We start from the raw sequence: 55,182 nt of genomic DNA on the forward strand, positions 1-55,182 counted from the left end.
ACGCAGCGATGTCGGCTAGCCGTACGAAAGCCTGGAAAGGGTTTTACGAAGCCCAAAGAGCACGGGGTTTCAGCACCACGCAGGCGTTGGTGATGCTGGCTCGCAAACTTGCTCGGGTGGTATTCGCCTTGCTGAAAAGGCAAAGCGAATATCAGACAAAAGTCAGTTGAGGGCTTCCCCTCAACCATAGAATCTCCCACATTGGACGGTGGTGTTTTCAGGGGCGCGGCAGGCGAATGATGGCGGTAAGGCCGCCGCCCGGGGTTTCTTCGAGATTGAGCTGCCCACCCAAACGCTGCGCCGCCTCGCGGGCAATGGTCATGCCCAGCCCCACACCGCCGGAGTTACGATTGCGCGAACCTTCCAGCCGATAAAACGGCTCGAACACCGCTTCACGTTTGTCCTCGGCAATCCCCGGGCCATGGTCGATCACGTGGATCAGCAGTTGCTCGCGTTGATCTTGTAACTCGATGCGCGCCTGGCCGGCATAACGCAGGGCGTTGTCCATGAGGTTGTTGATGCACGAACGCAGCGCCATCGGCTGCACCGGCAACGGCGCGCAGTGGCCGCTGACCTGCACGTCGGCGCCCTGGTCCTGAGCGTTTTCGCACAGCGATTCGACCAGCGCCTGCACATCCATCAACTGCAAGGCTTCGCTGGTGCGCTGTTCGTGCAGGTAGGTGAGGGTGGCGTCGAGCATGCCGATCATGTCGTCCAGGTCCTGACGCATCTGGCCTTGCAGCTTTTCATCGCTGATGTTTTCCAGGCGCAGTTTCAGGCGTGACAGCGGTGTGCGCAGATCGTGGGACACGGCGCCGAGCATTCGTGCGCGCTGCTGCACCTGTTCGCGAATGCGCCGCTGCATCAGGTTGAAGGTGTAGGCGGCTTGTCGTGCTTCCCGTGGGCCGGACTCGTCGAGTGGCGGGCTGTCGAGGTCTTCGCTGAGGCGTTCGGCGGCGTCGCTCAGGCGCTGGATCGGGCGACTGAGCAGTTTGGCGCCGTACCAGGCCGCGATCATCAGCGTGATGAACTGAAAGGTCAGTGGCACCACCGGGCCACCGAACCACGGACGCGGTGGCCGTGGCGGGTAGCGCGGGTCTTGCGCCATTGCTTGGCCATTGGCGCCCTGGGAGAACTCCGGAGGCGGCGGAGGCGGGGGCGGGCCGTAGAGACGGAACCAGGTGAAAGCCAGCAGGTGCGCGAGGACGATCGCCACGAACAGCACGCCAAACAGGCGCCCGAACAGCGTGTCGAAGCGCGCCCGCATCAGCCGATGTCTCGCGCGTCGAACAGGTAACCCTCACCGCGCACGGTTTTGATCAACTGTGGGGCTTTCGGGTCATCGCCGAGTTTCTGCCGCAGGCGCGAGACCAGCAAATCAATGCTGCGGTCGAAGGCTTCGATCGAGCGACCCCGGGCTGCGTCGAGCAATTGCTCGCGGCTGAGCACCCGGCGCGGACGTTCGATAAACACCCACAGCAGGCGGAATTCGGCGTTGGACAGCGGCACCACCAGACCATCGTCGGCGATCAATTGGCGCAGGACGCTGTTCAGGCGCCAGTTGTCGAAACGAATGTTGGCGCGTTGTTCGGTGCGGTCGTCACGCACCCGGCGCAGAATGGTCTGGATGCGCGCGACGAGTTCGCGCGGTTCGAACGGTTTGGCCATGTAGTCGTCGGCGCCCAGTTCCAGGCCGATGATGCGGTCGGTCGGTTCGCAGCGAGCGGTGAGCATCAGGATCGGGATGTCCGATTCAGCGCGCAGCCAGCGGCACAGCGACAAGCCGTCTTCGCCGGGCAGCATCAGGTCCAGCACGACGACATCGAAATGCTCGGCCAGCAGCGCCTGACGCATCGCCGCACCGTCGGTGACGCCGCTGGCGTGGATGTTGAAGCGGGCGAGGTAATCGATCATCAGCTCGCGAATCGGCACGTCATCGTCGACGATCAGCGCGCGAATGCTCCAGCGCTTGTCGTCTTTAGGCTCATCCGTCGCGGTCATTTGGGTGTTGTGCATGAGGCTGTTCATCTGCCAGTAGGCCGCCAACCACAAAAGATGGGCTGCGAGGTGGTGGTTTCAGCATAGGCGTCCAGCCGCGAGGCGGGAAGTGCTGATGTAAGGACGTGTTGCGGCTGGCGAGGCTAGCGCGGATGCTTGTTGCTGGCGTGTCGGCTGTGTATCGGAGTCGACACAATAGCAGCGAGCGCTATGCTGATCACGGTTGGTGCGACGATTTACCGATCATCGGGTGCCGCGCCGCTGCCGGTTCCGCTACAATGCGCGCCGATTTCGACCTGCCTGAGAGCCCATTCATGTCCGCCTGCCAGACTCCTATCATCGTCGCCCTGGATTTCCCTACCCGTGACGCCGCACTGAAGCTGGCCGACCAGTTGGACCCGAAACTGTGCCGGGTCAAAGTGGGCAAGGAACTGTTCACCAGTTGCGCCGCCGAAATTGTCGGCACCCTGCGTGACAAGGGTTTTGAAGTATTCCTCGACCTGAAATTCCATGACATTCCCAACACCACCGCGATGGCCGTGAAAGCCGCCGCCGAGATGGGCGTGTGGATGGTCAACGTGCATTGCTCCGGTGGTATGCGCATGATGGCCGCTTGCCGTGAAGAGCTGGACAAGCGCAGCGGCCCGCAGCCGTTGCTGATCGGCGTGACCGTGCTGACCAGCATGGAGCGTGAAGACCTGGCCGGTATCGGTCTGGATATCGAACCGCAGGAACAAGTGCTGCGTCTGGCTGCACTGGCCGAGAAGGCTGGCATGGACGGTCTGGTGTGCTCGGCGCTGGAAGCCACGGCACTGAAAACCGCGCATCCGTCGCTGCAACTGGTGACCCCGGGGATTCGTCCGGCGGGCAGCGCGCAGGACGATCAGCGCCGCATTCTGACCCCGCGTCAGGCGCTGGATGCCGGTTCCGATTATCTGGTGATTGGCCGTCCGATCAGCCAGGCGGCGGATCCGGCCAAGGCGTTGGCTTCGGTTGTAGCCGAAATCGCCTGATCAGACACCGCGAAACCCTGTAGGAGTTAGCCTGCTCGCGATAGCGGTGTGTCAAACAACGTTAATGTTGACTGACACACCGCTATCGCGAGCAGGCTCACTCCTACCTTTGTTTTGTGGTGGGCTTAAACCTTCAACACCAACTTGCCGAAGTTCTCGCCGCTGAACAATTTCATCAGCGTCTCCGGGAACGTCTCCAGGCCTTCGACGATATCTTCCTTGCTCTTGAGCTGCCCCTTGGCCATCCAGCCGGCCATTTCCTGCGCGGCGCTGGCGTATTGCGCGGCATAGTCCATCACCACAAAACCTTCCATCCGCGCGCGATTGACCAGCAGCGACAGGTAGTTGGCCGGGCCTTTGACCGCTTCCTTGTTGTTGTACTGGCTGATCGCGCCGCAGATCACCACGCGCGCTTTCATGTTAAGCCGACTCAACACCGCATCGAGGATGTCGCCGCCAACGTTGTCGAAATAGACGTCGACGCCTTTCGGGCATTCGCGTTTAAGCCCGGCTACAACGTCTTCGGACTTGTAGTCGATGGCGCCGTCGAAGCCCAGTTCATCAATGAGGAATTTGCACTTGTCGGCACCGCCGGCAATGCCAACCACACGGCAACCTTTGATCTTGGCGATCTGCCCGGCAATGCTGCCCACTGCGCCCGCCGCACCGGACAGCACAACGGTGTCGCCGGCCTTCGGTGCACCGACATCCAGCAGGGCGAAATAGGCGGTCATGCCAGTCATGCCCAGTGCCGACAGATACACCGGCAGCGCTGCCAGTTTCGGATCGACTTTGTAGAAACCTCTTGGCTCACCGAGGAAATAATCCTGCACGCCAATGGCGCCGTTGACGTAGTCCCCGACGGTAAAGCCCGGATTGTTCGAAGCAACGACTTTGCCTACACCCAACGCGCGCATGACTTCGCCGATACCGACCGGCGGGATGTAGGACTTGCCTTCGTTCATCCAGCCACGCATGGCCGGGTCGAGGGACAGGTATTCGTTCTTGACCAGAATCTGCCCCGCCGCCGGTTCACCCACCGGGACTTCCTGATAGGTGAAGGTCTCGCGGGTTGCCGCGCCCACCGGGCGTTTGGCGAGCAGGAACTGGCGATTGGTCTGGTTGGTCATGACAGGCACTCGAACGGAATGAAGCTTTGTTGATAGACCTTCGCCGGCATTGGCGCAAGGTTGGCTGATGCGGCGAATGCACGCCGATCCAGTGCAGTGATGATCACCGGGTTGGTTTTATCACTGCAACGCATGGGCACATAAACAGCCATTGGATAGTGCTGACGCTCGGCAGACCTCAATGGCTATGCTGCCATTCCACACATCCCCTGCATCCATCCCTTCGAGGACATAACAATGAGCATGACGTTTTCCGGTCAGGTTGCCGTAGTCACCGGCGCCGCCAACGGCATCGGCCGTGCAACCGCGCAGGCGTTCGCTGCCGAAGGCCTGAAAGTGGTGGTCGCCGACCTGGACGCGGCAGGGGGCGAGGGCACCGTTGCGCTGATTCGTACCGCTGGCGGCGAAGCGACCTTCGTGCGTTGCAACGTGACCGTCGAAAGCGAAGTGAAGAATTTGATGGACGAGGTGATCAATACCTACGGTCGTCTGGACTACGCCTTCAATAATGCCGGTATCGAAATCGAAAAAGGCAAACTCGCTGAAGGCTCGATGGATGAGTTCGACGCAATCATGGGCGTCAACGTCAAAGGCGTCTGGCTGTGCATGAAGTATCAACTGCCATTGTTGCTGGCGCAGGGCGGCGGGGCGATCGTCAATACTGCCTCGGTGGCGGGACTGGGCGCGGCGCCGAAGATGAGCATCTACGCGGCGTCCAAGCATGCGGTGATTGGCTTGACCAAATCGGCAGCCATTGAGTACGCGAAAAAGAAAATCCGCGTCAACGCTGTGTGTCCGGCGGTGATCGATACCGACATGTTTCGCCGCGCTTATGAGGCTGATCCGAAGAAGGGCGAATTCGCCAACGCGATGCACCCGGTCGGTCGCATCGGCAAGGTCGAGGAAATTGCCAGCGCTGTGTTGTACCTGTGCAGCGACGGTGCCGCCTTCACCACGGGCCACTCTCTGGCAGTGGATGGCGGCGTCACCGCTTTCTGAATAAAGCGCCAGAAAAAACAGCCCGCATTCATTGCGGGCTTTTTTGTGGGTCACGGTCAGTTCCGTGAAGTCCCTTAAACAATGTGTATCAAACGGTTAGAACGGTCGCTTTTGGCGGCGTTGTCGCACAGCCTGTCCGGCGCGGCTGTGATTTACTGCCGCCAGCAAAACGGACAGGAGTTTGCTTGCTCATGGAATTGAGAATTGATCGACAGGCAATGGTGCCGGTCGTGCAGCAGATTGTTGACGGACTGACCGAGTGGATCCTGCAAAATGGCGTACCGCCGGCCACTCGTTTGCCCTCCGTGAGGCAAATCGCCCGGGGTAATCTGCTCAGCCAGTCGTGTGTGGTCGAGGCCTGTGAGCGTCTGGTATCGCAGGGCGTTCTAAGCACCTGCCAAGGCACCGGATTCATCGTCGCCGCCTCGCCGTCGACACTGGGCGCAGAGGATGAACTGGCGCTGTTCGGGGGGCGGTATGCCTGGTGCGATGCAGTGTGCGAGACGGCCGGTGGCTTGAAGCTGGGTGCTGGTGGTCTGCCGCAAAGCTGGCGCGAGCCTGACGACCTCAGCTATGCGCTGCGCGAGGTGGCGCGCACCGATATGGCCAGTCTGTTCAACTACAGCACACCCTTTGGGCTTCCAGCGTTGCGCGAGCAGATCGTCAAGCGCCTGAAGCTGCTCAATATCGAGGCCCGCAGTGCGCAGTTGCTGAGTACCTGCGGTGCCAGCCATGCGCTGGATCTGATCGTGCGTACCTTGTTCAAGTCAGGAGACTGCGTGGTGGTCGAAACGCCCGGTTACGCGCCGCTGTTTGATCTGCTGCGTCTGCATGGCGTGCACATGCTTGAGGTGCGTCGTACCCCGAACGGGCCGGATATCGAAGCGCTCGAGGCTGTGCTGCAACAGTTTCGCCCCGGCGCATTGTTCATCAACAGCCATCATCACAACCCTACCGGTACTTGCCTGTCGCCGAGCGTTGCGCAACGCATCCTGCAACTGAGCAAGACCTACGATCTGCGCGTGATTGAAGACGACGTCTATGCGGACTTGCACACGGACAACGGCACACGACTGGCGGCGCAGGACCATGAGGGGCGCGTCATTTACGTGGGCAGCTTTTCCAAGACACTGAGCAGCTCGTTGCGGGTCGGGTTCGTCTTCGCCGACAGCGAAATCGTCAGGCGGCTGGCGCAGGTCAAGATGATCAGTGGTTTGGGGGGGTCGAGGTTTTCCGAAGCGGTGCTGGCCAGTCTGATGGTCAGTGGCGCTTACCGCAAACTGGTGCAGCGTCAGCGTCAACGTTTGAATGCCGATCGCGCCGCCGCGCTGCAGGCGCTGGAGGACGCTGATTGGGAGGTGTTCGGCAAACCTGCGGGTGGGCTTTTCATTTGGGCGCGCTCGCGCATGACCGATCAGGTTCGAGTGCGTCGTCATGCTCAACGCTGCGGCGTGCTGCTGTCAGCGCCTGACGCGTTCAGTCCCAGTGGTGAGTCGGGCGACTGGCTGCGCATCAACGTTACCTATGCATGCGATCCACGCGCTCGGCAGTTTTTCCGCCACACCGGTTCGGATCGACCTCAAGTGTTCTGAAAACGACGCGGGCGTAGCTTTTTGCCATTATTCCGACGCCAGAGACTTGTGTCGGTGGATGGCCGTTGCGACTCTTCGCTCTACTGACAATGGCAGGGGACTACGCGCAATGATTTCGGCCATGCAAGGACGTTTTGCCAACCTCGGTATGGCGAAAAAACTGGGTATCGGGTTTGTGCTGGTTTTGCTCCTGACTGCGCTGGTGGCGGCCATTGGCGTCTGGTCCCTGCAAACCATCAGTCAGCGTTTCGACGGGCTGAAACAGATGTCCTCGCTCAACAGTGGCCTGCTCAACGTGCGCCTGCTCGAGCAGGAATACGCTTTGCGAGGCAATCCGAAGACCGCCGATGCGCTGCGTAAGGGCGTCGACGAACTGGTCGTTCTGGCTGATCAGCTCAAGACGCAGTCGGCGGCGAATGTGCCGGTCATGAATGATGTGCAGCAGTCGCTGGGAGCCTATCGAAAGGCGTTCGATGAATTTGTGTCGTTGACTCAGGCCAAGGATCTGGCACTGGAAATGGCCAGTTGGTCGGTGTCCAGTGTGGCCAACAACCTCGACGTATTGCAGGCCGGGCTTGCCGACGACGGTGCATATACCTTGAAGGACACCGAGGGCAAGGACGGCGCGCAATTCATCGAGCAGGCCAGTCAGGTCAGTCAGGTCTCCCGGCTTATGCTGCAAGCGATGAACGAAGCGCGGATTCGTCTGGATCAAAGCCGCAAGGGCGATGCCGACGGTGCCGGCAAGGGCAATATCGAACAGGCCGCACAGGCCCAGGCCCAGGCCGAAGAACTGAAAACCACGGTCAAGGACGAAGGCTATCTGACCGTGCTCAACGAAGTCTCCGGGCATATCGCCGGTTTCAACGACAAGCTCGCCGAATACACCGGATTGCTCGCGCAGGAAAAAACCGTCTACGAGCAATTGCACCAGCGTGCCGACCAAGTGGTCGAGCGGGTCAACCAGGCGTATGTCGCTGAAGACGGTGCGATGCAGGCGGAACTGAAGAAAAATTCGCTGCTGATCATTGGTTCATCGGCGCTGGCGTTGTTGGTCGGCTTGTTCGCGGCGTGGCTGATCACCCGACTGATTGTCGCGCCATTGCGCAGCGTGATTCAGGTCGCGCAACAGATTGCCGCCGGCGACTTGAGTGCGACCGTGCAAGTGACCCGACGTGACGAGATCGGCCAGTTGATGCTGGCGATGCAACAGATGGGCGCGGGGTTGAGTACGATTGTCAGCGGCTTGCAGGCTGGGATCGAACAATTGGCCAGTTCGGCGCAATCGTTGTCGGCGGTCACCGAGCAGACCAACCTTGAGGTCAGCAGCCAGAAGGAAGAAACCGAGCAGGTCGCCACGGCGATGAACCAGATGACCGCCACTGTGCATGACGTCGCGCGCAATGCCGAAGAGGCTGCGGTGGCCGCGCAAACGGCGGATGACAAGGTCGAGAGTGGTCAGCAAGTGGTGCGCCAGAGCATGGCGCGCATCGAGCAATTGGCTGATTCGGCGACGTCGGCCAGTTCCAGCATCGAAAGCCTGAGTGCGGAAATCCAGAATATCGGCACGGTGCTGGAGGTGATCAAGAGTGTCGCCGAACAGACCAATCTATTGGCGTTGAATGCCGCGATCGAGGCGGCGCGGGCCGGGGAGCAGGGCAGGGGCTTTGCGGTGGTGGCCGATGAGGTGCGTGCTTTGGCTCGGCGCACGCAGCAATCGACCGAGGAAATCGAGCGACTGGTGAGTGCATTGCGCTCGGCGGCGCATTCGTCGGTGCAGCAGATTCAGAGCAGCGGCGAGTTGGTGAAGCTGGCGGTGAGTGATGCCTTGCAGACCGAGAGTGCGCTGGGGAGTATTGCGGCGGCGGTGTCGTTGATTCAGCAGATGAATCAGCAGATTGCGGCGGCGGCCGAGGAGCAGAGTTCGGTGGCGGAGGAGATCAATCGCAGTGTGACGAGTATTCGTGCGAGTGCGGATCAGTCGTCGATCGCGATGCGCGGGAATGCGGCTTCGAGTGTTGAGCTGGCGCAGTTGGGGAGTGAGTTGCGCGGGATGGTTGGGCATTTTCGGCTTTGACGCTTTGACGCTTTGACGCTTTGACGCTTTGACGCTTTGGGCTTGGCGGCCTTTGGGCCGACCAGGCTCTTGGGGTTTTGGGGGGATATCCGTTGCTGCGGGTGTTGCTGATTAGGGTTCCGCCCTTACGGCGGGTCACTTTTGGCAAACGCCCCAAAAGTAACCAAAAGGTCTGCGCCCTGACGTTCGGCCCGCTCGCTGGGGCTCGGGGTTCCTTCGTTCCGGGATCGATCCGGGGGCATCGCCTACGGTTTGCTTCGCTGCACCTCCTCTCGATGTGTTCGACTTCGTCGAACGGTCGCTGCGCTCCCACCCCCGGATCAATCCCTCCACTCAGCCTGCCGACGGGCTTTAAGATCAAGAGCTGCAGCCGAGCTAACGCTCATCCTGTTGAGTGGTGAGAAGCGACGCGGTGCGAGGTGGGCGCTGTTTTGCTTTTCTGTAGGAGTGAGCCTGCTCGCGATCGCGGTCTGGCAGCCAACCCATTTCTGCCGGATGTACTCAAACCCTGTGGGAGCTGGCTTGCCAGCGATGGCGGCCTGACAGCCGGCCAATCCCTGTCAGATGTACTCAATCCCATTGTAGGAGTGAGCCTGCTCGCGATCGCGGTCTGGCAGCCAACCCATTTCTGCCGGATGTACTCAAACCCTGTGGGAGCTGGCTTGCCAGCGATGGCGGCCTGACAGCCGACCAATCTCTGTCAGATGTACTCAATCCCTTGTAGGAGTGAGCCTGCTCGCGATCGCGGTCTTGCAGCCAACCCATTTCTGCCGGATGTACTCAAACCCTGTTGGAGCTGGCTTGCCAGCGATGGCGGCCTGACAGCCGGCCAATCTCTGTCAGATGTACTCAATCCCATTGTAGGAGTGAGCCTGCTCGCGATCGCGGTCTGGCAGCCAACCCATTTCTGCCGGATGTACTCAAACCCTGTGGGAGCTGGCTTGCCAGCGATGGCGGCCTGACAGCCGGGCCACAGATGTACTCAATCCCATTGTAGGAGTGAGCCTGCTCGCGATCGCGGTCTGGCAGCCAACCCATTTCTGCCGGATGTACTCAAACCCTGTGGGAGCTGGCTTGCCAGCGATGGCGGCCTGACAGCCGGCCAATCTCTGTCAGATGTACTCAATCCCATTGTAGGAGTGAGCCTGCTCGCGATCGCGGTCTGGCAGCCAACCCATTTCTGCCGGATGTACTCAAACCCTGTGGGAGCTGGCTTGCCAGCGATGGCGGCCTGACAGCCGGCCAATCCCTGTCTGAATGCACGCAGTTCAAACTGTGGGAGCGAGCCTGCTCGCGAAAGCGTTCTCACATTCACCGGTTTTCTTTCGGATTCACTCCCGCGAGCCCACAAAAAAAGCCACCTCTCGGTGGCTTCTCTTTCAACATCTGCAATCAGTCGTAAATCACTTTCTTTTTCCAGTCGGCATCGGCCTCTACATCTTTTAGGCCGGCGGTCAGTTGGTTCTCCTCACCTTCAACCGGTGCAATTTTGTCCATGACCTGGGCGTTGGCGCGGGCCAGCAGTTTTTCCAGATATTGCAGTTGTTCTGCATACACTTGCGGATCCTGCTGTTTGCGCAAGTATTGCACGCCGCGTTCGAAGGCGAGGCGGGCCTGGCCGGGCTGGTTTTGTTGCAGGGACTGTTGGCCGAGGTTGTTGAAGAATTCGATGTGCAGCAGCACCAGTATGTGGCGGACCTCGCGGATCCAGTGTTTGGCTTCGTTCGGTGGCAGGAAGCCGTCGTGGGCGGCGCGGGTGATCTGGCCGTGGAGGGCTTCGAGCAGGAAGCGCACGTCTTTGGCTTTGGCTTCGGTCAGGATCGGCGCCGGAGGGTTGTTGACCGGGATCGATTCGCCTTGGGCGACCAATGCGCTCAGTTCGGTGATGCGCGCTTTGGTGGTGGCGCTGGTTTTTTCCAGGTTCAGCAGGCGCTGGCAGACATTCAGCTCCAAGCGGGTCAGCAGCAGCTTGAGGGCCGGGGTCATGAACTGGCCCGGGAAGGTCTCGGTCAGTTCGCCGCAGCGGCGCAGGCGGTCGTTCAGTTCGACCTTGGTACGGGCCTTCTCCAGTTTGTTGTTTTCCACCACATGGTTCATGTAGCCAATGGCGATCAGAATTGCGATCCCGGCTATGACTAGCAGGGTGATCATGAGTGGTGTCACCGGTAAGACCTCTTTATAGGGTTCGCATGCGAGTGTAGTGGCTGGGCATTTAGCCGCCTAGCGCCGCTCGACGAGTTGGATCGGCAGGTTCAATCTGTATCGGCCGCACGCTGCTTATATGAATGCTGGCGATGCATGTGCAGATTGCCATCACTGTGCGGTGGACTATAACGTCTTGGCGAGTGGCGGAATATAGGCGTCAATCGTCGGGCGACGGAAAAGCCCGGTTGCCGCCGTAAAGCAGGTCGAAGTCATTGATTTAAATAAATTTATATCAAGGGGTTGACGACCTCTCAATCCATCCATAGAATGCGCGCCACTTGCAGCGTAAAGCACACAGCGAAGCGCGGCAGGGAGTGAATGTTTAAGCGTGTCCCCTTCGTCTAGTGGCCTAGGACACCGCCCTTTCACGGCGGTAACAGGGGTTCGAGTCCCCTAGGGGACGCCAATGCGGGAATAGCTCAGTTGGTAGAGCACGACCTTGCCAAGGTCGGGGTCGCGAGTTCGAGTCTCGTTTCCCGCTCCAATTTTAAACAGCAGTGCTTTCGGGCGGTGCTGAGTGAAACCAGAACCAAGTCTTCGGACAAGGATCTGGACACCGAAACACACACCATGTGTTCCGGGTAGCGTGTCCCCTTCGTCTAGTGGCCTAGGACACCGCCCTTTCACGGCGGTAACAGGGGTTCGAGTCCCCTAGGGGACGCCATTTGCGGGAATAGCTCAGTTGGTAGAGCACGACCTTGCCAAGGTCGGGGTCGCGAGTTCGAGTCTCGTTTCCCGCTCCAAATTCTAAAGACGCCGCTCAGTGAGCGGCGTTTTTATTAGTGAAAGTTGTAGCCTGTGTCCCCTTCGTCTAGTGGCCTAGGACACCGCCCTTTCACGGCGGTAACAGGGGTTCGAGTCCCCTAGGGGACGCCATTGCGGGAATAGCTCAGTTGGTAGAGCACGACCTTGCCAAGGTCGGGGTCGCGAGTTCGAGTCTCGTTTCCCGCTCCATATTCACAAAAACGCCGCTCAACTGAGCGGCGTTTTTGTATGCGCACGATTTGTAGTTGAGTCATCAGTCATGAAAAAGGCCCGCCGAAGCGATTCGGCGGGCCTTTTGCGTTATGCGTCGGCTTACCAGGACAGCATCAGGCGACCGGCAAACAGAATCAGCACCACGCCCATCGTGCGTTCAAACCAATGGCCCATGCGCATGAACAGCAAGCGAACCCGATTGCTTGAGAAAAACAGCGCGACCACAACAAACCACAGCGCATTCACAAAGCACATCCACAGCCCGTAAAAGGCCTGGATCTGCAGGGGCGTGCTGGCGCTGATGATCGTGGTGAAGATGGCCAGGAAAAACAGCGTGGCCTTGGGGTTGGTCGCATTGGTCAGAAAACCGGTGCTGAAGGCCTTGAATAACGTCTGTTCAACCACCGGCTCCTCGCTGGTCTTTTCACCTTCAAGGGACGATTTCGGCTTGCTGCGCAACAGGCTGACACCCAGATACAGGATATAAGCCCCGCCAATCACTTTGGCCACGGTCAGCAACCACGGTGTGGTGTGCATCAGCGCCCCGACTCCCAGCAGCGTGTACAGCACGTGCACGGAAATCCCCGCGCCGATCCCCAGCGCCGTACAGATTCCCACCAGTCGGCCGAAGCGTACGCTCTGGCGAATAGTGACTGCGAAGTCCGGGCCGGGAGCAACCACGGCCAGAAAGTGAATGGTAGCCAGCGCCAAAAACTCGCCCAGATAATTCGAATACATCTCAGCTCCAGTAGGTCAGGGGTGAAGCATTGCCGCGATAGCCGACAAAAAAGGAAAGACTCAAGCGCGGGTCTGCCACGCCCGGGGTCACCGAGTGCATGCGACGCGAATTGAACATGATGAAATCGCCTGGTTGCGGTCTCACTTCGAGGGCCGGCGGGCCGAGCAGCGCCGGTTCGATGCCATAGCTGTCACCCCGCATTTCGTCGAATTGATCGGGGCTGATGTCGTCGTCCCACATCTGCAACGCGCCGCCTTCGGTCGGCATGTTCAGGTAGACGTTGCAGGCAAACTGCGCCTCAAGGCTGCGGGCCTGGAAACTGTCCGGGGCGTCCTTGGCGAAGATGTCGTGGTGGGCGAGGAAGCACACCCCCGGTTTCACCACTCGCGAAAGGCCGACATACATTTTCCGGCCGTAGAGGTTTTCCAGGTGTGCGCCGGCTGGCCAGGATTCGTCGAGCATGCAGCGCAAGGTGTCGATCGGTGAAGAGTAGGGCGCGCAGCGATTGCGCAGTTCGGCGATGTTGCTGGTGGCGCGTTCGAAGTAGTCCTCAATCAGCAACGGTTGATTTTCCGCCTCATAAAAGGCCATGCCGATGCGGCCGATACTCGGTGCGTTGATGTAACCCTCAAAGCCTGGAGCGAGAATCTTGTCGCCAATCTGAATGGCCAGTGGCTCAGGCAAAAAGCCTTTGACGCGGATGGCGAGGACTTCTTCGTTGGCCAGTTTTTTTATGCACGTCTCATCGAGACGCTCGACGTCTAGCATCATTTTTTTAGGTCCATCTATCGATAGTCAACGGAACCTGCGAATGCGGTTCCCCGGCGTCGGACGTTGCGTGAGGCCGCGTCCGAAATGCTCAATCCACGCTGTAGTGGACGGACAACGTGCCTTTCTTCTGCGAAAGGGACGCGATCGTGACAGTGCCCAGATCCTTCAGGCTACGTACATGGGTGCCGCCACAGCCATAGGCGGGCAGCTCACCGAAACCGATTTCTCGCGCACCTTCGCGCAGCGAGGTCAGGCGCGGCAGATCGTGCTCGATCCACTGGGCGATTCCGTGTTGAACGGTCTCTGCATCGACTTCCTGCGCACCATCGCCGGGTTTGAATTGCACTCGACCTTCGTCCGGCCAGTGGTGTGCCTTGATCGGCATCCAGCCCAACGCCTGAACGAAATGCCCGATCAAGTGGCCGGCTGAATGCATGCGTGTATTGAAGTTTCGGCGCTGTTCGTCGATGCGGATACAGGTCATGCCGAGCGCCACCGGGCGATCGACAAAATGGATGATCCGGTCCGGCTCCTGTACCACGCGCAGCACCTGGCTTTCACCGATCCAGCCGGTATCACAGGGCTGGCCGCCGCCCTGCGGGTGAAACAGCGTGGCGCGTAATACCACGGCGAATTCGTGCTCTTGGGGCGTGCAGTCGAGGACTTCCACATTGGCCTTGAGGTCATCACTATGGAAAAAGAGGCGAAGCGTCATATTCCATGCCCTTATTAAAATTTCTTTTTTTATTATATGAATCGTGCAATAACGTGATAATCCGTTCAAACATCAAAGGACTTGTGCGCTGTGAGCATCAATCTGCCGCTACCGCTGCTCGGTGAAATGGCGATTTTCGTCAAAGTCGTGGAGACCGGCAGCTTCTCTGAGGCCGCTCGGCAGCTGGGGTCATCGCCGTCAGCGGTGAGCCGCAGTATCTCGCGCCTGGAAAAAGCCTTGGCCACGCGGCTGCTGCAGCGCACCACGCGCAAGCTGCGTTTGAGTGATGGCGGCGAGGAGGTATTCAAGCGCTGTCAGGAAATGGTCAGCGCAGCCAAATCGGTCATGGAGATCAGTGGCCAGTTCACCCATGAAGCCGAAGGACTGGTGCGGGTCAGCGTACCGAAAGCGGTAGGGCGCTTTGTGATTCATCCGCACATGCCCGAGTTTCTGCGGCGTTATCCCAAGGTCGATGTCGAGTTGTTGCTGGAGGATCGCCAGGTCGATTTGATCGACGACCATGTCGATCTGGCGATTCGCATCACCGATCGACCACCGGCCGGGCTGGTCGGGCGGCAATTGCTGACCATTGACCACTTGCTCTGCGCCACGCCGCAATACCTGGCCGAGCACGGCACACCGACTCACCCGCATGATTTGCTCAATCACAGTTGTATCTATCTGGGCGAAACCCCGAGCGATGCGCGCTGGAAATTCAAGAAAGGCAGCAAAGCGGTAACGGTGGGTGTGCGCGGTCGCTATGCCGCCAATCACACCGGTGTGCGATTGGGCGCAGTGTTGCAGCACATCGGCATCGGCAGTCTGCCGTATTTCACTGCCCGCTATGCGCTGGAGCAAAAGTTGGTGGTCCAGGTGCTGCCGGATTGGACCTTCCTTGCGTCCTATCACGGTGGACTGTGGTTGCTGCACTCGCCGACGCGTTATCTACCACCCAAATTGCGGGTGTTTATCGACTATCTGGTGGAATGCCTGGAGAAAGAACCGACCTTGAGCAAGCCGGGTAAGTCAGGTGGTGCGAGTAACGCAGCCATGGCGTATGAATTACCGGAAAGCGAGGGATTGCTGTAACGCAGAAGCAAAAGATCGCAGCCTTCGGCAGCTCCTACAGGGGATTGCGTGAGTCCACTGTAGGAGCTGCCGAAGGCGGCGATCTTTTGACCTTCAACCAAACAGTTAAATCAGTGCTTGCTGTCCTGAGCGGACATCGCCAGCAGCTGTTTTTCCTGGTTCCAGTCGAACGGTTCATCGTTCTGTTCGGCTTCGTAACGGCGTTCTTCCAGTGCCTGATACATGTCGATCTCTTCATCGGCCAGGTAGTGCAGGCAATCACCGGCGAAGAACCACAGCAGATCGCGCGGGATCAGGTGGGCGATTTGCGGGTAACGGGTAATCACTTGAGTCAGGATGTCCTGTCCCAGGTACTGGCTTTCGATCGGATCGATCGGCAGCGATGCCAGCAGTTCGTCGAAACGCTCCAGGAACAGGGCATGGCTTTCTTCGGGAACCTGTTCGGCCTCACCTACGGCGACCAGGATACTGCGCAGGTGGTCGAGCAAAACAAGATGATCGGCAACGACGTTGGACACGAGATAAGTCCTCAAGAGCAAAACGGGCGCGGGAGTATAAAGCTCCTGCGCCCTGTTGGACATGTTTGTCAGGATCAGCGGACTTTGCCCTCTGCCAGCGCCAGCTCCTCTTTGTCGAAATCATCGACGTCGATCACCTTGCGTCGCGCCGCTTCGGCATCGCGCAGACTCTGCGCTTCCACTGGTTGCAATACTCCAGCTTCAAGCGCGGCATCGATGGCGTGTTCACCCGCGACCGGTTTGACCTGACCGCTTTTCAGCGAGGTGTGCAGTTTTTTGTGCAACGGCTGCGCAGCATTCAGCAGATCGCTGGCGTGTTGCAGCGCGCCGACGGCATCGTCTGCCGACTGTGGGCGATAGCAACCGGCAAGCAGTTCTTCCAGCGCCGGATCGCCCTTGGCGCGACCAATCACGCCAGCCACTTCGGCACCGAGTTTGTCCGACGGGCCTTTGTGACGACGACCGAACGGAAACACGATGACTCGCAGCAGACCGCCGAACACCTTGTTCGGGAAGTTGCGCAGCAACTCATCCAGCGCCCGTTCCGATTGGCCGAGGCTTTCTTCCATCGCCCAACGGAACAGCGGTTCCATATAGGCCGGCGAATCCAGATCGTGGTAACGCTTAAGCGCAGCCGAGGCCAGATACAAGTTGCTCAATACATCACCCAAACGTGCCGACAGACGCTCACGACGCTTCAGTTCGCCGCCGAGCAGCATCATGCTGAAGTCGGCGAGCATGGCAAATGCCGCTGCCTGGCGATTGAGTGCGCGGAAGTAACCCTGACTGATCTTGTCGCCCGGCGCATGTTCGAAGTGGCCGAAACCGAGGTTCAGCACCAGCGTGCTGGCCGCATTGCTTACGGCGAAACCGATGTGTTTGAGCAGCAGGCCATCGAACTCTTTCAACGCCTGATCCTTGTCTTCGCGGCCGGCCAGAGCCATCTCCTTCAGTACAAACGGATGGCAGCGAATCGCGCCTTGACCGAAGATCATCAGGTTGCGCGAAAGGATGTTCGCGCCCTCCACGGTGATGAAGATCGGCGCACCGTTCCAGCTGCGCCCGAGGTAGTTGTTCGGCCCCATGATGATCGCCTTGCCGCCGTGCACATCCATCGCATGGCTGATGCACTCGCGGCCGCGTTCGGTGAGGTGGTACTTGAGGATCGCCGACAGCACCGAAGGTTTTTCGCCCAGGTCCACCGCGTTGGCGGTAAGCATGCGTGCCGCGTCCATCATCCACGCGTTGCCGCCGATGCGCGCCATGGCCTCCTGAATGCCCTCGAACGCCGACAGCGGCACATTGAACTGCTCGCGAATCTGCGCGTACTGACCCGTGACCAGACTGGTGAATTTGGCCGCGCCGGTACCGACGGCTGGCAATGAGATCGAACGGCCGACCGACAGGCAGTTCATTAGCATCATCCAGCCCTTGCCGAGCATTTCCTGACCGCCGATCAGGAAGTCCAGCGGGATAAACACGTCCTTGCCGGAGTTCGGGCCGTTCATGAACGCCGCGCCCAGCGGCAGGTGACGACGACCGATTTCCACGCCGGCGGTGTCGGTCGGGATCAGTGCCAGACTGATGCCAAGGTCTTCCTTGTCGCCCAGCAGATGTTCCGGGTCATAGGCCTTGAAAGCCAGGCCGAGGAGGGTAGCGACCGGGCCGAGGGTGATGTAGCGTTTTTCCCAGTTCAGGCGCAGGCCGATGACTTCCTGACCTTCCCACTGACCTTTGCAGATGATCCCGGTGTCGGGCATCGCACCGGCATCGGAACCCGCGAGCGGGCCGGTGAGGGCAAAGCACGGAATGTCATCGCCCCGGGCCAGACGCGGCAGGTAGTGATTGCGTTGTTCGTCGGTGCCGTAATGCAGCAGCAGTTCGGCCGGGCCGAGTGAGTTCGGCACCATGACAGTGGAGGCGAGGTCACCGCTGCGGGTGGCCAGTTTCATCGCCACTTGCGAGTGCGCGTATGCAGAGAAGCCTTTGCCGCCGAATTCTTTCGGAATGATCAGGGCAAAAAAGCCGTGTTCCTTGATGTGCGTCCAGGCTTCGGTCGGCAGGTCCATCGACTGGCCGATCTGCCAGTCAGTGACCATCGCGCAAAGCTCTTCGGTCGGGCCGTCGATGAACGCCTGTTCTTCTTCGCTCAATTGCGCCTTGGGATAGGCCAGCAGCTTGTCCCAGTCCGGGCGGCCGCTGAACAGCTCGCCGTCCCACCACACGGTGCCGGCGTCGATCGCGTCGCGTTCGGTCTGCGACATCGGCGGCAGGGTTTTCTGGAACCAGCTGAACAGCGGCGCAGTGAAATGTTTGCGGCGCAGGTCAGGCAACAGCAGCGGTGCAGCGACCACCGCCAGCAAGATCCACAACACCGCCAATAACCAGCCCGGCGCATGACTGAAAATGCCCATCGCCAGCAGGTAGACGGCAACGATGCCCAACGCAGGCAGAGGGGAAATACGCCGGTGGGCGAGATACGCCACGCCAACGATCAAAACCAGTATCCACAACAACAGCATATTCAGTCCTCCGTGAACCAAGGCAAATCGACCCTCCAGAGCTTAGACGGCATCTGTAAAAGCGGGTGGTCAGACCAAGGTGATTGAAATCGTGGGAAACCCCGGATGGTGTTCGTAGGTTCGGTGGGCAACACCTGTGGGAAATCGTTCGCTGATCCCGCGTCTTTGCGTGCAAGTTTGGCCGAAACGTCGTTATCTCTGTGCTGAAGGTATCGCTAGACTCGGGGCTCACCCAGGAGATTGTCGTCATGCACGAGTATCTGAGTCCCGGCCGCTTCATCGATAGTGACCACCCGGCGGTGGTGGAGTTCGCCGAACTGCATCGGGGCATCAGTCGCGATCCGCTCGAGCAGTCGATCAGTCTTTATTACGCCGTGCGTGAGGCGGTGCGCTACAACCCCTACACCTTCAGTCGCGATCCGCAGACCTTGTGCGGCAGTTATGCGCTGGCGACGGGGGAGAGTTATTGCGTACCGAAAGCCACGCTGCTGGCGGGCTGCGCGCGGCATTGCGGGATCCCGGCGCGCATCGGTCTGGCCGATGTGAAAAATCACCTGTCGACCCCGCGTCTGCTCGAGTTGCTGAAAAGCGATATGTTCGCCATGCACGGCTATACCGAGTTCTTTCTCAATGATCGCTGGATCAAGGCAACACCGGCGTTCAACCAGAAGCTCTGCGAGTTGTTCAATGTCGCGCCGCTTGAGTTCGACGGCATCAACGACAGCGTTTTCCATCCGTTCAACCGTGACGGTGCGCAGTTGATGGAGTATCTGGTCGACCACGGGCAATTTTCCGATGTGCCGGAAACATTCTTCTTCGAACATCTGCAAAAGTGTTATCCGCATCTGTTCACTGATCAGCAGCCGCAACTGCTCGGTGATATGCAGAGTGATTTGAGCCGTACCTGATCCGGCGTATGCTGCCTGCCCACTCATTTGAAAAGAGGCGGTCATGCTGAAGATCTGGGGACGGAAAAACTCATCGAATGTCAGGAAGCCATTGTGGGCCGCCGAGGAGCTCGGCCTGGCCTACGAAGCGATTGATGCCGGCGGCGCATTCGGCGTGGTCGACACACCCGAGTATCGGGCGATGAACCCGAACGGGCGGGTGCCGGTGATCGAGGACGACGGTTTTGTGTTGTGGGAGTCCAACGCCATCGTCCGCTATCTGCTGGCCAGACATGCGCCCGACAGCCATTGGTATTCGGCAGATCCGCAGGCGCGCGCCGTCGCTGACAAGTGGATGGACTGGACCACTTCGAGTTTTGCCGGTCCTTTCCGCACGGTGTTCTGGGGTGTGCTGCGCACGCCGGCGAACAAACAGGACTGGACGGCAATCAACGCCGCGATCAAGGAATGCAACGAGTTGCTGGGCATGGCCGACAGTGCCTTGGCCAGTCAGCCATATCTTTCCGGCAATGACATCGGCATGGGCGATATCCCGCTGGGCAGTTTCATTTATGCCTGGTTCGAGATGCCCATCGAACGCGCCCCGCAACCCCATCTGCAAGCCTGGTACGAGCGCCTGAAGCAGCGTCCGGCCTACCAGAAAGCGGTTATGACCGCGTTGACTTAATACCTACTATCGACACACTTGACTGTACTTGTACGGCGGCGGCAAGCACCATTGCGCACTTGCGCTGCGGTTCGATCCTTCGCCGCCGTCTCCTTTTTCCCTTCAATGGTGCGTAAATCAGATATGAGTTCCGCTCTGTCCATCCGGCAGCTAACCAAAACCTACGGCAACGGGTTCCAGGCCTTGAGTGGTATCGATCTGGACGTCGCCGAAGGTGACTTTTTCGCCTTGCTCGGCCCCAACGGTGCCGGCAAATCCACGACCATCGGCATTCTCTCGACACTGGTGAACAAGACCAGCGGCACGGTGAATATCTTCGGTCATGACCTGGACAAAAATCCTGCGCAGCTCAAGCGCTCGATCGGCGTCGTGCCCCAGGAATTCAACTTCAACCAGTTTGAAAAGACCTTCGATATCGTCGTGACCCAGGCCGGTTACTACGGCATTCCGGCGAAGATCGCCAAGGAACGCGCCGAGCAGTACCTGACCCAGTTGGGCCTGTGGGACAAGCGCGATGTGCCGTCGCGTTCGCTGTCGGGCGGTATGAAGCGGCGCTTGATGATTGCCCGCGCACTGGTGCACGAACCGCGTCTGCTGATCCTCGATGAACCGACCGCAGGTGTTGATATCGAGCTGCGCCGTTCGATGTGGACGTTCCTCACCGAACTGAACCAGAAAGGCATCACCATCATCCTCACCACGCACTATCTGGAGGAGGCTGAGCAGTTGTGTCGCAACATCGGCATCATCGACCACGGCACCATCGTCGAGAACACCAGCATGAAACAATTGCTGGGCCAGTTGCACGTGGAAACCTTCCTGCTGGACCTGAAAAACGACTTGAACGCTGCGCCGCAATTGCTCGGCTACCCCGCCCGATTGCTCGACAGCCATACCCTTGAAGTCCAGGTCGACAAGTCCATGGGCATCACGGCGTTGTTCACCCAGTTGGCGCAACAAAACATCGAAGTGCTGAGCCTGCGCAACAAAACCAATCGCCTCGAGGAGCTGTTCGTGTCCCTGGTCGAGAAAAATCTTTCGAAGGTGGCGGTATGAGTTCCGAGTTCCGTCCCAACCTCGTCGCCCTGCAGACCATCGTTTACCGAGAGGTCAAACGCTTCACGCGGATCTGGCCGCAAACGCTGCTGCCGCCGGCGATCACCATGGTTCTGTACTTCGTGATCTTCGGCAATCTGATCGGTCGCCAGATCGGTGACATGGGTGGCTTCACTTACATGGAGTACATCGTGCCGGGGCTGATCATGATGTCGGTGATCACCAACTCTTACGGCAACGTGGTCTCGAGTTTCTTCGGCAGCAAGTTCCAGCGTTCCATCGAAGAATTGATGGTCTCGCCGGTATCGCCGCACACGATTCTGATCGGCTTCACCATTGGCGGCGTGTTGCGTGGCTTGATGGTGGGTGTGATCGTGACGATTCTGTCGCTGTTCTTCACCCATTTGCAGGTGCATCACCTCGGCGTGACCATCCTCGTGGTGGTACTGACGGCGACGATCTTCTCGCTGCTGGGCTTCATCAACGCAGTGTTTGCGCGCAACTTCGATGATATTTCGATCATCCCGACCTTTGTGCTGACGCCGCTGACGTACCTGGGTGGGGTGTTCTACTCGATCACGCTGCTGCCGCCGTTCTGGCAGACCGTGTCGCTGGCCAACCCGGTGCTGCACATGGTCAACGCTTTCCGTTACGGCATTCTGGGTGTGTCGGATATCCGCATCGGCATCGCGATCACCTTTATGCTGGTGGCGACGGTGGTGTTGTATCTCGGTTGTGCGCGGTTGCTGGTGAGTGGGCGCGGGATGCGTACCTGACTCCAGACCGAGTCGTGGCCATCGCGAGCAGGCTCACTCCTACAGGGGAACGAATTCCAATGTAGGAGTGAGCCTGCTCGCGAATGCAGACGCCACAAACCAGAACGGCCTCCCATTGTGGAGGCCGTTTTGCATTCAGCGCATGCGGCTTTTCTTGCGCCGCGCCCATTGCCGCGCGACCCACCAGCGCCAATACATCATCACCAGACAGTAGGCGAGGGCGCCAAGCACCAGCCCTACCACCACCGAACCGAGCAGAAACGGCTGCCACAGCGTCGACAACTCGCCGCTGATCCATTCCCAGGTCAGCTCATCCGGCAGATGCCGGGCGGGCACGTCCATCAAAAACGCCCCGGCCTGATAAGTGCAGAAAAACACTGCCGGCATGGTGATCGGATTGGTCAGCCACACCAGACTGACCGCAATCGGCATATTCCCTCGCACCATGACGGCGAGGGCAGCCGCCACCAGCATCTGCGCCGGAATCGGCAGGAATGCGGCGAACAGGCCGACGGCCATCGCTCGGGCGACCGAGTGGCGATTGAGGTGCCAGAGGTTCGGGTCATGCAGCAACTTGCCGAGAAAGCGTAAGGATTTGTGTTCCCTGATGCTCGTCGGGTCGGGCATGTAACGTTTGAATAAGCGCCGGGGCATAAGGCTTCTCGGTCGGTTAAGGCGGCAAGTATGTCTGGATTCTACGAAGCGCCCATTCAGACTTTGTGACAATTGTTGACGACGCTTGTGCCCGACACCCGCTATGCCTAAAAGCGGGACTCTCAAGGACGGGCTTATGCGCACAGGGATGATGGCGCTCGCAGTCGGTCTGCTGGCCCCGGTTTTTATGCCGGCACTACCGCCGGTCTGGTTGATGGTGCTGTTGCCGGTCGTGGCTTTGATGCTGCTGCCGTTTCGCAGCTACCCCTTGGCGTTTTTGCTGTTTGGCTTCACGTGGGCCAGCGTCGGTGCGCAGTGGGCGCTGAATGATCGCTTGCCGATCGGGCTGGATGGCGAAACCCGGTGGGTTGAAGGGCGGGTCGTCGGTTTGCCGCAGAACAGCGATGGCGTGGTGCGCTTCGAATTGGCCGATGCACACTCACGGCATGAAAAACTGCCGGCGCTGATGCGACTCGCCTGGTACGCCGGCCCGCCGGTCAACAGTGGCGAGCGTTGGCGATTAGCGGTCAAGCTCAAGCGTTCGGGTGGATTGCTCAATCCGCACGCTTTCGATTACGAAGCATGGCTGCTGGCGCAACGCATCGGCGCCACCGGCACGATCAAGGATGGCCAGCGCCTGACAGCCGCACGCTGGGCCTGGCGCGACAGCATTCGCCAGCGTTTGCTGAGTGTGGATGCGCAGGGGCGAAGCGGCGCGTTGGCCGCGCTGGTGCTGGGCGATGGCTCGGGACTCAGTCGCGAGGACTGGCAGATTTTGCAGGACACCGGCACCGTGCACTTGCTGGTGATTTCCGGTCAGCACATTGGCTTGCTGGCGGCAGTGATGTACATGCTGGTCAGCGGATTGGCCCGTTTTGGCCTGTGGCCGCTGCGCTGGCCCTGGTTGCCGTGGGCCTGTGGTCTGGCATTTGCGGCGGCGCTCGGTTATGGCCTGCTCGCAGGATTCGACGTGCCGGTACAGCGCGCCTGTGTGATGGTCGGTCTGGTGCTGTTGTGGCGCCTGCGTTTTCGTCATCTTGGTGCATGGTGGCCGTTGTTGCTGGCGTTCAATGCGGTGCTTTTGCTCGATCCCCTGGCCAGTCTGCGCCCCGGGTTCTGGCTGTCCTTTACCGCTGTTGCCGTGTTGATCTTCACCTTTGGCGGTCGGCTGGGCGCGTGGCGTTGGTGGCAAACCTGGACGCGGGCGCAGTGGTTGATTGCCATCGGTCTGTGTCCGGTGTTGCTGGCACTGAATCTGCCGATCAGTCTTAGCGGACCACTGGCGAACCTGTTGGCAGTGCCTTGGGTCAGCCTGGTTGTATTGCCGCCAGCACTGCTCGGCACGTTAATGTTGCCGGTGCCGTATGTCGGTGAAGGTCTTTTGTGGCTGGCCGGCGGTTTGATCGATGCGCTGTTTCGTACTTTGGCCGTGATCGCCGGGCAGTGGCCGGCATGGACAGCCGCCGCTGTGCCGGGTTGGGTCTGGTTGCTCGGCAGCCTCGGTGCCGTGTTGTTGCTGTTGCCGCGCGGCGTGCCGATGCGTGCACTGGGCTGGCCATTGCTATTGCTGCTGGTCGTGCCGCCCCGCGAGCGTCTGGATGAAGGGCTGGCCGATGTCTGGCAACTCGATGTCGGCCAAGGCCTGGCCATTCTGATCCGCACCCGTCATCACACGCTGCTGTATGACGCCGGGCCACGCTTTGGCGATTTCGATCTCGGCGAACGGGTGGTACTGCCCGCGTTGCGCAAGCTCAGTGTAGAGAAACTTGACCGGATGCTGCTTAGCCATGCGGACGCCGATCACGCGGGTGGCGCTCTGGCGATCATGCGCGGTTTGACCGTCGCTCATGTGCTCAGCGGCGATCCGGCGGCACTGCCCGCGCAATTGGGCGCCGAAGCCTGCGAAAGCGGCCAGCAATGGCAATGGGACGGCGTGCGTTTTCAGCTCTGGCAGTGGGCGGAGGCTCACGACAGCAATCAGCGTTCGTGCGTGTTGCAGATCGAGGCCAATGGCGAGCGCTTGCTGCTGACCGGCGACATCGACAGCCATGCCGAGCGCTTGCTGCTCGACAGTCCGCTGGCCGTGCCGACGCAATGGCTGCAATCGCCGCACCATGGCAGCCGCAGTTCATCGTCCATGGCGCTGCTCAAAGTCTTGCAGCCTGAGTCCGTGCTGATCTCGCGAGGCCATGGCAACTCTTTCGGCCATCCGCACCCGACCGTGCTGGCGCGTTATCGCAAATTGAATCTGCACATGTACGACAGCGCCGAGCAGGGCGCCATTCATCTGCAACTGGGTACCTTCAAGGCGCCACGCACAATGCGTCAGCAACGGCGTTTCTGGCGTGATCCGCCCGCACTGGCCCGTTGATCGGGGCGTGGGCGAATGGGGCATCACGGTCGTCGGGGCGGCGGGTCTTAATCGTGAATCGGTATGGTAAAGTGGCGCACTTTTTCGAGGGGACTGTCACTGTGTGGGAATTGGTCAAATCCGGCGGCTGGATGATGTTGCCGATCATTCTGAGCTCCATCGCGGCCATGGCGATCGTCGCCGAACGCCTGTGGACCCTGCGCGCCAGTCGCGTCACCCCCGAGCATCTGCTGGGCCAGGTCTGGGTGTGGATCAAGGACAAGCAGCTCAATAAAGAAAAGCTCAAGGAATTGCGCGCCAATTCGCCGCTGGGAGAAATCCTCGCCGCCGGTCTGGCCAACTCCAAGCATGGTCGCGAGATCATGAAAGAGTGCATTGAAGAAGCCGCCGCCCGCGTTATTCACGAGCTCGAACGCTACGTCAATGCGCTGGGCACGATTGCCGCCATGTCGCCGCTGCTGGGCCTGCTGGGCACGGTGTTGGGCATGATCGACATTTTCAGTGCCTTCACCGGTTCAGGTATGACCACCAATGCCTCGGTATTGGCCGGCGGTATCTCGAAAGCGCTGATCACCACGGCGGCGGGCTTGATGGTCGGTATTCCGGCAGTGTTCTTCCACCGGTTCCTGCAGCGCCGCATCGATGAACTGGTCGTCGGTATGGAGCAGGAAGCGATCAAACTGGTTGAAGTGGTGCAGGGCGACCGTGACGTCGATCTGGCCGAGGGCCGCGCGTGAAATTCCGTCGCAAGCCTCGGGAAACCATCGACATCAACCTCGCATCGCTGATCGATGTGGTGTTTATCCTGCTGCTGTTTTTCGTCGTGACCACCACGTTTACCCGTGAAACCCAGTTGCGCGTCGACCTGCCGGAAGCGGTCAGCGGCTCACCGGCCGAAGACCAGCAGCTCAAGCAGATTGATGTGGCTATCAGCGCTGAGGGCGTGTTTTCGGTGAACAACAAGATTTTGCCGAAAAATGATCTGGCGACCCTGATGGAAGCCATGCAGAAAGAGTCCAACGGCGACACCAACATGCCGTTGTCGATCAGTGCCGATGGCAAGACTCAGCATCAATCAGTGATCACCGCCATGGACGCGGCCGGCAAGCTCGGTTTCAGCCATCTGCGCATGACCACGGTCGAGGCGGCGCCGAAATCCTGATGAGTCTGTCCGATCGTTTGCTAGCCGCGTGGTATCAGGGGCACCCGGCCCTGACGTTGCTGCGGCCGTTGGAGTTGTTGTACCGCCGCGTGGTGGTCAAAAAACGCCAGCGCTTTCTCGACGGTGAGGGCGAGATCTATCAGCCACCGGTGCCGTTAATCGTCGTCGGCAACATCACCGTGGGTGGCACCGGCAAGACACCGATGATTCTCTGGCTGATCGAGCACTGTCGGCGCAGCGGCTTGCGCGTCGGCGTGGTCAGCCGTGGTTACGGTGCCAAACCGCCGCAGTTGCCGTGGCGGGTTGAGGCCGATCAAGCCGCCGACATTGCCGGAGACGAACCGCTGCTGATCGTCCAGCGCACCGGCGTACCGTTGATGATTGACCCCAATCGCAGCGCCGCCGTCAAAGCCTTGCTCGCCAGCGAACCGCTGGATCTGATCCTGTCGGATGACGGCATGCAGCATTACCGTCTGGCGCGAGATCTGGAACTGGTGCTCATCGATGCCGCCCGTGGTCTGGGCAACAAGCGTTGTCTGCCGGCCGGACCGTTGCGGGAGCCGATCGAGCGCCTGCAAAGCGTCGACGGCGTGCTGTTCAATGGTGCCACTGAAGACCGAGACGACGGTTTTGCTTTCCGTCTGCAACCCACCGCGCTGGTCAATCTGCGCAGTGGCGAGCGCAAGTCGCTCGATCATTTCCCGTCCGGCCAGGCCGTGCACGCGGTCGCCGGGATCGGCAATCCGCAACGTTTCTTCAATACCCTCGAAGCGCTAGACTGGCGCGCAGTGCCCCACGCGTTTGCCGATCACGCCGAATACAGCGTGCAGGCCTTGAATTTCACACCGTCATTGCCGTTGGTGATGACCGAAAAGGACGCGGTGAAGTGCCGTGCCTTCGCTACAGCCGACTGGTGGTATCTGGCGGTCGATGCCGTGCCGTCGCCGGCCTTCGTGGCCTGGTTTGACACGCAGCTGATGCGCCTGTTGCCCGATCGGCTTTTGCCTTAACTCTTTACTCAGGGAATGTTCATGGACACCAAATTGCTCGATATCCTCGCGTGCCCGATCTGCAAAGGCCCGCTCAAGCTCAGCGCCGACAAGACCGAGTTGATCAGCAAGGGCGCCGGTCTGGCATACCCGATCCGCGACGGCATCCCGGTGATGCTCGAAAGCGAAGCCCGTACCCTGACCACCGACGAGCGTCTGGATAAATGACCACTGCCTTCACCGTTGTCATCCCGTCACGTTTCGCCTCGACCCGTCTGCCGGGCAAACCGCTGCTGGACATCGCCGGCAAGCCGATGATCCAGCACGTCTGGGAACAGGCGAGCAAAAGCAGCGCCAGCCGCGTGGTGGTTGCGACTGACGATGCGCGCATCGTCGAGGCCTGCGAGGCCTTTGGCGCCGAAGTGGTGCTGACCCGTGAAGACCATAATTCCGGCACCGACCGTCTGGCCGAAGTCGCGGCGAAACTGGGCCTCGAGCCTAACGCGATCGTGGTCAACGTGCAGGGTGACGAGCCGCTGATTCCACCGAGCGTGATCGATCAGGTCGCCGCCAACCTCGCCACCCACACCGAAGCGCGCATGGCCACGCTGGCCGAGCCGATCGAGGACGTGGAAACCCTGTTCAATCCGAACGTGGTCAAGGTCGTCAGTGACATCAACGGTCTGGCGCTGACCTTCAGCCGCGCGACCTTGCCGTGGGCACGCGATGCGTTTGCCAAGAGCCGCGAGCAACTGCCGGAAGGCGTGCCGTATCGTCGCCACATCGGCATTTATGCCTACCGCGCCGGTTTCCTTCAGGATTTCGTCAACTGGGGGCCGTGCTGGCTGGAAAACACTGAATCCCTCGAGCAACTGCGTGCCCTGTGGCACGGCGTGCGCATTCATGTTGCTGACGCGTTGATCGCGCCACCGACCGGAGTTGACACCGTCGAAGACCTTGAGCGCGTTCGTCGCCTGCTGGAGGCCTGATGCGCGTTCTGTTTGTGTGCCTGGGCAATATTTGCCGTTCGCCCACCGCTGAAGGCGTGTTGCGCCACAAACTGCGTAAAGCGGGGCTGGCGGATCAGGTTGAAGTGGCCTCCGCCGGCACCGGTGACTGGCACGTCGGCAATCCGCCAGACAAACGCAGCCAGGCCGCCGCCAAAGTGCGCGGTTATGACTTGTCGGCGCAACGCGCGCAGCAGGTCAGCCGTGCTGACTTCGCCAGTTACGATCTGATTCTGGCCATGGATAACAGCAACCTGCGCAACCTCAAAGCCTTGCAACCATCCACCGGCAAGGCTGAACTGGATCTGTTCCTGCGCCGTTATGCCGGGCTGGTCGATGAAGTGCCGGATCCGTATTACGACGGTGATCAGGGTTTCGAGCAGGTATTGGATCTGATCGAAGCGGCCTGTGACCAACTGCTGATCGAAGTGAAGGGCCGGTTATGAGTTTGCAGGTGCAACCGCAGGTTTCCCTGAAACCGTTCAACAGTTTTGGCGTAGATGTTCGCGCGCAACTGTTCGCCGAGGCCCATAGCGACGCCGATGTCCGTGAGGCGTTGGCTTATGCGAAAACACATGACGTGCCAATGCTGGTGATCGGCGGTGGCAGCAACTTGCTGCTGACCGCAGATATCCCGGCGCTGGTGCTGCGCATGGCGACGCGGGGGATCCGCGTGGTCAGTGATGACGGCAATCGTGTGGTGATCGAAGCTGAAGCCGGCGAGCCTTGGCATCCCTTTGTGCAATACACGCTGGCGCAGGGTTTTTCCGGACTGGAAAACCTCAGCCTGATTCCCGGCACCGTCGGCGCTGCGCCAATGCAGAACATCGGTGCCTACGGTGTCGAGATCAAGGATGTGTTTGCCGGATTGACCGCGCTGGATCGCCAGACCGGCGAGTTGCGCGACTTCAGCCTCGAAGAGTGCAACTTTGCCTACCGCGACAGCCTGTTCAAGCAGCAGCCTGGGCGTTGGTTGATTCTGCGCGTGCGCTTCAAACTGGATCGCGTCGCGCATCTGCATCTGGAATACGGCCCGGTGCGTCAGCGCCTGACCGAGCAGGGTATCGAGCAGCCGACGCCAAGTGACGTCAGTCGCGCCATCTGCAGCATCCGCAGTGAAAAACTGCCGGACCCGGCGGTGCTTGGCAATGCCGGCAGCTTCTTCAAGAATCCGCTGGTGACGGCGGCCGTCGTCGCGCAAATCAAAACGCAGCACCCGGACGTGGTGGCTTACGCGCAACCGGACGGGCAGATGAAACTGGCGGCGGGTTGGCTGATCGAGCGTGCCGGCTGGAAAGGTTTCCGTGAGGCCGATGCCGGCGTGCATAAATTGCAGGCGCTGGTGCTGGTCAACTACGGCGCGGCAACCGGTTTGCAACTGCTCGACCTCGCGCAACGCATCCAGAAAGACATTGCCGAACGTTTCGATGTCGAGCTGGAGATGGAGCCTAACCGCTATTGAGGCTACGCTTTCAAAAGCGCCACCCAAAGCCCTGCACTGATAAAAAGTGCAGGGCTTTTTTGTTAACGCTGGGTTAACTTAGCGAGCTAACGATAACCGTCATTTGCTCCACCAAAGGCCCGGTGCAGACGTTCCCGTCGGCACGAGAGAGCCTGATTAGCCTGAGTCGATCTGCGTGAACCACACCGCTGATTTTCCGGCGGCAGATTGCTCGACCCCATAACCACTAAAAATATGCGGGCGTGCCCATGATTACCCTGAAACTCAACGGTCAAGACCATCCCCTCGATGTCACCGAAGACATGCCGCTGTTGTGGGCGATTCGTGATGTCGCCGGTTACAACGGCACCAAATTCGGCTGCGGCATGGGCCTGTGTGGCGCGTGCACCATTCATATCGATGGCTTGCCCGCGCGCAGTTGCATCACGCCGATCGGCTCGGTGGTCGGACAGAACGTCACCACCATCGATAACCTGCACGCCGACCCGGTGGGTCAGGTCGTCCAGCAAGCCTGGCTGGACACCGCTGTAGCCCAATGCGGTTTCTGTCAGGGCGGGCAAATCATGTCGGCCACCGCGTTGCTCAAGACCAACCCGAACCCGAGCGACGAGCAGATCGAAGAAGCCATGGTCGGCAATATTTGTCGCTGCGGCACCTACAACCGAATCAAAACCGCTATTCGTCAGGCCTCCACTCACTTGAAGGAGGCCAAGGCATGAGCCGTCTTCCGAATGATTTCGCCCTGAGCAATCTCAGCCGTCGCGGTTTTCTCAAAGGCGTCGGCGCCACCGGTGCGCTGGTGCTGGCGGCGAGTTGGGGCTGGCAGGATGCGTTGGCCGAGGACAAACCGAAACAGTTCGGCGCCGATGGCATGCCTAATGGCTGGATCGATGATCCGAAGGTCTACGTCAGCATCGCCGCTGACGGCACCGTCACCGTGGTCTGCAACCGTTCGGAAATGGGCCAGGGCGTGCGCACCAGTCTGACCATGGTCGTTGCCGACGAGTTGGAAGCCGACTGGGCGCACGTCAAAGTGCAACAGGCGCCGGGCGATGAAGTGCGTTTCGGTAACCAGGATACTGACGGTTCGCGCAGCATGCGTCATTGGTACGAGCCGATGCGACGTTGTGGCGCGGCGGCGCGGACCATGCTCGAGCAAGCTGCCGCTACGCAGTGGAAAGTGCCGGTCGGCGAATGCCACGCGCAGTTGCATAAAGTGCTGCACAAACCGTCCGGCCGTGAACTGGGCTATGGCGAACTCGCCGCTGCCGCCAGTGCGTTGCCAGTGCCGGCGCGTGATAGTCTGCGCCTCAAGCAACCGTCGGAATTTCGCTACATCGGCAAGGAAGGCAGCAAAGCCATCGACGGTGACGACATCGTCAACGGTCGTGCCGTGTACGGCGCCGATGTGCATTTCGATGGCATGTTGTACGCGACCATCGCCCGTCCGGCGGTGTACGGCGGCAAGGTCAAATCGCTGGATGACAGCGCCGCGCTGAAAGTCCCTGGCGTACTCAAAGTGCTGCAGATCGAAAGTCGCCCGTTGCCTTCGGAATTCCAACCGTTGGGCGGTGTGGCCGTGGTGGCCAGCAATACCTGGGCAGCGATCAAGGGCCGCGAGGCGCTGAAAATCGAATGGGACGATGGGCCGAACGCCAGTTATGACTCGATCGCCTATCGCAAGGAACTGGAAGCTGCGTCGCTGAAGCCTGGCAAGGTGGTGCGCAACACCGGCGATATCGACAAGGCCTTGAGCGGCGCCGCGAGTACGCTCGAAGCTTCGTATTACCTGCCGCACCTGGCGCAGGCACCGATGGAGCCCATGGTCGCCATCGCCCGTTACAAGGATGGCGTTTGCGAAGCGTGGGCGCCGAGTCAGGCGCCACAAGTCACCCGTGAGCGAATCGGCGAGCGCCTTGGTTTGCCGTTCGACAATGTCACCTTCAACGTCACCTTGCTTGGCGGCGGTTTCGGCCGCAAGTCGAAACCGGACTTCGTCGTTGAAGCAGCGATTCTCGCCAAAGAGTTTCCCGGTAAAGCCGTGCGGGTGCAGTGGACGCGTGAAGATGACATCCACAACTCGTATTTCCACACTGTGTCTGCTGAGTACCTCAAGGCGGGCGTGGCCAAGGACGGTATGCCGTCCGGTTGGCTGCATCGCACCGTGGCACCGAGCATCACTGCGTTGTTCGCGCCGGGCATGAACCATGAAGCGGCATTCGAACTGGGCATGGGCTTCACCAACATGGCCTACGCGATTCCCAATGTGCGTCTGGAAAATCCCGAAGCCACCGTGCACACGCGAGTCGGCTGGTATCGCTCGGTGTCGAACATTCCCCATGGTTTCGCGATCCAGAGTTTCGTCGATGAGCTGGCGCACAAGGCCGGCGAAGATCCGCTCAAATACCAGATCAAACTGCTCGGCCCGGATCGCCAGATCGACCCGCGCACCTTGAGCGAAGAGTGGAACTACGGCGAATCGCCCGAGCGTTATCCAATCGATACCGGGCGCATGCGCACCGTGCTGGAAACCGCCGCGAAAGCAGCCGGTTGGGGACGCAAACTGCCGAAGGGCCGTGGTCTGGGTCTGGCGGTGCATTACAGCTTCGTCACCTATGTGGCGGCGGTGATTGAGGTTGAAGTAAAAGACGACGGTACGCTGATCGTGCACAAGGCTGACATTGCCGTGGACTGCGGGCCGCAGATCAACCCCGAGCGCATTCGTTCGCAGTTCGAAGGCGCTTGCGTGATGGGCTTGGGCAACGCGGTGCTGGGCGAAATCAGCTTCAAGGACGGCAAGGTGCAGCAGGACAACTTCCACATGTACGAAGTGGCGCGCATGTCGCTGGCGCCGAAGGAAGTTGCCGTGCATCTGGTGACACCGCCGGGCGACGTGCCGTTGGGCGGCGTTGGCGAACCGGGCGTGCCACCGATTGCGCCGGCACTGTGCAACGCGATCTTCGCCGCCACCGGCAAGCGCATCCGCAATCTGCCGGTGCGTTATCAGTTGCAGGGCTGGCAGAAGGCAGAGGCGTAATGGACAGCGTCGACCTCAATGTCCTGCGCAGCGTCCTCGAATGGCGCCGCGCCGGGCAGCGGGTGGTGCTGTTCAGCGTGGTGCAGACCTGGGGCACTGCGCCCCGGGCGCCCGGCGCCATGCTCGCCTTGCGCGAGGATGGCGTGGTGATTGGTTCGGTGTCGGGCGGCTGCGTCGAGGATGACTTGATCGCCCGCCTGCACGATGGACGGATCGCCACCGATGGGCCGCCGGTGCAGTTGATTACTTATGGCGTCACGCGTGAAGAGGCGGCGCGCTTTGGCTTGCCTTGCGGCGGCACGTTGCGCCTGACCGAAGAGCGCGTCGGCGACCCTGCCTGGGTTGCCGAATTGCTGGCCCGTTGTGAGGCTCACGAGATCGTTGCTCGCGAACTGAACATCGAAACCGGCGAAGTGCTTCTGTCACCGGCGAGCAAAAGCGATGCGCTGGAATTCGATGGCAAAACCCTGCGCGCCATTTACGGTCCGCGCTGGCGTCTGCTGTTGATCGGCGCCGGCCAGTTGTCCCGCTACGTCGCGGACATGGCTCGACTGCTGGATTTCGAGGTATTGATCTGCGATCCGCGCACCGAGTTTGTCTACGGTTGGGAGGAGCATCACGGGCGTTTCGTCCCGGGCATGCCAGATGACGCGGTGCTGAGCATCCAGACCGATGAGCGCACGGCGATTGTCGCGCTGACTCACGATCCGCGTCTGGATGACATGGCATTGCTGACGGCGCTGGATTCGCCAGCCTTCTATGTTGGCGCGCTCGGCTCGCGGGTCAACAGTCAGAAACGTCGGGAGAATCTCGCTCAGCTAGGCTTGTCGGTAGAGGCGATCAATCGACTGCACGGGCCGATCGGCTTGCACATCGGCAGTCATTCGCCGGCGGAAATTGCCTTGTCGTTGTTGGCGGAAATCGTCGCAATCAAGAACGGCGTCGAACTGAAGCAGAAAAAAACCCTGGAGGGCACATGAGTCGATCCATTGCAGTGATTGTGCTGGCGGCGGGCGAGGGCAGTCGCTTTCGCCAGGTGGCGGGTGCCGACAAGGACAAGTTGCTGGCTGACTGCACCGGGCGGGATGGTGCGGTGCGTTCGGTGATCGAGCAGGTGCTGGTGAATCTGCCGGCCAGTCTGGACAAGCGCGTGCTGGTGACGACCGAGGCACGGCCGCAGGTGATGCGCATGGCGCAGGCTTATGGTTGTGACGTGGTCTCGATCGAATCGACCGGGATGGGGGACAGTATTGCCGCTGGCATTGCCGCGTGCCCGGATGCTGATGGCTGGTTGATTGTGCTGGGGGATATGCCGTTTATCTTGCCGTCGAGTATTGAGCGTGTGGTTGCGGCGATTGCTGACGATGCGGTGAGTGTACCGGTGCAGGATGGCGAGTTTGGTCACCCTGTGGGGTTTGGTCGATCGTTTGGTCCGGGGTTGCAGGGGTTGAGCGGTGATCGTGGGGCTCGGCCTTTGTTCAAGCAGGGTAGGGTGGTGGAGATTGCTGTCGATGACCCTGGTGTGCTGTGGGATATCGATGTGCCTGAGGCTTTGGTTTTTGCCTCGTCTTGAGGTCTGTGTGAATTCCTTAGAAGCCCTCACCCTAGCCCTCCCGAAACGTCGGACCGCCCAGAGGGAGAGGGGACTGACCGACGTGTTCTTTCGAGGTGCACCGACCCAAACTTCGAGTCGAGCACCGGCCTTGAAGTACACGGAGATCGGCTCCCTTTCCCCCTCGCCCCCTGGGGTCGGTCCGACGTTTCGGGAGGGCTGGGGTGAGGGGGGAATCTAGAATCCACCACAAAAATCGATGCATAAAAAAGCCCCGCCTGAATAATCAGGCGGGGCTTTTTAACGGCTTTGGGAATTACACGAGAGGTTTAGGCTCGTGCTCTTTTTCCTCGGCCTCTTGGTGTTGCTCGACCGCGTCCTGAACGGAGCGTGGTGCTTCAGCGATCACCGCTTCAACTACCGCTTCTTCAGCGACCGGGGCAGGAGCTGCCTCGACCACGGCAGCGACTGGAGCAGCTGCGGCAGCCAGTTCGGCTTCCTTCTGCAGACGCTCTTCTTCACGCTTGCGACGACGCACTTCACGTGGATCGTTCGGCGCGCGGCCGCTTGGCGTCAGAGCGCTGACCGGAGCCGGTGCTTCAACCACCGGGGCTGGCGCTTCGGCAACCACTGGCGCTTCGACAACGGGCGCTGGTTCAGCAACGACCACTGGCTCGGCAACCTTGGTTTCTTCAACTACTGGCGCTTCGAACACTGGCGCTTCAACAACCGGTGCTTCAACCACAGGCGCAGGCGTTTCAGCGGTTGCTGGTTCGGCAACCCAGTTGAAAGCGGTCTGCTCTTCGCGAACTTCACGCACGGTTTCAGTCACGGTTTCAGCGACGGTTTCAACCACCGGCTCGGCAACCACGGCTGGAGCTGGCTCTACCTGAGGCAAGGTTTCCTGAACCGGTGCCACTTCGACTTCCGGAGCAGCAACCACTTCTACCGGAGTGGTCGCTTCAACTACCGGCGCTTCCACTGGAGCGGTTTCCTGAACAGCAGCGGTGGCGCGTTCGGCTTGCTCGTGAGCTTGTGCTTCAGCCGGGGCGCTGATCACGGTGCTGGCAACAGCGGCGGTCACCGCCAGGCCAGCAGCCAGATCGGCAGTGCTTGGGCCTTCGCCGTTTTCGCCGGCTTCGGATTCTTCCGAACCTTCGATCACGTTGCCGTTGGCATCACGCTGACGCTCACGACGGTTGCTGCGACGACGCTGACCGCGCGAACGACGACGTGGACGATCGCCTTCGGCGTTCTCCGAACCGTCTTCCGGCAGTTGCTCTTCGTTGCTGTTCACTTCTTCTTCAGCGACGGCAGCAGCGGCCTGTTCGGCGCGTGGCTGACGCTCTTCACGCGGCGGACGCGGTGCGCGCTCTTCACGTGGCTGACGGGCCGGGCGCTCTTCAGCGGTAACAACTGCGGTGTCTGCAGTCACTGGAGCGGCGTCCAGTGGCTCGCGCAGTTCACGTACACGCTCTTCGCGCTCGCCACGTGGCTTGCGGTCTTCGCGCGGTGCACGTGGCGCACGTTCTTCACGCGGAGCACGTGGTGCGCGCTCTTCGCGGGCAACTGGTGCTTCGGTGCGGGCTTCACGAGGCTCGCGGACTTCACGGGCTTCGCGTGGCGCACGCTCTTCGCGCGGTTCACGTGGGGCGCGTTCTTCACGCGGTGCACGTTCTTCACGCGGTTTGCGCTCTTCATCGCGGCGACCATTACGGTTGCGGCTCTGCTGACGACCGTTGCGACGTTCTTCGTTACGGGCCGGGCGCTCGGTGGCTGGTTTTTCAACCACAACCGGAGCGGCAGGCTCTTCTTTGGTGGCGAACAGGCTGACCAGCGATTTCACCAGGCCTTTGAACAGGCTTGGCTCTGGCGCGGCAACTGGCGCCGGTGCCGGAGCAACAGGCGCGGCGGCTTCGGTCGGAACCGGAGCGTTGGCGCGGGCCGGAGCAGTCTTGACCGCAGCTTCCTGGCGAACCAGGGTGCGGGTCGCAGCGGCTGGCTGAACTTCTTCGACTTCAGCAGCGGCAGCAGCGATTTCGTAGCTGGACTGGTTGGTCGCGGCTTCCGGGCTGTCGTCACGCAGACGCTGAACTTCGAAGTGCGGCGTTTCGAGGTGATCGTTCGGCAGGATGACGATACGAGCGCGGGTGCGCAGTTCGATCTTGGTGATCGAGTTGCGTTTTTCGTTGAGCAGGAACGCGGCGACGGGGATCGGCACCTGAGCGCGCACTTCGGCAGTGCGGTCTTTCAGAGCTTCTTCTTCGATCAGGCGCAGGATCGCCAGCGACAGCGATTCAACGTCACGGATGATGCCGGTGCCGTTGCAACGCGGGCAGACGATGCCGCTGCTTTCGCCCAGGGATGGACGCAGGCGCTGACGGGACATTTCCAGCAGGCCGAAGCGCGAGATGCGGCCGATCTGCACGCGAGCGCGGTCGGCTTCCAGGCATTCGCGGACTTTCTCTTCCACGGCGCGCTGGTTCTTGGCAGGGGTCATGTCGATGAAGTCGATGACGATCAGGCCGCCGATGTCACGCAGGCGCAACTGACGGGCGATTTCTTCGGCGGCTTCAAGGTTGGTCTGCAGAGCGGTTTCTTCGATGTCGCTGCCTTTGGTGGCGCGCGCCGAGTTGATGTCGATGGACACCAGAGCTTCGGTCGGATCGATAACGATGGAGCCGCCGGAAGGCAGTTCAACGACGCGCTGGAAAGCGGTCTCGATCTGGCTTTCGATCTGGAAACGGTTGAACAGCGGCACGCTGTCTTCATACAGCTTGATCTTGCTGGCGTACTGCGGCATCACCTGGCGGATGAAGGTCAGGGCTTCGTCCTGGGCTTCAACGCTGTCGATCAGCACTTCGCCGATGTCCTGGCGCAGGTAATCGCGGATGGCGCGGATGATCACGTTGCTTTCCTGGTAGATCAGGAAAGGCGCGGAGCGATCCAGCGAGGCTTCTTTGATGGCGGTCCACAGTTGCAGCAGGTAATCGAGGTCCCACTGCATTTCTTCGCTGCTGCGGCCCAGGCCGGCAGTGCGCACGATCAGACCCATGTCGGCTGGCGCAACCAGACCGTTCAGCGCTTCACGCAATTCGTTGCGCTCTTCGCCTTCGATGCGACGGGAGATGCCGCCGGCACGCGGGTTGTTCGGCATCAGTACGAGGTAACGACCGGCCAGGCTGATGAAGGTGGTCAGGGCTGCGCCCTTGTTGCCACGTTCTTCTTTTTCAACCTGAACGATGACTTCCTGGCCTTCGCTCAGGACGTCCTTGATGTTGACGCGGCCTTCAGGGGCTTTCTTGAAGTACTCGCGGGAGATTTCTTTGAGGGGCAGGAAGCCGTGGCGCTCGGAGCCGAAATCGACAAAGGCAGCCTCAAGGCTTGGTTCGATGCGAGTGATGCGGCCTTTATAGATGTTGGCCTTCTTCTGCTCGCGTGCACCGGATTCGATGTCCAGGTCGTAGAGGCGTTGGCCATCTACCAGTGCAACACGCAACTCTTCGGGTTGAGTTGCGTTAATCAGCATTCTTTTCATGTAGTACCGTCGGTTTCCGGGCTGCCGGAAACGGCGTTCGGCACACACGACTTCTCACGGTCGGTGTCAGGTGCGTCGGGAGTGGTTGGCCATTCCCGTGTCCAGCGATATGCGGCCAATTGGGCCGATATAGCGACGTACGCGTCCTGCTTGCTGTGGCTACTTAAGCACTCAGTCAGGAGGAGGAATCAACCAGCGGCTGTGGACGAGATGAAGCGTCTTGATAAAGCCTATTGCTACACAGTCCGGCGGTTGTGCATCTCCACCCTACACGTATCCCTGATAATTCGGGTGCTGCCGCGCGCAGAATCCGCAGCGGGTTGGCATTTACCGTGAGCTCCGATAGGGGAGGTCACGCATCATGGCTAATTCAGGCGTTGTTTCCGAAGCATTCGCTCGGGGTCATCTGCAGCTGACTGCACTTTGTGAACTGGCCTTGAATGTGTGCCTGCCAGGCGAGTAAAAACTCTGCTCGGCGGTGTAATTCAGGCCTCATGTCACCTGCGCTTGTTACAACTGCAAACTCCACCGTTACGTAGCGAAAGCCCCGTAGGACGGCCTCGCGTCCTGGTGAATTGCGTTGGTCAGGGCCGGTTTTTGACCGTGGTTCCTCTGTCCAGGCCGCTTTTGGCGGCGTTCGCGACTATAGCAGCAATGATTAAGTGCTTCAATTCCATAAAAATTGTTATCATCCGCGGCATGACAACTACTGCCCCTTCGACTCCAGGCGTTCAATTGCTTGAAGTCTCGCCGGAGTATGCCGGCCAACGAATCGACAACTTTCTCCTCGCCCGGCTCAAAGGCGTGCCCAAGACCTTGATTTACCGCATTTTGCGTAAAGGCGAAGTGCGCGTGAACAAAGGTCGGATCAAGCCCGAATACAAGCTGCAGGCCGGTGATATCGTGCGCGTGCCGCCCGTTCGCGTGCCTGAGCGTGACGAACCGGTGCCACTTGCACAGGGTTTGCTGCAGCGCCTGGAAGCCTCGATTGTCTTCGAAGACAAAGCCCTGATCGTGATCAACAAGCCCGCCGGCATTGCGGTTCACGGTGGCAGCGGCCTGAACTTCGGCGTGATCGAAGCCTTTCGTCAGTTGCGCCCCGATGCCAAGGAATTGGAACTGGTTCACCGTCTCGACCGTGACACCTCCGGCCTACTGATGATCGCGAAAAAGCGCAGCATGTTGCGTCACTTGCATGAGCAGTTGCGCGGCGATGGCGTCGACAAGCGGTACATGGCGCTGGTGCGCGGCAACTGGGCGACTTCGATCAAGAAAGTCAGTGCGCCATTGCTCAAGAGCAATCTGCGTTCCGGCGAGCGCATGGTCGAAGTCAATGACGAGGGCAAAGAAGCCCTGACCATGTTCAAGGTGCTGCGCCGTTTCGGTGATTTCGCCACCATGGTCGAGGCTAAACCGGTTACCGGTCGTACTCACCAGATTCGCGTGCACACCTTGCATGCTGGCCATTGCATTGCTGGCGACAGCAAGTACGGCGATGAGGATTTCACCAAGGAAATCGGCGATCTGGGCGGCAAGCGCCTGTTCCTGCACGCCTACATGCTGACCGTGCCGCTGCCCGATGGCGGCAAGCTGACCTTGCAGGCGCCGGTCGATGAAATGTGGGCCAAGACCGTGGAGCGATTGAGTGCGCCCATCTGATTACAAACTGCTGATTTTCGATTGGGACGGCACGCTGGCCGACTCCATTCACCGGATTGTCGAGGCGATGCACTCGGCGTCCGGGCGCTCCGGTTTCGAGTTGCGCGATGACTTTGCCGTCAAAGGCATCATCGGTCTGGGTTTGCCCGAGGCGATTCGCACGCTGTATCCCGAGATCAGCGATGCCGAAATGACCTTGTTTCGCGAGTATTACGCCGATCACTACATCGCCGCGGAAGCCGTGCCTTCGCCGTTGTTCGAAGGCGTTGTCGAGTCGATGGCGTCCTTTCGCGAGCAGGGTTATCACCTGGCCGTCGCCACCGGCAAGAATCGTCGCGGGCTGGATCGGGTGCTCAAGGCCAATGGCTGGGAAGATTATTTCGATATCACCCGTGCTGCCGATGAAACTGCGAGCAAGCCGCATCCTCTGATGCTGGAGCAGATCCTTGCTCACTGCGGTGTGCGTGCGGAGCAGGCGCTGATGGTCGGCGATTCGTCCTTCGATCTGCTGATGGCGCGTAACGCAGGGATGGACTCGGTGGCGGTCAGTTATGGCGCGCAATCGATCGAATCGCTGCAGCAGTTCGAGCCACGTCTGTCGATCGACCGTTTTTGTGAATTGCATGCCTGGCTGGAACAGCAGGCTTAATACGTTTTTGCTGGGGTGGATGGCATGACCGACGAATGGAAAGCACCGGCCAAGGCAAGTGCCGACGGCGGTGACGAGAAAAGCTGGAAGCTGTTGGAAAAGACCCTGCTGGCCGGTGTGCAGGAACAGCGTCGTTCGCGGCGTTGGGGGATTTTCTTCAAGCTGCTGACGTTTGTTTATCTGTTTGTGGCGCTGATTCTGTTCACGCCACTGATGGACATGGAAAAAAGCGCCACGCGCGGGTCGAACTACACCGCGCTGATCGACGTCACTGGCATGATTGCCGATAAAGAGCCGGCCAGCGCCGACAACATCGTCGGCAGTCTGCGGGCGGCGTTCGAGGACAAGAAGGTCAAGGGCGTGATCCTGCGGATCAACAGTCCTGGCGGCAGTCCGGTGCAGTCGGGTTATGTATATGACGAGATCAAACGTCTGCGCGGTCTGCACCCGGAGATCAAGGTGTATGCGGTGATTTCCGATCTGGGTGCGTCCGGTGCTTATTACATCGCCAGTGCGGCGGACCAGATCTACGCCGACAAGGCGAGTCTGGTTGGCTCCATTGGTGTGACGGCGGCGGGTTACGGCTTTGTCGGCACCATGGAGAAACTTGGCGTCGAGCGTCGCACGTACACCTCGGGCGAGCACAAATCGTTCCTTGACCCGTTCCAGCCGCAGAAGCCTGAAGAAACGGCGTTCTGGCAAGGCGTGTTGGATACCACGCACAAGCAGTTCATCAACAGCGTCAAGCAGGGTCGTGGCGATCGTCTGAAAGACAAAGAACATCCGGAGCTGTTTTCCGGGTTGGTCTGGTCGGGCGAGCAGGCGCTGCCACTGGGTTTGATTGACGGTCTGGGCAATGCCAGCTCGGTGGCGCGGGATGTGATTGGTGAGAAGGAGTTGGTGGACTTCACTGTTCAGGAGTCGCCGTTCGATCGCTTCTCGAAGAAGCTCGGTGCCAGTGTGGCTGAGCAGTTGGCGATGTGGATGGGTTTCCACGGGCCTTCGTTGCGTTAACAAATCACTGCATGAAAAAAACCGGCCTTGATGGCCGGTTTTTTGTGGGTCAGGGAATCTGCACGCCTTCATCCAAAAGCATGTCGATCAGGCGAATCAGCGGCAAGCCGATCAGGCTGGTGGCATCCGGGCCTGCTGTGGACTGGAACAGGCTCACGCCGAGGCCTTCAGCCTTGAAACTGCCCGCGCAGTCGTAGGGCTGCTCGATGCGCAGATAGCGCTCAACGCGCGCCTGATCGAGTTGGCGCATATGGACAGTGAATGGCACACAATCGACCTGGCACTCGCCCGTCTGGCTATTGAGCAAGGCCAGGCCGGTCAGAAATGTCACGCTGGCGCCGCTGGCGGCCATTAGTTGTTCGCGGGCTTTCTCGAACGTGTGCGGCTTGCCGATAATCTGCTCGCCAAGCATGGCAACCTGGTCTGAGCCAATAATCAGGTGGGCGGGGTGGCTGTCGGCCAGTGCCCGGGCTTTTTGTTCGGCGAGGCGCTTGACCAGTTCGATGGCTGACTCGCCCGGGCGATGGCTTTCATCGATATCCGGCGAGCTGCAGACGAACGGCAGGTGCAGGCGGGCGAGCAATTCACGACGATAAGTCGAGCTTGAAGCGAGTAATAAAGGCAGCATTCGCGTCTCCTGAGGCAGGTGCGAATTCTAGCGGAGGCACGCAAGTGACGGACAGGGCACAATTTCCTTTGACATGGGTGGGTGCATCCCTATAATGCTGCGCCTATGTTGAATGACCCGATTCCACCTCACGTTGACCCGCGCAAATTGGCTGATCGTGGCACCACCCTTCAAGGTGAAATGCTGCTGGCCGATTTGGAGAGACTCTGCGACCCGCTTTCCGACAATGTCGGTACGGTGCAGGCGAAATTCGTTTTTGAACGAGATGAACGTAAATCTGTGGTAATCCACAGCTTTATCGACACCGAGGTCAAAATGGTTTGCCAGCGTTGTCTTGAGCTGGTCACCCTGCCGATCCACAGCGAATGCAGTTATGCTGTGGTGAAAGAGGGTGCGAATACCCAGTCGTTGCCGAAAGGTTATGACGTGCTGGAACTGGGCGAAGATCCATTGGATCTGCAGTCACTGATCGAGGAGGAGCTTCTGCTCGCCTTGCCCATTGTGCCTGCTCATCATCCGGAAGAATGCCAGCAGCCGGCGGGTCTCGATGAGCCCGAACCGAGCGAGGACGAGTCAACGCGGTCCAACCCGTTCAGTGTATTGGCGCAGTTAAAGCGTGACCCAAACGTTTAGGAGTTAATCAATTATGGCTGTTCAGCAGAACAAAAAATCCCGCTCTGCCCGTGACATGCGCCGTTCGCACGACGCTCTCGAGGCTAGCACTCTGTCTGTAGAAAAAACCACTGGTGAAGTTCACCTGCGTCACCACGTATCGCCAGAAGGCGTATACCGTGGCCGTAAAGTGATCGACAAGGGCGCTGACGAGTAATCACTTGTCCGCTCAAGTCATCGCGATTGACGCAATGGGCGGGGACTTCGGTCCCCGCAGCATTGTTCAGGCCAGCCTTGCTTGCCTGTCTGCTACGCCCTCGCTGCACCTGACCCTCGTCGGTCAACCCTCCCTTCTTGAAGAATTGATCAACGGCCAATCGGCTGCCGATCGCGCGCGCCTGACGATTGTTGCGGCCAGCGAAGTCATCACCATGGACGAAAAACCGACCCAGGCCTTGCGCGGCAAGCCGGATTCGTCGATGCGTGTTGCTCTCGAACTGGTGCGTGACGGCAAGGCTCAAGCGTGTGTCAGTGCCGGTAATACCGGTGCGTTGATGGCGCTGTCGCGGTTCGTTCTGAAAACGTTACCGGGTATTGACCGTCCGGCCATGGTTGCCGCGATTCCGACGCAGAAGGGTTTTTGCCAGTTGCTCGATCTGGGCGCCAATGTCGATTGCAGTGCCGAGCATTTGCTGCAATTTGCGGTGATGGGCTCGGTGGCGGCGCAGACGCTGGGCATCCATCGCCCGCGTGTCGCGCTGCTGAACATCGGCACCGAAGACATCAAGGGCAATCAGCAGGTCAAACTGGCTGCGACACTGCTGCAAGCTGCTCGCGGTATCAACTACATCGGTTTTATCGAAGGCGACGGGTTGTATCGCGGAGAGGCTGACGTGGTGGTTTGCGATGGTTTTGTCGGCAATATCCTGCTGAAGTCCAGCGAAGGCCTGGCGACGATGATTGCTGCACGTATTGAAGCGTTGTTCAAAAAGAATCTGGCTTCCCGTGCGGTAGGGGCTTTGGCGTTGCCACTGATGAAGCGCTTGCAGGCGGATCTGGCGCCGGCGCGACATAACGGCGCAAGCTTTCTCGGTTTGCAGGGTATCGTCGTGAAAAGTCACGGTTCGGCCGGGGTCCAGGGCTTTCAGAGCGCGATTCAGCGCGCGCTGATCGAGATTCAGGAGAATCTTCCCGAACGCCTCCACGGTCGTCTGGAGGATTTGTTGTCTTAGGCGTTTTCGTCGGACAATGCTTAAATGTGACCGCCCGGTTCAAAGGGCCATCCAACTGTCAGTTTCTTGCGTCCCCCAGCGGGGCGTCATTTTCCGACGACAAGATCATTAGGGGCTTGTTACATGTCTGCTTCCCTCGCATTCGTCTTTCCAGGACAGGGTTCGCAGTCCCTCGGCATGTTGGCCGAGCTGGGCGCGGAATATCCGTTGATCCTCGAAACGTTCAAAGAAGCTTCTGAGGCTCTGGGCTATGACCTGTGGGCACTGACCCAACAGGGCCCGGAAGAGCTGCTCAATCAAACCGATAAAACCCAACCGGCCATTCTGACCGCTTCGATCGCCCTGTGGCGTCTGTGGCTGTCTGAAGGCGGAGCGCGTCCGGCATTTGTTGCCGGTCACAGCCTGGGCGAATACAGCGCGCTGGTCGCTGCCGGCAGCCTGACACTGGCTGACGCGGTCAAGCTCGTTGAGCGTCGCGGTCAGTTGATGCAGGAAGCGGTTCCGGCCGGGCAGGGCGGCATGGCTGCCATTCTTGGTCTGGAAGATGCCGACGTGCTGGCAGCCTGCGCAGAAGCTGCGCAAGGCGAAGTCGTCAGCGCCGTCAACTTCAATTCGCCAGGCCAGGTGGTAATCGCCGGGGCCAAGGCTGCTGTCGAGCGCGCCATCGAAGGCTGCAAGGCGCGTGGTGCCAAGCGCGCCATGCCGTTGCCAGTGAGCGTGCCTTCGCACTGTGAACTGATGCGTCCGGCTGCCGAGCGCTTTGCTGAATCCATCGCCGCCATCGACTGGCAGGCGCCGCAGATCCCGGTCGTACAGAACGTCAGCGCGCAAGTGCCGGCCGATCTGGAAACCCTCAAGCGCGATCTGCTCGAACAACTCTATAAGCCAGTACGCTGGGTCGAGTCGGTACAGACTCTGGCCGCCAAGGGCGCGACCAATCTGGTCGAATGCGGCCCGGGCAAAGTGCTGGCCGGTCTGAACAAACGTTGCGCTGAAGGCGTCGCGACTTCCAACCTCAATACCCCAGACGCTTTCGCTGCCGCCCGTGCAGCGCAAGCCTGAATCAGGAGAAACTTGCATGAGTCTGCAAGGTAAAGTTGCACTGGTTACCGGTGCAAGCCGCGGCATTGGTCAGGCTATCGCGTTGGAACTGGGTCGTCAGGGCGCCATTGTCATTGGCACCGCGACCTCCGCTTCGGGCGCTGAGCGTATTGCTGCCACCCTGAAGGAAAACGGTATCCAGGGCACGGGCCTTGAGCTGAACGTCACCAGCGATGAATCGGTCAGCGCGGTGCTGGCAAGCATTCAGGAGCAGTTTGGTGCGCCAGTGGCGATCCTGGTCAATAATGCTGGCATCACCCGCGATAACCTGATGATGCGCATGAAAGACGACGAGTGGTACGACGTGATCGATACCAACCTGAACAGTCTGTTCCGCCTGTCCAAGGGCGTTCTGCGCGGAATGACCAAGGCGCGTTGGGGCCGAATTATCAGTATTGGCTCGGTAGTGGGTGCCATGGGCAACGCAGGCCAAGTAAACTATGCAGCCGCCAAGGCCGGTCTGGAAGGTTTCAGCCGTGCGATGGCGCGTGAAGTCGGTTCGCGTTCGATTACAGTCAACTCGGTAACCCCTGGGTTTATCGACACCGATATGACGCGCGAGCTGCCTGAAGCACAGCGTGAAGCCTTGCAGACGCAGATTCCGCTGGGTCGTCTGGGACAAGCTCAAGAGATCGCGTCTGTGGTCGCTTTTCTTGCATCCGACGGTGCGGCATACGTCACTGGGGCTACAATCCCGGTGAACGGTGGGATGTACATGTAAGTAAAATGTGACGGATTGCTTCAAAAAAATGTCATACGAGCTGTCTAAAATCCGTTATAAAGCTGCAATCTATTTATAGGCAGAGGGCCGCAGGGTTTGAGGAGTGAAGCTTTCAGTTGAAAAGCTGAAAAGTCTTTCTATACACTTACCCACTGGCCAGCTGCCTGAATTTGTCCATTAGGAGTGAAAACAAGGTATGAGCACCATCGAAGAGCGCGTCAAGAAAATCGTTGCCGAGCAACTGGGTGTTAAAGAAGAAGAAGTGGTCAACACTGCTTCCTTCGTTGAAGACCTGGGTGCCGACTCCCTTGACACCGTTGAGCTGGTGATGGCTCTGGAAGAGGAATTCGAGACCGAAATCCCTGACGAAGAAGCTGAAAAGATCACTACTGTACAAGCTGCAATCGACTACGTTACTAGCCACCAGGCGTAATAGTTTGTAATCGTTGTTTGCTGTCATGGAAAAACCGCACTGCCATCATGGCGTGCGGTTTTTTCTTTAGGCCTGATGCAAAATCGTCATTTGAAAAAGGAGAGTGCTGTGTCGCGTAGACGCGTCGTAGTCACCGGTATGGGTATGTTGTCGCCACTGGGCACGGATGTGCCGAGCAGTTGGCAGGGCATTCTGGCTGGCCGCAGTGGCATTGGTCTGATCGAACACACCGACCTTTCTGCCTATTCCACCCGCTTTGGCGGCTCGGTAAAGGGCTTCAATGTCGAGGAATACCTGTCGGTCAAGGAAGCGCGCAAGCTCGACCTGTTCATTCAGTACGGCCTCGCCGCAGGCTTTCAAGCCGTGCGCAACGCCGGTCTGGAAGTCACCGACGCCAACCGTGAACGCATTGGCGTGGCCATGGGTTCGGGTATCGGCGGTCTGACCAACATCGAAGAAACCAGCCGTACTCTGCATGAGACGGGTCCGCGTCGAATCTCGCCATTCTTCGTGCCAGGCTCGATCATCAATATGATTTCCGGTTTCCTGTCCATCCACCTGGGCGCACAGGGACCTAACTACGCCATCGCCACGGCGTGTACCACCGGTACGCACTGCATCGGCATGGCGGCGCGCAACATCATGTACGACGAAGCCGACGTGATGATCGCCGGCGGTGCCGAAATGGCTGCATGCGGTCTGGGCATGGGCGGCTTCGGCGCGTCCCGTGCACTGTCGACCCGCAACGACGAGCCAACCCGTGCCAGCCGTCCATGGGACAAGGGCCGTGATGGCTTCGTCCTTTCCGACGGTGCCGGTGCACTGGTTCTCGAAGAACTGGAGCACGCCAAGGCGCGTGGCGCGACCATCTACGCCGAGCTGATCGGCTTCGGCACCAGTGGCGATGCGTTCCACATGACTTCGCCACCCGCCGACGGTGCCGGTGCGGCACGCTGCATCACCAATGCGTTGCGCGATGCGAAGATCAACGTCGATCAAGTGCAGTACATCAACGCCCACGGCACTTCGACCCCGGCCGGCGACCTCGCCGAAGCCAACGCGATCAAGTCGGTGTTCGGTGACCACGCCTATAAGCTGGCAGTCAGCTCGACCAAATCGATGACCGGTCACCTGTTGGGTGCGGCGGGCGCAGTCGAGGCGATCTTCAGCGTGCTGGCGATCAACAGCCAGGTCGCACCGCCGACCATCAACCTCGATGAGCCGGACGAAGGCTGCGATCTCGATTTTGTGCCGCACACCGCGCGCAACATGGACATCGATGTCGTGCTGTCCAACTCCTTCGGTTTTGGCGGCACCAATGGCACCTTGGCATTCCGCCGGTTCGCAGGCTGATGGACAGTTGGGTCGACGGTCAACCGGCTGACGCTCTGTCGCTGAAAGATCGCGGCCTGGCTTACGGTGATGGTCTGTTCGAGACTATCGCTGTGCGTAGCGGCCAGCCGATCCTGCTGGATCGGCACCTGACGCGTCTGGCCGATGGCTGTTCGCGTCTGGCCATTGCGGCCGATATCGAGCTGATTCGCCATGAGCTGCTGAGTTATGCAGCAGCGATGGGCGAGGGCGTGCTCAAGCTCATCCTCAGCCGTGGCGACGGTTTGCGCGGTTATGCGCCCGACCCGGCGGCGCCGGGCCGACGCATTCTGCAAGGCAATCCTGCGGCGACTTATCCTGCTGTGCATGCTGAACAAGGCGTTCGCCTGTTTCCCTGCAACACGCGACTGTCCAAACAGCCGCTTCTCGCCGGACTCAAACATCTCAATCGATTGGAGCAGGTTCTCGCTCGTGCCGAATGGCAGGACAGCGAGCACGCCGAAGGCTTGATGCTGGATCAGGTCGGTCGAGTGATCGAGGGCGTGTTCAGCAATCTGTTTCTGGTAAGCGACGGTGTGCTGATAACGCCGGACCTCAAGCGTTGCGGTGTCGCCGGGGTGATGCGCGCCGAAATATTGTTTCAGGCCGAGTCATTGGCCATCCCCACGCAAATCGCCGATATCAGCCTCGAACAGCTGCAATGGGCTGATGAAGTGTTTGTCTGCAACAGTGTTTATGGTGTCTGGCCGGTACGCGCCTGTGCTGCACTGAGCTGGCCGGTTGGCCCGCTCACCCGTAAACTGCAAACCATTGCCCGCGCCCTATTGGATGCCTGATTTTGAGACGTAAACTTTTGCTGCTGCTGGAAACCGGACTGGTTCTGGCAGGGCTGTTGCTGGGCGCCAGCGCCTGGAAGATTCACTCTGCACTGGAACAGCCTCTGAACATCAAGCAGGAAGAACTGCTGGATGTGCCGAAAGGCTCTACACCGACCCGCACTTTCCTTTCACTCGAAACCGATGGCGTCATCAAGGATGCGTTCTGGCTGCGGGTTTACTGGCGCTTCAATCTCGCGGGCACGCCGATTCACAGCGGTGAGTACCGTATGCAACCGGGCATGACCGTCAATGGTCTGATCGACTTGTGGAAGCGCGGTGAAGTGGTGCAGTACAGCCTGACGCTGGTCGAGGGCTGGAATTTCCATCAGGTGCGCGCGGCGTTGGCCAAGGATGACAAGGTCGAGCAGACCCTGAACGGTTTGAGCGACAGCGACGTCATGGCGAAGATTGGTCATAAAGGGTTGTTCCCGGAAGGCCGTTTCTTCCCCGATACCTACCGCTTTGTGCGCGGCATGTCCGATGCTGAGTTGTTGAAGAAAGCCTTTGATCGCCTTGATGAAGTGCTGGCGAAAGAATGGGAAAGTCGTTCTGCCGATGTGCCGTACACCGAACCTTATCAAGCGCTGATCATGGCGTCGCTGGTCGAGAAGGAAACCGGCGTGCCGCAGGAGCGTGGGCAGATTGCCGGTGTCTTTGTGCGTCGCCTGGCCTTGGGCATGCAACTGCAGACCGATCCGACCGTCATCTATGGTCTGGGCGATCGCTATACCGGCAAGTTGACCCGCGCGCATCTGAAGGAGCCGACGGCGTATAACACTTACGTGATCCCCGGCTTGCCGCCGACGCCGATCGCGATGGTTGGCCGCGAAGCGATTCACGCCGCATTGAACCCGGTAGACGGTACCAGCCTGTACTTTGTTGCGCGTGGTGACGGTAGTCATGTGTTCTCTGACGATCTCGATGCACATAACAATGCGGTGCGTGAGTACCAGCTCAAGCGCCGTGCCGATTACCGCTCCAGCCCTGCGCCGGCGCAAACGCCTGAAGCGGCTCCCGCTGCCGAGGATGCGATTCCTGCGGCATCTCCGGATGTAACACCGGAGTCGGTGCCACAGGTGGCACCACAGGAGCCAGCGCCGACTCCAGAAGCCGCCGCCCCACAAAACACGCAATGACTTTGATTAAGGACTGCCTGTGACTGGCTTGTTTATTACCCTGGAAGGCCCGGAAGGCGCCGGCAAAAGCACCAACCGCGAATACCTCGCCGAGCGCCTGCGCGCCGCCGGTATCGAAGTGGTGCTGACCCGTGAGCCCGGTGGCACGCCGCTGGCCGAGCGAATTCGCGAGGTGCTGCTGGCGCCGGCCGACGAAGTCATGAATCCGGATGCCGAACTGTTGCTGGTATTCGCCGCACGTGCCCAGCATCTGGCCGAAGTGATTCGCCCGGCCATGGCCCGAGGCGCGGTGGTCCTGTGCGATCGCTTTACCGATTCCACTTACGCCTATCAGGGCGGCGGTCGCGGCTTGTCACTGGAGCGCATCGCCGCGCTGGAAACCTTTGTGCAAGGTGATCTGCGCCCGGACCTGACGCTGATTTTTGATCTGCCGGTGGAAATCGGTCTGGCCCGCGCCAGTGCCCGCGGTCGTCTGGATCGTTTTGAATTGGAAGGTCGGGCTTTTTTCGAGGCCGTGCGTAGCGCTTTCCTCAAACGTGCCGAAGCCGATCCTGCGCGCTATGTGCGCATCGATGCCGGTCAGCCATTGGCCAAGGTTCAACAATCGCTGGATACCCTGATTCCGAATCTGCTGGAGCTGGCCCGTGGCTGAGGCCTACCCGTGGCAGGACAGCCTCTGGCAGCAACTGGCCGGGCGTAAGCAGCACGCGCACGCCTATCTGCTGCATGGCCCGGCCGGGATCGGCAAGCGCGCACTGGCCGAGCGTCTGATGGCGAGTCTGTTGTGCCAGCGTCCGACGCCGGAAGCCTGCGGCGAGTGCAAATCCTGCCTGCTGCTCAAGGCCGGTAGTCACCCGGATAATTACATCCTCGAACCGGAAGAAACCGACAAGGCGATCAAGGTCGATCAGGTGCGTGATCTGGTCAGTTTCGTGGTGCAGACCGCGCAACTGGGCGGGCGCAAAGTGGTGCTGATCGAGCCAGTCGAGGCGATGAACATCAACGCTGCCAACGCTTTGCTCAAGAGCCTTGAAGAACCGTCCGGCGATACCGTGTTGCTGTTGGTCAGCCATCAGACCAGTCGTTTGCTGCCGACGATCAAGAGTCGTTGTGTGCAGCAGGCCTGTCCGCTGCCCGGCGAAGCGATGAGCCTGCAATGGCTGGCTCAGGCGTTGCCGGATTGCTCCGAAGACGAACGTGTCGAATTGCTGACGCTGGCGGCCGGCTCGCCGTTGATGGCGGTCAGTCTGCAGTCTCAGGGCGTGCGCGAGCAGCGTGCACAAGTGGTCGAAGGCGTGAAAAAACTGCTCAAGCAGCAGCAGTCGCCGACGCAACTGGCCGAAGAATGGAAAAGCATTCCGATGCTGCGTCTGTTCGACTGGTTCTGCGATTGGTCGAGTCTGATCCTGCGTTATCAACTGACTCAGGATGAAGCCGGCCTCGGCCTGACCGACATGCGCAAGGTCGTACAGTACCTGGCGCAGAAAAGTGCGCAAGGTAAAGTCCTCGAGATTCAGGACTGGATCCTCGCCCAGCGCCAGAAAGTCCTGAGCAAGGCCAACCTCAATCCGGCCTTGCTGCTGGAAGCGTTGTTGGTGCAATGGGCGGGATTGCCTGGTCAAAGATAAGAATGTGTACCTAGACTCTGAACATCAGCAGTGGAGGTCAACATGAATGAACCCGTCAGCCCGGGGCCGCGCAACGGCATTTTGTCCCTGACCATCAAGGACAAGTCAGTGCTCTACGCCGCCTACATGCCGTTCATCAAGAACGGTGGCCTGTTCATCCCGACCAACAAGAGTTACAGGTTGGGCGATGAGGTGTTCATGCTGCTCAACCTGATGGACGAGGCCGAGAAGATCCCGGTGGCCGGCAAGGTTGCGTGGATCACCCCGAAAGGGGCGCAAGGCAATCGCGCTGCCGGCGTCGGCGTACAGTTCAACGATGGCGACAATACCGCGCGCAGTCGCATCGAAACCCATCTGGCCGGAGCGCTTAAATCCGACCGTCCCACTCATACGATGTAAGTAGCCGTCTTTTTATGCTTGTAGATTCCCATTGTCACCTTGATCGCCTTGACCTCGCCGCCCATGACGGCTCGCTGGATGCCGCACTGGATGCGGCCCGTGGGCGCGGAGTAGGGCACTTCCTGTGTATCGGCGTGAGTGCGGACAACGCCGCTGACGTCAAAGCCCTGGCTGAGCGTTATGACGACGTTGATTGTTCGGTTGGCGTGCATCCGCTCGATGTGCAGCCGGGCGCTGCGCCTGCGCTGGATTGGCTGTTGCACGAGCTCAACCACCCGAAAGTGGTGGCGATCGGTGAAACCGGTCTGGATTATCACTACGAGCCGGAAGCCGCCGAGCTGCAGCAAGAGTCATTCCGTCTGCACCTGCAAGCGGCGCAGCAGACCGGCAAACCGGTGATCATCCACACCCGTGGCGCCCGTGCCGACACCCTTGAGTTGCTGCGCGAAGCGGCGTTGCCGCAGGCCGGTGTGCTGCATTGCTTCACCGAAGACTGGGACATGGCCAAGGCTGCACTGGACATGGGTTATTACATTTCCTTGTCGGGCATTGTCACATTCCGCAATGCCGATGCGTTGCGTGATGTCGCGAGCAAGGTCCCGGCCGATCGTTTGCTGGTGGAAACCGACTCGCCGTATCTGGCGCCGATACCTTATCGCGGCAAGCCCAATCTGCCGCAGTACGTGCGCGAAGTGGCGGAATTCCTGGCCATGCTGCGCGGGGAAAACTACGAGCGTTTTGCCGAGCAGACCACCGAGAACTTCAAGCGTCTGTTCCCGCTGGCCTCCGTTAAATCTGCCGTGTAGGAGCTGCCGAAGGCTGCGATCTTTTGATCTTGATTTTGACAGGCAAAGGCAAAAGATCGCAGCCTGCGGCAGCTCCTACAGTTGTGATGTGCAGGTAGCTGCGCCAAGCGTTAAATCGCAGGCAAAAAAAACCCGGGTTCTGGGGGGTGAATCCGGGTTAAGACCATTAGGAGTAAAACAAAGGCACGCGGTCCCTTGGTACCTTTATCGGCGCGACACTTGGGGGAGATGTCGCCCGACAGTTCAAGTATTGATCAGTCTGGCGTGCAGTCCAGTTAGCCGGTCGGGGTTTTTAAACAAATTTGGAATACGTTCGCTTCAGTTGAGTTCTCATTGCGCCCAAAACGTTCTCAAAATGAACAAGAAACACAGATATGGTCGGATGATCCGTGCATTTTTGCGCAAGTTAGGCATAATACGCGGCTTCGAATTTTGACCCTTCAGACCTTTTCTTATGCACAAAGAACCTCGTAAGGTCCGTGAGTTTCGTCGCCGCGAGCAAGAAATTCTCGATACCGCGCTCAAGCTGTTCCTCGACCAAGGTGAAGACAGTGTCACCGTCGAGATGATTGCTGATGCCGTGGGTATCGGCAAAGGCACGATCTACAAGCACTTCAAATCCAAGGCCGAGATCTATCTGCGCCTGATGCTCGATTACGAGCGCGATTTGAACGAGCTGCTGCATTCGGCCGATGTCGACAAGGACAAGGAAGCGCTGTCCCGCGCCTACTTCGAATTCCGCATGCGTGACCCGCAGCGCTATCGCCTGTTCGACCGCCTCGAAGAGAAGGTCGTCAAAGGCAATCAGGTGCCGGAAATGGTCGAGGAGCTGCACAAGATCCGTGCCTCGAACTTTGAACGCCTGACCCTGTTGATCAAGGGCCGCATCAGCGAAGGCAAGCTCGAAGACGTGCCGCCGTACTTCCACTACTGCGCGTCCTGGGCGCTGGTGCACGGCGCTGTCGCGCTGTATCACTCGCCGTTCTGGAGCAATGTGCTGGAAGATCAGGAAGGTTTCTTCCAGTTCTTGATGGACATCGGCGTGCGCATGGGCAACAAGCGCAAGCGTGATCCGGAAACCCCAAGCAGCTGAGCCATTCAGCTGCCTTATTGCGCCATGATTTAGCTACATGACGCAGTACCGCAGGAATATACTCAGGCATAGGGCTTGCTAAAACTTGATTTGTGAGTCAAGTTTTAGCGGCTCGAAATTCTTTCGCCGGAGTGATCATGATCGTTGACCGTCAAGGCAGGCGTTTTCGCAATTTGCGGATCAGCCTGACCTCAGCCTGCAATTACGCGTGTACTTACTGCGTGCCCAACGGCAAGCGGTTGGTGGCTGCGCAGGATGAGCTGTCGGCTGAGGCCATGGCGCGTGGCGTGGCGTATCTGATCGAAGCCGCCGGCATCGAACGGCTGCGCATCACTGGCGGCGAGCCGCTGGTCAGCCCCAAGCTTGAATCGTTCATGACCGCTGTCGGCAAGATGGGCCTGGAAGACATCAGCCTGACCACCAACGGTCAACTCCTCGCGAAGAAACTCCCGTTGCTGGTAGATGCCGGTCTGCGTCGGATCAACGTGTCCCTCGATACCCTCGACGCCGGTGCTTTCCGCAGCATCGCCCGTGGCGGCGATCTGGCCACCGTGCTGGATGGCATGGATCAGGCGAAAGCGGCGGGGATGAAGATCAAGGTCAACATGGTGCCGTTGCGCGGGCAGAACCTCGATCAGGTCATGCCGCTGCTCGATTACTGCCTGGAACGCGGATACGAACTGCGCTTCATCGAATTGATGCGCATGGGCCACCTAGCCAAGGACAACAATGCGTTCCTGCAACAGTTTGTCAGTCTGCAGCAGCTGTTGGAGCTGATTGGCGAACGTTATGAGTACGCACAAACCGATGCGCCCGTAGACGCCACCGCCGTGCGTTACGCAATTCCCGGTTTTGGCAACTTTGGGGTGATCGCCAACGAAAGCGTGCCGTTCTGCCGGACGTGCTCGCGGTTGCGCTTGTCGTCGACCGGTTGGCTGCATGGCTGCCTGTCGTCGAGCAACCGCCACTATGTTGGTGATCTGCTCGACAAGCCGCGTCATCAGGCACTGCCGGCGCTTCAGCGTTTGCTGGTCAAAGCGTTGGGCGATAAACAGGAAGTGGCGTTCTCGGGCGGTGCTACCGTCATGAAGATTATCGGCGGCTGAACCTCCCTCATCGCTAGCAGGCTAGCTCCCACAGGTTGAACGCATTCCAAATGTGGGAGTGAGCTTGCTCGCGAAGGCGATCCATCATTCGCCAAAAATCCCGAGCTGGCGCAAAAGCTGCATCCAACGGCCATTCGCCGGTTTTCCGTCACCGGCCTCTGGAGGAATAGGATGCGTAGCCTGGTTTTGCTGCTGGCCGTTTTGGCGCTTGGCGGCTGTATGACTGTCAGCGATATGGCCGAAGGCACTCGCTACCAAATGAGCGACGCAGGCTTGCTGGACCACAGCGATAGCCGCCGCGTGAACAACTTCCGCATTCAGCCGGACTCGTTTATCTACATCGCTCAAGGCGCGTTCGCACCGCCGGGTGGTTCTTACCCGCGGCCGAACGTTGTGGCAGAAGAAGCCTTCAAAGGCTTCGTCGAATACTTCCCGATGGTCCGCCGTGCCCGTGCGCCGGAAGGCCTCGATCAGGCGATGGGCGAAGCTCGCGATGCTGGCGCGCACTATCTGCTGTACACCCGCTTCGCCAAGGCTGACGACCGCATCGGCAACTCCGATGAATGGCTCGATGAAGAAGCGGTTGATCGCCTTGGCATCGACGGCGGCGTGATTCAGATCATGTTGATCGAGACCAGCACCCAGTATTTGATTGATACTGCACGGATCAAGAGTCGTGGCGGTTTACTGACGTTCCACGACAGCAAGCCCGAAGACCTGATCGGCCCGCCGCTGGCCCAGTACGCGCGCAGTCTGTTGGGAGTCGGCGACCAATAATTCAAGGAGAACGCCATGAGTGGCCCGCAAAAAGCCAATGACCTGTTGGGACAGATCCCGAAAACCAAAGGCTTGCCGCCGGTGCACTTGTGGAACCCGGACTTCTGCGGCGACATCGACATGCGCATCGCCCGCGATGGCACCTGGTATTACCTGGGCACGCCGATCGGGCGCAAGCCGATGGTCAAATTGTTCTCCACGATCATGCGCCGCGATGGCGATGATTATTTCCTGATCACTCCGGTCGAGAAGGTCGGGATCAAGGTCGACGACGCGCCGTTTGTGGCGATTGCCGTCGAGGTTGAAGGCGAAGGGGAGGCGCAGCTGTTGCGCTTCACCACCAACGTCGAGGAAACAGCCGAAGCGGGGCCGGAGCATCCGATCCGCGTCGAGATTGATCCGACAACGCAAGAACCCGCGCCTTACGTGCATGTGCGTACCAACCTTGAAGCG

The 55,182-nt window shown here is 59.7% G+C and carries 54 protein-coding genes, 6 tRNA genes and 2 pseudogenes (1 of these 62 only partly in view); 49 read left to right on the forward strand and 13 right to left on the reverse strand.

From position 1 onward, the window contains the following. Positions 1–170, forward strand: a pseudogene (locus tag CKW38_RS30375) (IS110 family transposase); the annotation flags it as partial. Positions 171–217: 47 nt separating this feature from the next. On the opposite strand, the gene CKW38_RS12355 reads toward CKW38_RS30375, so the two are convergent. Beyond that, a complete protein-coding gene (locus CKW38_RS12355) occupies positions 218–1,267 on the reverse strand; it encodes a cell wall metabolism sensor histidine kinase WalK (protein ID WP_095112864.1) in 1,050 nt (349 codons plus the stop codon). Then, positions 1,267–2,028, reverse strand: coding sequence for a response regulator (locus CKW38_RS12360; protein ID WP_007917450.1), 762 nt, complete (start codon positions 2,026–2,028; stop codon positions 1,267–1,269). The genes CKW38_RS12355 and CKW38_RS12360 overlap by 1 nt, the downstream gene beginning before the upstream one ends. Positions 2,029–2,312: 284 nt before the next feature. On the opposite strand from CKW38_RS12360, the gene pyrF reads away from it, so the two are divergent. After that, positions 2,313–3,011 (forward strand): orotidine-5'-phosphate decarboxylase, encoded by a 699-nt coding sequence (gene pyrF, locus CKW38_RS12365; RefSeq protein ID WP_161986598.1) that lies wholly within the window; start codon positions 2,313–2,315, stop codon positions 3,009–3,011. Positions 3,012–3,136: 125 nt separating this feature from the next. On the opposite strand, the gene CKW38_RS12370 is transcribed toward pyrF, so the two are convergent. Together CKW38_RS12370 and CKW38_RS30185 are read right to left on the reverse strand one after the other, a co-directional pair. Then, positions 3,137–4,141: an NADP-dependent oxidoreductase gene (locus CKW38_RS12370; protein ID WP_095112865.1), complete on the reverse strand. Its 1,005-nt coding sequence runs from the start codon at positions 4,139–4,141 to the stop codon at positions 3,137–3,139. Next, positions 4,138–4,275 carry a hypothetical protein gene (locus CKW38_RS30185; RefSeq protein ID WP_157279740.1) on the reverse strand — a complete coding sequence of 46 codons (138 nt, stop codon included), beginning with the start codon at positions 4,273–4,275 and terminating at the stop codon, positions 4,138–4,140. The genes CKW38_RS12370 and CKW38_RS30185 overlap by 4 nt, the downstream gene beginning before the upstream one ends. A 103-nt stretch (positions 4,276–4,378) precedes the next feature. Between CKW38_RS30185 and CKW38_RS12375 the strand changes: the two genes are divergently transcribed. The 4 genes and pseudogenes from CKW38_RS12375 to CKW38_RS30660 all read left to right on the forward strand — a co-directional run bounded on the left by CKW38_RS12375 (position 4,379) and on the right by CKW38_RS30660 (position 8,809). Next, entirely contained in the window at positions 4,379–5,140 is a 762-nt protein-coding gene (locus CKW38_RS12375; protein ID WP_007917441.1) for an SDR family oxidoreductase, read from the forward strand. Positions 5,141–5,331: 191 nt separating this feature from the next. Continuing rightward, entirely contained in the window at positions 5,332–6,732 is a 1,401-nt protein-coding gene (locus CKW38_RS12380) for a PLP-dependent aminotransferase family protein (RefSeq protein WP_095112866.1), read from the forward strand. 991 nt (positions 6,733–7,723) lie between these two features. Continuing rightward, a pseudogene (locus CKW38_RS30655) lies at positions 7,724–7,948 on the forward strand (HAMP domain-containing protein); the annotation flags it as partial. Further along, positions 7,946–8,809, forward strand: coding sequence for a methyl-accepting chemotaxis protein (locus CKW38_RS30660; RefSeq protein ID WP_371857963.1), 864 nt, complete (start codon positions 7,946–7,948; stop codon positions 8,807–8,809). The pseudogene CKW38_RS30655 and the gene CKW38_RS30660, both read left to right, overlap by 3 nt. A gap of 1,392 nt (positions 8,810–10,201) precedes the next feature. On the opposite strand, the gene CKW38_RS12390 is transcribed toward CKW38_RS30660, so the two are convergent. Continuing rightward, entirely contained in the window at positions 10,202–10,960 is a 759-nt protein-coding gene (locus tag CKW38_RS12390) for a hypothetical protein (RefSeq protein WP_042705064.1), read from the reverse strand. A 384-nt stretch (positions 10,961–11,344) separates the two neighbouring features. Between CKW38_RS12390 and CKW38_RS12395 the strand changes: the two genes are divergently transcribed. From CKW38_RS12395 to CKW38_RS12420, 6 genes are all read left to right on the forward strand, one after another. Continuing rightward, a tRNA-Glu gene (locus tag CKW38_RS12395) sits at positions 11,345–11,420 on the forward strand. Positions 11,421–11,422: 2 nt separating this feature from the next. After that, a tRNA-Gly gene (locus tag CKW38_RS12400) sits at positions 11,423–11,498 on the forward strand. Positions 11,499–11,602: 104 nt separating this feature from the next. Continuing rightward, positions 11,603–11,678: transfer RNA gene (locus CKW38_RS12405), tRNA-Glu, on the forward strand. Between the two features lie 3 nt (positions 11,679–11,681). Continuing rightward, positions 11,682–11,757 (forward strand) — tRNA-Gly (locus CKW38_RS12410). A gap of 57 nt (positions 11,758–11,814) precedes the next feature. After that, positions 11,815–11,890 (forward strand) — tRNA-Glu (locus tag CKW38_RS12415). A gap of 2 nt (positions 11,891–11,892) precedes the next feature. Next, a tRNA-Gly gene (locus CKW38_RS12420) sits at positions 11,893–11,968 on the forward strand. 123 nt (positions 11,969–12,091) lie between these two features. Here the strand turns inward: CKW38_RS12420 and CKW38_RS12425 are convergent. The 3 genes from CKW38_RS12425 to CKW38_RS12435 all read right to left on the reverse strand — a co-directional run bounded on the left by CKW38_RS12425 (position 12,092) and on the right by CKW38_RS12435 (position 14,217). After that, entirely contained in the window at positions 12,092–12,730 is a 639-nt protein-coding gene (locus tag CKW38_RS12425) for a LysE family translocator (protein WP_095112868.1), read from the reverse strand. Between the two features lies 1 nt (position 12,731). After that, positions 12,732–13,502 carry a 2OG-Fe(II) oxygenase gene (locus CKW38_RS12430; protein ID WP_007908184.1) on the reverse strand — a complete coding sequence of 257 codons (771 nt, stop codon included), beginning with the start codon at positions 13,500–13,502 and terminating at the stop codon, positions 12,732–12,734. Positions 13,503–13,590: 88 nt separating this feature from the next. After that, positions 13,591–14,217, reverse strand: coding sequence for a hypothetical protein (locus tag CKW38_RS12435; protein WP_007908185.1), 627 nt, complete (start codon positions 14,215–14,217; stop codon positions 13,591–13,593). Positions 14,218–14,307: 90 nt separating this feature from the next. On the opposite strand from CKW38_RS12435, the gene CKW38_RS12440 reads away from it, so the two are divergent. Then, a complete protein-coding gene (locus CKW38_RS12440) occupies positions 14,308–15,306 on the forward strand; it encodes a LysR family transcriptional regulator (protein WP_095112869.1) in 999 nt (332 codons plus the stop codon). Between the two features lie 110 nt (positions 15,307–15,416). Here CKW38_RS12440 and CKW38_RS12445 read toward each other — a convergent pair whose 3' ends face one another. Beyond that, complete coding sequence (locus CKW38_RS12445) at positions 15,417–15,824, reverse strand: PA2817 family protein (RefSeq protein WP_007908190.1); 408 nt, start codon at positions 15,822–15,824, stop codon at positions 15,417–15,419. A gap of 74 nt (positions 15,825–15,898) precedes the next feature. Next, on the reverse strand, positions 15,899–18,346 hold the full coding sequence (locus CKW38_RS12450; RefSeq protein WP_095112870.1) for an acyl-CoA dehydrogenase: 2,448 nt from the start codon (positions 18,344–18,346) through the stop codon (positions 15,899–15,901). A 248-nt stretch (positions 18,347–18,594) separates the two neighbouring features. Between CKW38_RS12450 and CKW38_RS12455 the strand changes: the two genes are divergently transcribed. The 4 genes from CKW38_RS12455 to CKW38_RS12470 all read left to right on the forward strand — a co-directional run bounded on the left by CKW38_RS12455 (position 18,595) and on the right by CKW38_RS12470 (position 21,753). Then, positions 18,595–19,254, forward strand: coding sequence for a transglutaminase family protein (locus CKW38_RS12455; protein WP_095112871.1), 660 nt, complete (start codon positions 18,595–18,597; stop codon positions 19,252–19,254). A gap of 43 nt (positions 19,255–19,297) precedes the next feature. Beyond that, complete coding sequence (locus CKW38_RS12460) at positions 19,298–19,921, forward strand: glutathione S-transferase family protein (protein WP_095112872.1); 624 nt, start codon at positions 19,298–19,300, stop codon at positions 19,919–19,921. 123 nt (positions 19,922–20,044) lie between these two features. Then, on the forward strand, positions 20,045–20,977 hold the full coding sequence (locus tag CKW38_RS12465) for an ABC transporter ATP-binding protein (protein WP_007949873.1): 933 nt from the start codon (positions 20,045–20,047) through the stop codon (positions 20,975–20,977). Then, positions 20,974–21,753, forward strand: coding sequence for an ABC transporter permease (locus CKW38_RS12470; protein WP_007908200.1), 780 nt, complete (start codon positions 20,974–20,976; stop codon positions 21,751–21,753). The genes CKW38_RS12465 and CKW38_RS12470 overlap by 4 nt, the downstream gene beginning before the upstream one ends. A gap of 135 nt (positions 21,754–21,888) precedes the next feature. Here CKW38_RS12470 and CKW38_RS12475 read toward each other — a convergent pair whose 3' ends face one another. Continuing rightward, entirely contained in the window at positions 21,889–22,407 is a 519-nt protein-coding gene (locus CKW38_RS12475) for a DUF2062 domain-containing protein (protein WP_007908202.1), read from the reverse strand. Positions 22,408–22,543: 136 nt separating this feature from the next. On the opposite strand from CKW38_RS12475, the gene CKW38_RS12480 reads away from it, so the two are divergent. The 12 genes from CKW38_RS12480 to CKW38_RS12535 all read left to right on the forward strand — a co-directional run bounded on the left by CKW38_RS12480 (position 22,544) and on the right by CKW38_RS12535 (position 34,008). After that, positions 22,544–24,778 (forward strand): DNA internalization-related competence protein ComEC/Rec2, encoded by a 2,235-nt coding sequence (locus tag CKW38_RS12480; protein ID WP_095112873.1) that lies wholly within the window; start codon positions 22,544–22,546, stop codon positions 24,776–24,778. A 101-nt stretch (positions 24,779–24,879) separates the two neighbouring features. Next, positions 24,880–25,515: a MotA/TolQ/ExbB proton channel family protein gene (locus CKW38_RS12485; RefSeq protein WP_007908216.1), complete on the forward strand. Its 636-nt coding sequence runs from the start codon at positions 24,880–24,882 to the stop codon at positions 25,513–25,515. Continuing rightward, on the forward strand, positions 25,512–25,940 hold the full coding sequence (locus CKW38_RS12490) for a biopolymer transporter ExbD (RefSeq protein ID WP_007908223.1): 429 nt from the start codon (positions 25,512–25,514) through the stop codon (positions 25,938–25,940). Before CKW38_RS12485 ends, CKW38_RS12490 begins: the two co-directional genes overlap by 4 nt. Continuing rightward, a complete protein-coding gene (gene lpxK, locus CKW38_RS12495) occupies positions 25,940–26,950 on the forward strand; it encodes a tetraacyldisaccharide 4'-kinase (protein WP_007908225.1) in 1,011 nt (336 codons plus the stop codon). The genes CKW38_RS12490 and lpxK overlap by 1 nt, the downstream gene beginning before the upstream one ends. A 21-nt stretch (positions 26,951–26,971) precedes the next feature. Beyond that, positions 26,972–27,157 (forward strand): Trm112 family protein, encoded by a 186-nt coding sequence (locus CKW38_RS12500; RefSeq protein ID WP_003174668.1) that lies wholly within the window; start codon positions 26,972–26,974, stop codon positions 27,155–27,157. Continuing rightward, a complete protein-coding gene (kdsB, locus tag CKW38_RS12505) occupies positions 27,154–27,918 on the forward strand; it encodes a 3-deoxy-manno-octulosonate cytidylyltransferase (RefSeq protein WP_095112874.1) in 765 nt (254 codons plus the stop codon). Before CKW38_RS12500 ends, kdsB begins: the two co-directional genes overlap by 4 nt. Continuing rightward, complete coding sequence (locus CKW38_RS12510; protein WP_095112875.1) at positions 27,918–28,382, forward strand: low molecular weight protein-tyrosine-phosphatase; 465 nt, start codon at positions 27,918–27,920, stop codon at positions 28,380–28,382. Before kdsB ends, CKW38_RS12510 begins: the two co-directional genes overlap by 1 nt. After that, on the forward strand, positions 28,379–29,398 hold the full coding sequence (gene murB / locus CKW38_RS12515) for a UDP-N-acetylmuramate dehydrogenase (RefSeq protein ID WP_095112876.1): 1,020 nt from the start codon (positions 28,379–28,381) through the stop codon (positions 29,396–29,398). Before CKW38_RS12510 ends, murB begins: the two co-directional genes overlap by 4 nt. Positions 29,399–29,646: 248 nt before the next feature. Then, positions 29,647–30,117 carry a (2Fe-2S)-binding protein gene (locus CKW38_RS12520; protein ID WP_095048621.1) on the forward strand — a complete coding sequence of 157 codons (471 nt, stop codon included), beginning with the start codon at positions 29,647–29,649 and terminating at the stop codon, positions 30,115–30,117. After that, on the forward strand, positions 30,114–32,435 hold the full coding sequence (locus tag CKW38_RS12525) for a xanthine dehydrogenase family protein molybdopterin-binding subunit (protein WP_095112877.1): 2,322 nt from the start codon (positions 30,114–30,116) through the stop codon (positions 32,433–32,435). The genes CKW38_RS12520 and CKW38_RS12525 overlap by 4 nt, the downstream gene beginning before the upstream one ends. Continuing rightward, positions 32,435–33,415: an XdhC family protein gene (locus tag CKW38_RS12530; RefSeq protein WP_095112878.1), complete on the forward strand. Its 981-nt coding sequence runs from the start codon at positions 32,435–32,437 to the stop codon at positions 33,413–33,415. The genes CKW38_RS12525 and CKW38_RS12530 overlap by 1 nt, the downstream gene beginning before the upstream one ends. Then, a complete protein-coding gene (locus CKW38_RS12535) occupies positions 33,412–34,008 on the forward strand; it encodes an NTP transferase domain-containing protein (RefSeq protein WP_095112879.1) in 597 nt (198 codons plus the stop codon). The genes CKW38_RS12530 and CKW38_RS12535 overlap by 4 nt, the downstream gene beginning before the upstream one ends. A 295-nt stretch (positions 34,009–34,303) precedes the next feature. On the opposite strand, the gene rne is transcribed toward CKW38_RS12535, so the two are convergent. Next, positions 34,304–37,525: a ribonuclease E gene (gene rne / locus CKW38_RS12540; RefSeq protein WP_095112880.1), complete on the reverse strand. Its 3,222-nt coding sequence runs from the start codon at positions 37,523–37,525 to the stop codon at positions 34,304–34,306. 699 nt (positions 37,526–38,224) lie between these two features. On the opposite strand from rne, the gene rluC reads away from it, so the two are divergent. From rluC to sppA, 3 genes are read left to right on the forward strand one after another with little or no spacing between them, the layout of a single operon-like run. After that, entirely contained in the window at positions 38,225–39,184 is a 960-nt protein-coding gene (rluC, locus tag CKW38_RS12550) for a 23S rRNA pseudouridine(955/2504/2580) synthase RluC (RefSeq protein WP_095112881.1), read from the forward strand. Next, positions 39,171–39,833, forward strand: a complete 663-nt coding sequence (locus CKW38_RS12555; RefSeq protein ID WP_007908241.1) for an HAD-IA family hydrolase — start codon at positions 39,171–39,173, stop codon at positions 39,831–39,833. Before rluC ends, CKW38_RS12555 begins: the two co-directional genes overlap by 14 nt. Positions 39,834–39,857: 24 nt before the next feature. Then, the gene (gene sppA, locus CKW38_RS12560) at positions 39,858–40,847 is read left to right on the forward strand and encodes a signal peptide peptidase SppA (protein ID WP_007908243.1); all 990 of its coding nucleotides are present in this window, start codon (positions 39,858–39,860) and stop codon (positions 40,845–40,847) included. 49 nt (positions 40,848–40,896) lie between these two features. On the opposite strand, the gene CKW38_RS12565 is transcribed toward sppA, so the two are convergent. Continuing rightward, positions 40,897–41,475, reverse strand: coding sequence for a nucleoside triphosphate pyrophosphatase (locus CKW38_RS12565; RefSeq protein ID WP_095112882.1), 579 nt, complete (start codon positions 41,473–41,475; stop codon positions 40,897–40,899). Between the two features lie 105 nt (positions 41,476–41,580). Between CKW38_RS12565 and CKW38_RS12570 the strand changes: the two genes are divergently transcribed. The 17 genes from CKW38_RS12570 to CKW38_RS12650 all read left to right on the forward strand — a co-directional run. Then, the gene (locus CKW38_RS12570; protein ID WP_007908248.1) at positions 41,581–42,108 is read left to right on the forward strand and encodes a YceD family protein; all 528 of its coding nucleotides are present in this window, start codon (positions 41,581–41,583) and stop codon (positions 42,106–42,108) included. A gap of 13 nt (positions 42,109–42,121) precedes the next feature. Then, the gene (gene rpmF / locus CKW38_RS12575) at positions 42,122–42,304 is read left to right on the forward strand and encodes a 50S ribosomal protein L32 (protein ID WP_003179396.1); all 183 of its coding nucleotides are present in this window, start codon (positions 42,122–42,124) and stop codon (positions 42,302–42,304) included. A 4-nt stretch (positions 42,305–42,308) separates the two neighbouring features. Beyond that, a complete protein-coding gene (gene plsX, locus CKW38_RS12580) occupies positions 42,309–43,319 on the forward strand; it encodes a phosphate acyltransferase PlsX (RefSeq protein ID WP_081498723.1) in 1,011 nt (336 codons plus the stop codon). 123 nt (positions 43,320–43,442) lie between these two features. Then, positions 43,443–44,381: an ACP S-malonyltransferase gene (fabD, locus tag CKW38_RS12585; RefSeq protein WP_095112883.1), complete on the forward strand. Its 939-nt coding sequence runs from the start codon at positions 43,443–43,445 to the stop codon at positions 44,379–44,381. Positions 44,382–44,397: 16 nt separating this feature from the next. After that, positions 44,398–45,141 carry a 3-oxoacyl-ACP reductase FabG gene (fabG, locus tag CKW38_RS12590; RefSeq protein ID WP_007908254.1) on the forward strand — a complete coding sequence of 248 codons (744 nt, stop codon included), beginning with the start codon at positions 44,398–44,400 and terminating at the stop codon, positions 45,139–45,141. A gap of 196 nt (positions 45,142–45,337) precedes the next feature. Further along, complete coding sequence (gene acpP, locus CKW38_RS12595) at positions 45,338–45,574, forward strand: acyl carrier protein (protein ID WP_003175607.1); 237 nt, start codon at positions 45,338–45,340, stop codon at positions 45,572–45,574. 108 nt (positions 45,575–45,682) lie between these two features. Beyond that, a complete protein-coding gene (fabF, locus tag CKW38_RS12600) occupies positions 45,683–46,927 on the forward strand; it encodes a beta-ketoacyl-ACP synthase II (protein ID WP_007908259.1) in 1,245 nt (414 codons plus the stop codon). Further along, positions 46,927–47,742 carry an aminodeoxychorismate lyase gene (pabC, locus tag CKW38_RS12605; protein ID WP_007908266.1) on the forward strand — a complete coding sequence of 272 codons (816 nt, stop codon included), beginning with the start codon at positions 46,927–46,929 and terminating at the stop codon, positions 47,740–47,742. Before fabF ends, pabC begins: the two co-directional genes overlap by 1 nt. 2 nt (positions 47,743–47,744) lie before the next feature. Then, complete coding sequence (mltG, locus tag CKW38_RS12610; RefSeq protein ID WP_095112884.1) at positions 47,745–48,920, forward strand: endolytic transglycosylase MltG; 1,176 nt, start codon at positions 47,745–47,747, stop codon at positions 48,918–48,920. Between the two features lie 19 nt (positions 48,921–48,939). Beyond that, complete coding sequence (gene tmk, locus CKW38_RS12615) at positions 48,940–49,572, forward strand: dTMP kinase (protein WP_007908268.1); 633 nt, start codon at positions 48,940–48,942, stop codon at positions 49,570–49,572. Beyond that, positions 49,565–50,548, forward strand: coding sequence for a DNA polymerase III subunit delta' (locus CKW38_RS12620; RefSeq protein ID WP_095112885.1), 984 nt, complete (start codon positions 49,565–49,567; stop codon positions 50,546–50,548). The genes tmk and CKW38_RS12620 overlap by 8 nt, the downstream gene beginning before the upstream one ends. Before the next feature lie 42 nt (positions 50,549–50,590). After that, complete coding sequence (locus CKW38_RS12625) at positions 50,591–50,947, forward strand: PilZ domain-containing protein (RefSeq protein WP_007908272.1); 357 nt, start codon at positions 50,591–50,593, stop codon at positions 50,945–50,947. A 14-nt stretch (positions 50,948–50,961) separates the two neighbouring features. Continuing rightward, the gene (locus CKW38_RS12630) at positions 50,962–51,753 is read left to right on the forward strand and encodes a TatD family hydrolase (RefSeq protein ID WP_034155349.1); all 792 of its coding nucleotides are present in this window, start codon (positions 50,962–50,964) and stop codon (positions 51,751–51,753) included. Positions 51,754–52,207: 454 nt separating this feature from the next. Beyond that, positions 52,208–52,846 carry a TetR/AcrR family transcriptional regulator gene (locus CKW38_RS12635; protein ID WP_007908276.1) on the forward strand — a complete coding sequence of 213 codons (639 nt, stop codon included), beginning with the start codon at positions 52,208–52,210 and terminating at the stop codon, positions 52,844–52,846. Positions 52,847–52,983: 137 nt separating this feature from the next. Continuing rightward, positions 52,984–53,952 (forward strand): GTP 3',8-cyclase MoaA, encoded by a 969-nt coding sequence (locus tag CKW38_RS12640; protein WP_095112886.1) that lies wholly within the window; start codon positions 52,984–52,986, stop codon positions 53,950–53,952. A gap of 171 nt (positions 53,953–54,123) precedes the next feature. Beyond that, complete coding sequence (locus CKW38_RS12645) at positions 54,124–54,729, forward strand: DUF4823 domain-containing protein (RefSeq protein WP_007908280.1); 606 nt, start codon at positions 54,124–54,126, stop codon at positions 54,727–54,729. A 15-nt stretch (positions 54,730–54,744) separates the two neighbouring features. After that, positions 54,745–55,182: the 5' portion of a DUF1285 domain-containing protein gene (locus CKW38_RS12650; RefSeq protein ID WP_095112887.1), read on the forward strand. The gene runs 123 nt beyond the window's last position; the window shows 438 of its 561 coding nt (coding positions 1–438); its start codon is at positions 54,745–54,747; the stop codon falls past the right edge of the window.

The sequence above is a fragment of the Pseudomonas sp. Irchel 3H7 genome (assembly GCF_900187605.1).
GTDB lineage: Bacteria > Pseudomonadota > Gammaproteobacteria > Pseudomonadales > Pseudomonadaceae > Aquipseudomonas.

What these genes read in the sequence shown, in the direction of transcription:
- CKW38_RS12355 (WP_095112864.1), bottom strand. Translation starts at nt 1,267, where the DNA reads ATGCGGGCGCGCTTCGACACGCTGTTCGGGCGCCTGTTTGGCGTGCTG.
- CKW38_RS12360 (WP_007917450.1), bottom strand. Translation starts at nt 2,028, where the DNA reads ATGAACAGCCTCATGCACAACACCCAAATGACCGCGACGGATGAGCCT.
- pyrF (WP_161986598.1), top strand. Translation starts at nt 2,313, where the DNA reads ATGTCCGCCTGCCAGACTCCTATCATCGTCGCCCTGGATTTCCCTACC.
- CKW38_RS12370 (WP_095112865.1), bottom strand. Translation starts at nt 4,141, where the DNA reads ATGACCAACCAGACCAATCGCCAGTTCCTGCTCGCCAAACGCCCGGTG.
- CKW38_RS30185 (WP_157279740.1), bottom strand. Translation starts at nt 4,275, where the DNA reads ATGCGTTGCAGTGATAAAACCAACCCGGTGATCATCACTGCACTGGAT.
- CKW38_RS12375 (WP_007917441.1), top strand. Translation starts at nt 4,379, where the DNA reads ATGAGCATGACGTTTTCCGGTCAGGTTGCCGTAGTCACCGGCGCCGCC.
- CKW38_RS12380 (WP_095112866.1), top strand. Translation starts at nt 5,332, where the DNA reads ATGGAATTGAGAATTGATCGACAGGCAATGGTGCCGGTCGTGCAGCAG.
- CKW38_RS30660 (WP_371857963.1), top strand. Translation starts at nt 7,946, where the DNA reads ATGGGCGCGGGGTTGAGTACGATTGTCAGCGGCTTGCAGGCTGGGATC.
- CKW38_RS12390 (WP_042705064.1), bottom strand. Translation starts at nt 10,960, where the DNA reads ATGATCACCCTGCTAGTCATAGCCGGGATCGCAATTCTGATCGCCATT.
- CKW38_RS12425 (WP_095112868.1), bottom strand. Translation starts at nt 12,730, where the DNA reads ATGTATTCGAATTATCTGGGCGAGTTTTTGGCGCTGGCTACCATTCAC.
- CKW38_RS12430 (WP_007908184.1), bottom strand. Translation starts at nt 13,502, where the DNA reads ATGATGCTAGACGTCGAGCGTCTCGATGAGACGTGCATAAAAAAACTG.
- CKW38_RS12435 (WP_007908185.1), bottom strand. Translation starts at nt 14,217, where the DNA reads ATGACGCTTCGCCTCTTTTTCCATAGTGATGACCTCAAGGCCAATGTG.
- CKW38_RS12450 (WP_095112870.1), bottom strand. Translation starts at nt 18,346, where the DNA reads ATGCTGTTGTTGTGGATACTGGTTTTGATCGTTGGCGTGGCGTATCTC.
- CKW38_RS12455 (WP_095112871.1), top strand. Translation starts at nt 18,595, where the DNA reads ATGCACGAGTATCTGAGTCCCGGCCGCTTCATCGATAGTGACCACCCG.
- CKW38_RS12460 (WP_095112872.1), top strand. Translation starts at nt 19,298, where the DNA reads ATGCTGAAGATCTGGGGACGGAAAAACTCATCGAATGTCAGGAAGCCA.
- CKW38_RS12465 (WP_007949873.1), top strand. Translation starts at nt 20,045, where the DNA reads ATGAGTTCCGCTCTGTCCATCCGGCAGCTAACCAAAACCTACGGCAAC.
- CKW38_RS12470 (WP_007908200.1), top strand. Translation starts at nt 20,974, where the DNA reads ATGAGTTCCGAGTTCCGTCCCAACCTCGTCGCCCTGCAGACCATCGTT.
- CKW38_RS12475 (WP_007908202.1), bottom strand. Translation starts at nt 22,407, where the DNA reads ATGCCCCGGCGCTTATTCAAACGTTACATGCCCGACCCGACGAGCATC.
- CKW38_RS12480 (WP_095112873.1), top strand. Translation starts at nt 22,544, where the DNA reads ATGCGCACAGGGATGATGGCGCTCGCAGTCGGTCTGCTGGCCCCGGTT.
- lpxK (WP_007908225.1), top strand. Translation starts at nt 25,940, where the DNA reads ATGAGTCTGTCCGATCGTTTGCTAGCCGCGTGGTATCAGGGGCACCCG.
- CKW38_RS12500 (WP_003174668.1), top strand. Translation starts at nt 26,972, where the DNA reads ATGGACACCAAATTGCTCGATATCCTCGCGTGCCCGATCTGCAAAGGC.
- kdsB (WP_095112874.1), top strand. Translation starts at nt 27,154, where the DNA reads ATGACCACTGCCTTCACCGTTGTCATCCCGTCACGTTTCGCCTCGACC.
- CKW38_RS12510 (WP_095112875.1), top strand. Translation starts at nt 27,918, where the DNA reads ATGCGCGTTCTGTTTGTGTGCCTGGGCAATATTTGCCGTTCGCCCACC.
- murB (WP_095112876.1), top strand. Translation starts at nt 28,379, where the DNA reads ATGAGTTTGCAGGTGCAACCGCAGGTTTCCCTGAAACCGTTCAACAGT.
- CKW38_RS12520 (WP_095048621.1), top strand. Translation starts at nt 29,647, where the DNA reads ATGATTACCCTGAAACTCAACGGTCAAGACCATCCCCTCGATGTCACC.
- CKW38_RS12525 (WP_095112877.1), top strand. Translation starts at nt 30,114, where the DNA reads ATGAGCCGTCTTCCGAATGATTTCGCCCTGAGCAATCTCAGCCGTCGC.
- CKW38_RS12530 (WP_095112878.1), top strand. Translation starts at nt 32,435, where the DNA reads ATGGACAGCGTCGACCTCAATGTCCTGCGCAGCGTCCTCGAATGGCGC.
- CKW38_RS12535 (WP_095112879.1), top strand. Translation starts at nt 33,412, where the DNA reads ATGAGTCGATCCATTGCAGTGATTGTGCTGGCGGCGGGCGAGGGCAGT.
- rne (WP_095112880.1), bottom strand. Translation starts at nt 37,525, where the DNA reads ATGAAAAGAATGCTGATTAACGCAACTCAACCCGAAGAGTTGCGTGTT.
- rluC (WP_095112881.1), top strand. Translation starts at nt 38,225, where the DNA reads ATGACAACTACTGCCCCTTCGACTCCAGGCGTTCAATTGCTTGAAGTC.
- sppA (WP_007908243.1), top strand. Translation starts at nt 39,858, where the DNA reads ATGACCGACGAATGGAAAGCACCGGCCAAGGCAAGTGCCGACGGCGGT.
- CKW38_RS12565 (WP_095112882.1), bottom strand. Translation starts at nt 41,475, where the DNA reads ATGCTGCCTTTATTACTCGCTTCAAGCTCGACTTATCGTCGTGAATTG.
- CKW38_RS12570 (WP_007908248.1), top strand. Translation starts at nt 41,581, where the DNA reads ATGTTGAATGACCCGATTCCACCTCACGTTGACCCGCGCAAATTGGCT.
- rpmF (WP_003179396.1), top strand. Translation starts at nt 42,122, where the DNA reads ATGGCTGTTCAGCAGAACAAAAAATCCCGCTCTGCCCGTGACATGCGC.
- fabD (WP_095112883.1), top strand. Translation starts at nt 43,443, where the DNA reads ATGTCTGCTTCCCTCGCATTCGTCTTTCCAGGACAGGGTTCGCAGTCC.
- fabG (WP_007908254.1), top strand. Translation starts at nt 44,398, where the DNA reads ATGAGTCTGCAAGGTAAAGTTGCACTGGTTACCGGTGCAAGCCGCGGC.
- acpP (WP_003175607.1), top strand. Translation starts at nt 45,338, where the DNA reads ATGAGCACCATCGAAGAGCGCGTCAAGAAAATCGTTGCCGAGCAACTG.
- pabC (WP_007908266.1), top strand. Translation starts at nt 46,927, where the DNA reads ATGGACAGTTGGGTCGACGGTCAACCGGCTGACGCTCTGTCGCTGAAA.
- CKW38_RS12625 (WP_007908272.1), top strand. Translation starts at nt 50,591, where the DNA reads ATGAATGAACCCGTCAGCCCGGGGCCGCGCAACGGCATTTTGTCCCTG.
- CKW38_RS12630 (WP_034155349.1), top strand. Translation starts at nt 50,962, where the DNA reads ATGCTTGTAGATTCCCATTGTCACCTTGATCGCCTTGACCTCGCCGCC.
- CKW38_RS12635 (WP_007908276.1), top strand. Translation starts at nt 52,208, where the DNA reads ATGCACAAAGAACCTCGTAAGGTCCGTGAGTTTCGTCGCCGCGAGCAA.
- CKW38_RS12640 (WP_095112886.1), top strand. Translation starts at nt 52,984, where the DNA reads ATGATCGTTGACCGTCAAGGCAGGCGTTTTCGCAATTTGCGGATCAGC.
- CKW38_RS12645 (WP_007908280.1), top strand. Translation starts at nt 54,124, where the DNA reads ATGCGTAGCCTGGTTTTGCTGCTGGCCGTTTTGGCGCTTGGCGGCTGT.